A 57,671-nucleotide genomic window follows, 5' to 3' on the forward strand; every position below is an offset into this window, starting at 1 on the left:
CGCTTCCGCCGGGGTCACCGGCGTGGTCGGGATGGCCGGCACTTGCGGCGTCGGCAGGGTCTTCTCCGGTACCGCGTCCGGCGGCACGATCACTTCCGATTCCGGCAGCAACGTGTAGAAATCGTACTTCGGCTTCACCGGCTGCGTCGGGCTCGGCGGGGTCTTGTTGGCCTCGGCGATCTTCGACGCTTTCTGCTGCTGCTCGACCTTCTCGCGCTTGACCGTGTCGCTGCCCTTGCCCGGTTCCAGTTTCATCAGAAACACGATGAACGCGCCGACGGTCAGGCCGATGGCCATCCACAGCCAGCCCGGAATCGGTTGTTTCGCAGGGGCCTGATAGCGGCTGGCGCCGCGCTTGGGTGCAGGTTTCTTCTTGGCGGCCAACTTACATACGCTCCAGAGTTTCCAGACCCAACAGCTCCAGGCCTTGCTTGAGGGTGCGACCGGTCAGTGCGGCCAGACGCAGACGGCTCTGCATCTGCGCCGGGGTGTCGGCAGCGAGGATCGGACAGTTCTCGTAGAAGCTGGAGAACAGGCCTGCGACGTCGTACAGGTAGGTGCAAAGAATGTGCGGCGTGCCTTTTTCAGCCACGTTGTTCAGCACTTCACCGAACTGCGCCAGCTTCGCCGCCAGCTCTTGCTCGTGCGCCGCTTCGAGGACGATCTGGCCGTCGACTTCGCTGAAGTCCTTGCCCAGTTTGCGGAATACCCCGGCCACGCGAGTGTAGGCGTACAGCAGGTATGGCGCGGTGTTGCCTTCGAAATTGAGCATCAGGTCGAAGTTGAAGCTGTAGTCGCTGGTGCGATGCTTGGACAGGTCGGCGTATTTCACCGCGCCGATACCGACGACCTTGGCGATGTTGCGCAACTCGTCTTCGGCAAGCGTCGGGTTCTTCTCTTTGACCAGGTTGTAGGCACGTTCCTGCGCTTCGGTGAGCAGATCGATCAGCTTCACGGTGCCGCCGTCACGGGTCTTGAATGGACGGCCATCGGCGCCGTTCATGGTGCCGAAACCCATGTGTTCCATTTCCATCGGATGGGTGACGAAACCGGCTTTGCGCGCCACGGCGAAGACTTGCTGGAAGTGCAGGGCCTGACGCTGGTCGACAAAGTACAGCGCACGATCAGCTTTCAGCTTGCCACTGCGGTAGCGCACGGCAGCGAGGTCGGTGGTGGCGTACAGGTAACCGCCGTCAGCCTTGACGATGATCACCGGCAGCGGGTCGCCATCGGCGTTCTTGAACTCGTCGAGGAACACGCACTGGGCGCCGTTGCTCTCGACCAGCATGCCCGCCGCTTTCAGGTCGTTGACCACATTGATCAAGTCATCGTTGTAGGCGCTTTCGCCCATCACGTCGGCCATGGTCAGTTTGACGTTGAGCAGTTCGTAGATCTTCTGGCAGTGCGACAGCGAGATGTCTTTGAATTTGGTCCACAGCGCCAGGCATTCAGCGTCGCCGGCCTGCAACTTGACCACCAGGCCACGGGCGCGGTCGGCGAATTCTTCGGACTCGTCGAAACGCTGCTTGGCCGCGCGGTAGAAGTTTTCCAGATCGGACAGCTCGTCGCTGGTGATGGGGTTTTCCTGCAGGTACGCCATCAGCATGCCGAACTGGGTGCCCCAGTCGCCGACGTGGTTCTGGCGGATCACGTCGTCGCCGAGGAACTCAAGCACGCGGGCCACGCCGTCGCCGATGATGGTCGAGCGCAAGTGGCCGACGTGCATCTCTTTGGCCAGGTTCGGCGCCGACAGATCGACCACGGTGCGCTGCGCCGGGCCGGCCTTGCGCACGCCGACATGGGCGTCGGCCAGCGCGGCGTCGAGGCGCGAGGCCAGGGCCTGGGTGTTCTGGAAGAAATTGATGAAGCCCGGGCCGGCGATTTCGGCCTTGGTGACGTTTTCGTCAGCGGGCAGTGCGGCGATGATTTTTTCTGCCAGATCGCGTGGTTTCATGCCGGCAGGCTTGGCCAGCATCATGGCGATGTTACTGGCGAAGTCGCCGTGGGTCTTGTCGCGGGCGTTCTCCACCTGGATCGCCGGCGTCAGGCCTTCAGGCAACACACCTTCGTTGACGAGTTGGGTGAGGGCTTGCTGGATCAGCTGGCGAATGGTGTCTTTCATGGTCTTCTCTTTCGACCGCAAGCGCGGCGGGCGCATCGATGCGCGGGTGGAAAAACTGGGCATTATCCGTTGCGAAGACGGGCTTGCCAACCTTAGCAGGCACGATGTGGATATGTGGTGACATCAGAGTCAAAAGATCGCCGCCTTCGGCGGCTCCTACACATGAATCGGCATTTTCCTGTAGGAGCTGCCGAAGGCTCGGGCCGCGTTCGGCCGATCTTTGGATCTTTCAGCGCTTCAATACAAATCGACGGGATCAACATCCAGCGACCAGCGCACCGCCCGCCCGCTCGGCATCTGCTCCAGCACCAGCATCCAGCTGGCCAGCAAGCGGTGCAACGGCGCCCGCGCGGTCGCCTGCAACAACAGCTGTGCGCGATAACGCCCGGCACGGCGCTCCATCGGCGCCGGCACCGGCCCGAGCAGTTCGATGCCGCTCAGATTCAGTTCGCTGAGCAAGCGCTCGGCCTCGCTGCAGGCTTCATCGAGAAAACCTTCCGCCTGCCCCGGCTTGTGCGCTTCGGCGCGCAACAGCGCCAGATGCGCGAACGGCGGCAAACCGGCCGCGCGGCGTTCGCTCAACGCCTGCTCGGCGAAGGCGAAATAACCTTGCTCGGTCAGTTGCACCAATAAAGGATGGTCGGCGAGGTGTGTCTGGATGATCACCTTGCCCGGTTCCTCAGCCCGCCCGGCACGCCCGGCGACCTGCACGATCAACTGCGCCATGCGCTCGCTGGCGCGGAAGTCGCCGGAGAACAGGCCGCCATCGGCATCCAGAATCGACACCAGTGTCACCCGTGGGAAATGGTGCCCTTTGGCCAACATCTGCGTCCCGACCAGGATGCACGGTTGGCCTTTCTGGATCGTCGCGAACAGCTGGTTCATCGCGTCCTTGCGCGAGGTGCTGTCGCGATCGACGCGCAGTACCGGGTAATCCGGGAACAGAATCGCCAGACGCTCCTCAGCGCGTTCGGTACCAGCGCCCACCGGGCGCAGATCGACCTTGCTGCACTTCGGACACTGGCGCGGCGTACGCTCGACGTTGCCGCAATGGTGGCAGCGCAATTCACCGTAACGCTGGTGCACGGTCATGCGCGCATCGCAACGCGAGCACTCCGACATCCAGCCGCAATCATGGCAGAGCAGGGTCGGGGCAAAGCCGCGCCGGTTGAGGAACACCAGCACCTGCTGGCCGCTGGCGAGGGTCTGGCCGATCGCCTGCTGCATCGGCCCGGAAATGCCGCTGTCGAGCGGCCGGCTTTTCACGTCCAGGCGCAGAAAGCGCGGTTGTTTGGCGCCGCCGGCACGCTCGTTCAGGCGCAACAGGCCGTAGCGTCCGGTGTAGGCGTTGTGCAGGCTCTCCAGCGACGGTGTGGCGGAACCGAGCACGATCGGGATGTTTTCCTGGCGCGCGCGCACCAGCGCCAGATCGCGTGCGTGGTAGCGCAAGCCTTCCTGCTGTTTATAGGAGCCGTCGTGCTCTTCATCGATGATGATCAGCCCGGGATTTTTCATCGGCGTGAACAGCGCCGAGCGGGTGCCGATAATAATGTCGGCCTCGCCGTCACGGGCGGCGAGCCACGCTTCCAGGCGTTCGCGATCATTGACGGCCGAATGCAGCAGGGCGATGCGCGCGTTGAAACGTTGTTCGAAGCGCGCCAGGGTTTGCGGGCCGAGGTTGATCTCCGGGATCAGCACCAAGGCCTGTTTGCCGGCTTCGAGGGTCTCGCGGATCAGCTGCAGATAGACTTCGGTCTTGCCGCTGCCGGTGACGCCAGCGAGGAGAAAGGCGTGGTAACTGTCGAAGCCGGCGCGAATCGCCTCATACGCCGCGCGCTGTTCGCTGTTGAGTGGCAGCTCCGGTTGCGCCAGCCAGTGTTCATGGCGGGCGCCGGGGGCGTGGCGGCGGATTTCGACTTGCACCAGCCCTTTGGCCAGCAGCAGATCGAGGCTGTCCTTGCTCAGCATCAGTTTGCTCAGCAACTGGTGCGCCACACCGTGCGGATGTTGAGCCAGCGTGGTCAGCGCCTCGCGCTGGCGTGGCGCACGGGCGACCCGCGGGTCGTCGACGCTGGCGCCGGGGGCAATCGACCAGAACCGCTCCTGGCGGGCCTCGGCCAGCTCGCCCTGACGCAGTAGCACCGGCAAGGCCCAGTTCAAGGTGTCGCCGAGGCTGTGCTGGTAATACTGCGCGGTCCACAGGCACAGCTTGAGCAGCGCCGGCGGCAGCGGTGAAGTCGCGTCGAGCAGGGCCAGCGCCGGTTTGAGTTTTTCCGCCGGCACTTCACTGGTGTCGGTGACCTCGACGAGAATGCCGATCATCTCGCGCCGGCCGAACGGCACCCGCAAGCGCATGCCCGGCTGCAATTGCTCACGCCGCACCCCGGCTGGCGCCCGATAATCGAACAGGCGGCGCAGAGGCGAAGGCAGGGCGAGGCGCAGAATGGCGTCGGGCACGCGGGGGATCTCTATAAAACAGGGAATAAGGCCGAGCGCAGATCGAATGCGGTAGAGAGCTTGCTCGCTACCGCAGGGACATGCATGCAAGGCCGGGAGCCTAGCAGACGGTCGGTCTCGGTGACAGCTTGCGCGATTGAAAAGGTCTGGTAGAATCCGCGGCCTAATTACGTGCGGTATTCAACAATAGTGTTGGGTGGCGGCACGCTAGCCTGAGGAAGACACCATGAAAGCCGATATCCATCCGAACTACCCGGAAATTGCTGTTACCTGCAGCTGCGGTAACAAGTTCGAAACTCGTTCGACCTACGGCAAAGCCATGGCGATCGACGTTTGCAACGAATGCCACCCGTTCTACACCGGTAAGCAGAAGACTCTGGACACCGGCGGCCGTGTGCAGAAGTTCGCAGACCGTTTCGCTACTTTCGGCGTCGGCAAAAAAGCCTGAGGCTGATCATTTTGGAAGGTCGTCTCGACTTCTCCAGACTGATGAAAAAGGCGTCCCTTGCGGGCGCCTTTTTTGTGTCTGCGATTTGGCTGTCCGCCGCCCAGGCGTTCTGCCCGACAGCCGCAGGGCTGACTAGCGTCAGCGTGCAGCGGGTGGTGGATGGCGACACCCTGCGCCTGACCGATGGCCGCAATGTACGCATGATCGGCCTCAATACGCCGGAACTTGGCAAGCAGGGTCGCGGCGACGAGCCGTTCGCCGTCGCGGCGCGCAAACACCTGCAGGCGCTGGTCGATGACAGTGGCGGCCGCGTCGGTCTGCGACTGGGCAAGCAGGCGAAAGACCATTACGGCCGTACGCTGGCGCAGATTTACAGCGTCAGTGGCGTCAATCTCCAAGCGCAGATGCTTGCCGCTGGCCTGGGTTTTCAGGTCGCCGTGGCGCCGAACATCGATCTGGTCGCCTGCCAGCAGGCCGCCGAACGCAGTGCACGCCAGGCCGGGCTTGGCCTCTGGCGGCAATCGCCGGCAGTCAAAGCACAGCACATCCAGCGCTCGGGTTTCGCCATAGTCAGTGGTCGGGTGAGCAAGGTGCAGCGCAATCGCGGGGGAATCTGGATCGAGTTGCAAGGCAGCCTTGTATTGCGGGTTGCACCCAATCTGCTCGGACAATTCGACAGCGCCCGCTTGCAGGCGCTGAACGGCAAGCAGATCGAGGCGCGCGGCTGGGTAATAGATCGATCCCAGCGTGGTGGCTTGCCAAAGGGTCAGCGGCGCTGGTTGCTGCCATTGACCCATCCTTCGATGCTGCACGTGCCGCGCTGAAGAAAAAATTGTAGACATTTTTGCGATTGATTGTGAACAGTCCAGCCCTTATGCGCCGTGGCTCTTGGCCCAAAGTCGTAGGGCAGGGCGCTTGACAGCGGTGACTGCCCAGTCTTGTGGGGACTTTGCGAGGCGCGTATCCTCGCTGACCAGTCTGTCCAACAGTAAAAAAGCGGAATGCCAAAATGTCTGATCTGAAAACTGCCGCTCTCGAATATCACGCCAATCCTCGTCCGGGGAAGCTGAGTGTCGAGCTCACCAAGGCCACTGCTACCGCCCGCGACCTGTCGCTGGCCTACAGCCCCGGCGTAGCTGAACCAGTGCGCGAGATCGCTCGCGATCCTGAACTGGCCTACAAATACACCGGCAAGGGCAACCTGGTGGCAGTCATTTCCGATGGCACCGCGATTCTCGGCCTGGGCAACCTCGGCCCGTTGGCTTCCAAGCCTGTAATGGAAGGCAAAGGCGTGCTGTTCAAGCGCTTCGCCGGCATCGACGTGTTCGACATCGAAGTCGACTCGGAAAGCCCGCAAGCCTTCATCGACACCGTCAAGCGCATCTCCATCACCTTCGGTGGCATCAACCTGGAAGACATCAAGGCGCCAGAGTGCTTTGAAATCGAACGCGCTCTGATCGAGCAGTGCGACATTCCGGTGTTCCACGATGACCAGCACGGCACGGCGATCGTGACCGCGGCCGGCATGATCAACGCCCTGGAAATCGCTGGCAAAACCCTGCCGGAAGCGAAAATCGTCTGCCTCGGTGCCGGCGCTGCTGCCATCTCCTGCATGAAATTGCTGGTGAGCATGGGCGCTCGCATCGAAAACATCTTCATGGTTGACCGTACCGGCGTGATCCACTCCGGCCGTGACGACCTGAACCAGTACAAAGCGGTGTTCGCCCACGCTACCGAGAAGCGCAGCCTGGCTGACGCACTGGCAGGCGCTGACGTGTTCGTCGGTCTGTCCGGTCCGAACCTGCTGAGCGCTGAAGGCTTGCTGTCGATGGCGGCCAACCCGATCGTGTTCGCCTGCTCCAACCCGGATCCGGAAATCTCTCCGGAACTGGCCCACGCCACCCGTAGCGACGTGATCATGGCCACCGGTCGTTCGGACTACCCGAACCAGGTCAACAACGTGCTGGGCTTCCCGTTCATCTTCCGCGGTGCCCTGGACGTTCGCGCCAAGCGCATCAACGAAGAAATGAAAGTCGCCGCAGCCAATGCCCTGCGTGAACTGGCCAAACTGCCGGTGCCACAGGACGTCTGCGATGCCTACGGTGGTGCTCCGCTGGAATTCGGTCGTGAGTACATCATTCCCAAGCCAATGGACAAGCGCCTGATCACCCTGATCTCCGACGCTGTGGCCAAAGCGGCGATCGAGACTGGCGTGGCAACCCTGCCGTATCCGAAGAACTACCCGCTCAAAAGCGTGGATGACGTGTTCAACGGCTAAGTCGTTGTAGCGCTTCAAACGAAAGCCCTGGCTCGTGAGAGTCGGGGCTTTTTGTTGGGCAGCGCAATGCAGGAGCAGCCGAAGGCTGCGATCTGTTGAGCTTGCTCGCGCAGGGCAATAAAAAGCCCCGCACTTCTCACGAAGGCGGGGCTTTTCAATGGCTGCCGGATCAGAACAGATCGATCGGCGCCTGTTCATCCGCCGGCAGCGGGCTGCCCGGTACGACGCCGTTGCCCAGCTCATTCACCGACGGCGGGGTGTCTTCAGCCTTGAACAGCTCGAAGTACGCGCCCGGGGTGCTCGGCGACGCTGCACGGCCACTGACCGGGTCGACGCGCAGGCTGAGGATGCCTTCCGGCTCTGGCTGCACGTGCGGCGGCTTGTCCTTCAGTGCCGCCGACATGTAATTCATCCAGATCGGCAGCGCCACAGTGCCGCCGAACTCGCGACGGCCGAGGCTTTCCGGTTGGTCGAAACCGGTCCACACCGTGGTCACGTAGTCGGCGTTGTAGCCGGAGAACCAGGCATCTTTCGATTCGTTGGTGGTACCGGTCTTGCCGGCGATGTCACTGCGGCCCATGGTCAGTGCGCGACGGCCGGTACCGAGCTTGATCACGTCCTGCAGCATGCTGTTGAGGATATAGGTGGTGCGCCCATCGACAATCCGCTCGGCCACGGCTGGCGCCTGTGGCACTGCCGGGTTGCCCGCTGCTTCGCCGCCAGCCGGAGCGGCATTGACCGTGAACGACTCGGTGGCCGGCGCGGCGATGCCGTCGGTCGCTGAACCGCCCTGTGGCACCGTCGGCGGATTAGCGACAAACAGCGTGTCACCGTTGCGACTTTCGATCTTGTCGATGATGTACGGAGTGATTTTGTAGCCGCCGTTGGCAAAGGTGCTCCAGCCAGTGGCGATTTCCATCGGCGTCAACGTCGCGGTGCCCAGTGCCAGCGACAGATTCGGCGGCAGGTCCTGCTTGTTGAAGCCAAAACGGGTGATGTAGTCAATGGTCTTGCCTACGCCCATGGCCTGCAGCAAGCGGATCGACACCAGGTTGCGCGACTTGTACAGCGCTTCACGCAGGCGGATCGGGCCGAGGAAGGTATTGGTGTCGTTCTTCGGTCGCCAGACCTTGTCCAGGTACTCGTCGACGAACACGATCGGCGCATCGTTGACCAGGGTGGCGGCGGTGTAGCCGTTATCCAGAGCGGCGCTGTAAACGAACGGCTTGAAGCTCGAACCCGGCTGACGCTTGGCCTGCATGGCGCGGTTGTAGTTGCTCTGCTCGAAGGCGAACCCGCCGACCAGCGAACGGATCGCGCCGTTCTGTGGATCCAGCGACACCAGCGCTCCCTGCGCCTGCGGGATCTGGCTGAATTTCAGCGAGTTGTCTTTCTGCCGCTGTACGCGGATGAGATCACCGACCTGGGCGACATCCGAAGGCTGACGCGGATTGGCGCCCATGCTGTTGGTGTTGAGGAACGGCCGCGCCCATTTCATCGTGTCCCAGGCGACATGTTCTTCGCCGGTGCGGGTCAGAACCTGCAGGCCGGTTTTGTCGACCTGGGTGACGATCGCAGGTTCGAGGCTGCTGATGGTGCGCTGTTTGGTCAGTTCGCTGGCCCAGGCTTCGCGCGTCTTGCCTGGCAGGCGCGACTCGGGGCCACGGTAGCCGTGGCGCTGGTCGTAGGTCATCAAGCCTTCGTGCAGCGCGGTATTGGCCATTTCCTGCAGGTTACTCGGCACCGTGGTGACGACCCGGAAACCTTCGGTATAGGCGTCGCTGCCGTAACGGCCGACCATTTCCGCACGGGCCATTTCGGCGATGTACGGTGCGTTCACTTCCGGCGTCGGCACGTGGTAGCTGGCGTTCAGCGGCTCGTTGACCGCCGCGGTGTAGTCGGCTTCGCTGATCTTGCCCAGCTTGTACATGCGCCCGAGGATCCAGTCGCGGCGTTCTTTACTGCGCGCCGGGTTGGCCAGCGGATTGAAGCGCGACGGTGCTTTCGGCAGGCCAGCGATCATCGCCATCTGCGCCAGGCTGACGTCGCGAATCGATTTGCCGTAATACACCTGCGCCGCCGCCTCGATGCCGTAGGCGCGGTTGCCCAGATAGATCTTGTTGACGTACAGCTCCAGGATCTCGTCCTTGGTCAGCTGCCGTTCGATCTGCAGGGCGAGGAGAATTTCCGTGGTTTTACGCGAGAAGCTGCGCTCGCTGGTGAGGAAGAAATTCTTCGCCACCTGCATGGTGATCGTGCTGCCGCCGGACTGAATGTGTCCGCTCTTGACCAATTGGGTCGCCGCGCGCATCAGGCTGCTCGGGTCGACACCATAGTGGTTGGCAAAATTGTCGTCCTCAGCACTGAGTAACGCATTAATGAAGTTGGGGGGAATGTCGGCGAAACGGATCGGGGTGCGGCGCATTTCGCCAAATTCTGCGATCAACTTGTCGTCGCTGCTGTAGACGCGCAGAGGAATCTGCAACTGAATGCTTCTCAGCGCCTCCACAGACGGCAAACCCGGACTAAGGTAAAGAAAGGCGCCGCTGAGACCTAAGAGCAGTCCGCAGAAAACGGCGACGATGGACCAACCGAAAAATTTCAGCAGACGAATCAAGGCTTTTGGACATCCAGAGCAAAGAATGAATTTGGCACGGGGCTGCGGTTACACACAGAGCCATCCGCGCGGGCAGTAAAAAGCGGAAAAAATCGCTGGGCATTATAAGCACTTTTCCGTCGGGGGCGTCATTGGCGCTTCTGTCAAGGCGGGGGTCAAGGAACGCAATGCGTATTACAGAGTCCGTAACTCACGGAAAGTCATAGGGAATTGGTAGTGCTGGGACTCTTCAATAAAAAGACCAATGCGTTACTGGGGATCGACATCAGCTCCACGTCGGTGAAGCTGCTGGAACTGAGCCGTCAGGGCGAGCGTTTCCGGGTCGAGGCCTACGCGGTAGAGCCGTTGCCGGCGAACGCCGTGGTCGAAAAGAACATCGCTGAACTCGAAGGCGTCGGCCAGGCGCTGAGCCGGGTGCTGGTCAAGGCGCGCACCGGGGTCAAGAGCGTGGCGGTGGCGGTGGCCGGTTCGGCGGTGATCACCAAGATCATCGAAATGGGCGCCGGGCTGTCCGACGATGAACTGGAAAACCAGCTCAAGATCGAGGCCGACCAATACATCCCCTATCCATTGGACGAAGTCGCCATCGACTTTGAAGTCCAGGGCGTCTCGCCGCGCAATCCCGAACGGGTCAGCGTACTGCTCGCCGCCTGTCGCAAGGAAAACGTCGAAGTGCGTGAAGCGGCGCTGGCGCTCGCCGGCCTGACCGCGCGGGTGGTGGATGTCGAGGCCTACGCGCTGGAGCGTTCGTTCGGCCTGCTCGCGACGCATCTGGCGGCGTCTCAGGAGCGCCTGACCGTAGCGGTCGTCGACATCGGCGCCACCATGACCACCCTCAGCGTCCTGCACAACGGCAAGATCATCTACACTCGCGAGCAATTATTCGGTGGACGCCAGCTTACCGAAGAGATCCAGCGCCGCTATGGCCTCACTGTCGAACAGGCAGGCCTGGCGAAGAAGCAGGGCGGCTTGCCTGACGATTACGTGAGTGAAGTCCTGCAGCCATTTCGTGAAGCGCTGGTGCAGCAGGTTTCACGTTCACTGCAGTTTTTCTTCGCCTCCGGCCAGTACAACGCGGTCGACCATATCCTGCTGGCCGGCGGTACTGCCTCGGTGCCTGGCCTGGATCGTCTCATCGAGCAGCGCCTGAACACACCGACCCAGGTGGCCAACCCGTTTGCCGACATGGCCTTGGGCAGCAAGGTCAACGCCGGTGCGCTGGCCAGTGACGCGCCGGCATTGATGATTGCCTGCGGGCTCGCGCTCAGGAGTTTCGACTGATGGCGCGGATCAACCTTCTACCCTGGCGCGAAGAGCGCCGCGAAGAACGACGCAAACGCTTCCTGCTGATCCTGATCGGCGTGCTCGCAGGCTCGATCGGCGCGGTGCTGATTGCCGATCAGATCATCAGCGCGGCCATTGAGCGGCAGATGGCGCGCAACGATTACATCGGCAAACAGATCGCTGTGGTCGATGAGCGCATCAAGCAGATCAGTGAGCTGAAGGCGCGACGCCAGCAACTGGTCGAACGCATGCGCATCATCCAGGACCTGCAGGGCAACCGGCAAATCAGTGGGCGAGTCTTCGATCAACTGGCGCGTACCTTGCCGGACGGCGTGTATTTCACTGATGTGAAAATGGCCGGCAAGACCCTGTCCATCAGTGGCGCGGCGGAGTCGAACAACCGGGTCTCCGAGCTGATGCGCAACCTCGACGCGTCCGACTGGTTCGACGCGCCGAGCCTGAATGAGGTCAAGGCCAACAGCGCCGATCAGATCGAACAGGCCAATGTATTCCAGCTGACCGTTCGTCAGACCCAGCCCAAGGTTGCGGAGGACGAACAATGAACGCCTCCGAGTGGCTGCAGAGCCTGCGCAATGTCGATTTCAACGACCTCGACACCAGCAACATCGGCTCCTGGCCGCCGGCGGTGAAAACCCTGTGCGGTGCGCTGGTGATGGTGTTGATCCTCGCGCTTGGTTACTACTTCTTTATCAGCGATATGGAAAATCAGCTCGACCTCAAGCGCGAGGAGGAAACCACGCTCAAGGAACAATTCGCCAGCAAGGCGCGGCTGTCCGCGAATCTTGAGCTGTACACCCAGCAAATAAAGCAAATGGAAGACACCTTCGGCGTGTTGCTGCGGCAGTTGCCCAGCGACACCGAGGTGCCGGGCTTGCTCGAAGACATCACCCGCACCGGTCTGGGCAGCGGTCTGGAATTCGAGGAGATCAAGCTGCTGCCGGAAGTTACGCAGCCGTTCTACATCGAACTGCCGATCCAGATCACCGTAACCGGCGCCTATCATGACCTTGCGACTTTCGTCAGCGGCGTCGCCGGACTGCCACGGATTGTCACTCTGCATGATTTCGAACTGGCGCCGGCCAATCCCGAAGGCGGGCCGAAGCTGCGCATGAGCATCCTCGCCAAGACGTATCGCTACAACGACAAGGGGTTGGAGAAATGACCCCGATTCGTTATCTGGTCCTGCCGATGATGCTGGCGTTGAGCGGCTGCGGTGGCGGTGATGACTTCAGCGACCTCGACGCCTACCTCAACGAAGTGCGCCTGCGGCCAGCGGGCAAGATTGAACCAACGCCGACATTTCGGTCTTACCCCACATTCACCTACAGCGCCGCCAACCTGCGCAGCCCATTTTCGCGCCAGGCACGGGTTGATCTGGCTGGGCAGAAGCACGGCTCGCGCAACGTCAAACCCGACCCCAACCGGGTCAAGCAATACCTTGAAGGGTTCAATATCGAGCAATTCGAAATGGTCGGCACGATTGCCAATGCCTCGGGCTCGTTTGCGCTGCTGCGCGGCGCGGGCGGGGTGCATCGCCTCAAGGTCGGCGACTACCTGGGGCGCAACGATGGCCGCATCGTCGCCATCACTGCAACCCAGGTCGATGTCGTCGAGATTGTGCCCGACGGCGACGGCGCCTGGCTGGAGCGGCCGCGCACCATTCCTTTGAAAGAGCACTCATAGTGGAAGTCGAACAATGAACAGGATTTTCTCCACCCTCGGTTTTTCGCTATGGATAGCGCTGCTGTCACCGATGGTACTGGCGGCCAATCTGAAAGCGCTGGATGTTGCCGCGCTGCCGGGTGACCGCGTCGAACTGAAGCTCTCGTTCGACGGCCCGCCACCACAGCCCAAGGGCTACACAACCGAATCACCGGCGCGCATCGCGCTGGATCTGCCAGGCGTGACCAGCCAGTTGGCCAACAGGAATCTTGATCTGGGCAGCGGCAACGCGCGCACGGCCACGGTAGCCGAAGCCAAGGACCGTACGCGGCTGATTGTCAGCCTGACGCAGTTGGCGCCCTACACCACGCGAGTCGAGGGCAATCATCTGTTTGTGGTGATCGGTCAGGGCGCCTCCGCCACGGCCCCTCGCCCGACCGCCGTTGCGCCGCGTGCTGCCACCACTGCTGCGGCTCCCAGCCGATCTTCGCTGCCGCGCAGTCGGACGATTCGCGGCGTCGATTTCCAGCGCGGTACCGAGGGTGAAGGCAACGTGGTCATCGACCTCTCAGATCCGACCATCGCCCCGGATATTCAGGAGCACGACGGCAAGATCATCCTCAGCTTCGCTCGCACGCAATTGCCGGAAAAACTCCGCGTGCGCCTCGACGTCAAGGACTTCGCCACCCCGGTGCAGTTCGTCAACGCAGCAGTTACCGGCGATCGCACGGTGATCAGCGTCGAGCCCAGCGGCACCTTCGACTATTCCACGTTTCAGACCGACAACAAGCTCACCGTGAGCGTTCGTCCGATGAGCGTCGACGACCTGCAAAAGCGCAACGCCGACCGTCAGGCCTATGTCGGCGACAAGCTCTCGCTGAATTTCCAGGACATCGATGTGCGCTCGGTGCTGCAGTTGATCGCTGACTTCACCAACCTCAACCTCGTGGCAAGCGATACGGTGCAGGGTGGCATCACTTTGCGCTTGCAGAACGTGCCGTGGGATCAGGCGCTGGATCTGGTGCTGAAAACCAAAGGTCTGGATAAACGCAAAATAGGTAACGTGCTGCTGGTCGCGCCGGCCGACGAAATTGCCGCGCGCGAGCGCCAGGAACTGGAGTCTCAAAAACAGATCGCCGAGCTGGCGCCATTGCGTCGCGAGCTGCTGCAAGTCAATTACGCCAAGGCCGCAGACATTGCCAAGCTGTTCCAGTCGGTGACCAGTGCCGAGGCGAGAGCCGATGAGCGCGGTTCGATTACCGTCGATGAGCGGACCAACAACATCATTGCCTACCAGCCCCAGGATCGCCTCGACGAATTACGGCGAATCGTGGCGCAACTGGATATTCCGGTGCGCCAGGTGATGATCGAGGCACGCATCGTTGAGGCCAACGTCGATTACGACAAGAGTCTGGGCGTGCGCTGGGGCGGTTCGGTGCAGAACAAGGGCAACTGGAACGCCTCCGGGGTCAACGGATCGTCGAGTACCATCGGTACGCCGGGCAGCACCGGCACCAACTCGCCGTTCGTCGATATGGGCACGGTCAACAATACCTCGGGAATAGGCATCGCTTTCATCACCGACAACGTATTGCTGGATCTGGAGCTGACAGCGATGGAGAAAACCGGCAACGGCGAAATCGTTTCGCAGCCGAAGGTGGTTACCTCGGACAAGGAAACCGCAAAGATCCTCAAGGGCACCGAGATCCCCTATCAGGAAGCGAGCTCCAGCGGCGCGACTTCGGTGTCGTTCAAGGAGGCTTCACTGTCGCTGGAAGTCACCCCGCAAATCACCCCGGACAACCGCATCATCATGGAGGTCAAGGTCACCAAGGACGAGCCGGACTACCTGAACAAAGTGCAGGATGTACCGCCGATCAAGAAAAACGAGGTCAACGCGAAAGTGCTGGTCAATGACGGCGAGACCATCGTTATCGGCGGTGTTTTTTCAAATACTCAGAGCAAGGTTGTAGATAAGGTGCCATTTCTTGGCGATGTGCCGTATCTTGGCCGCCTTTTCCGGCGTGATGTGGTTTCGGAGAAAAAATCCGAGCTGCTGGTATTTCTCACTCCGCGTATCATGAATAACCAGGCGATTGCTGTGAGTCGTTGATTCTGTGCGAAATTTGATACTTGTAGGACCGATGGGTGCTGGCAAAAGCACCATCGGCCGATTGCTGGCCAAAGAGCTGCGCCTGCCGTTCAAGGATTCCGACAAGGAAATTGAGCTGCGCACGGGTGCCAATATCCCATGGATCTTCGACAAGGAAGGCGAGCCCGGCTTTCGTGATCGTGAACAGGCGATGATCGCCGAGCTGTGCGCATTCGACGGCGTGGTGCTGGCGACTGGCGGCGGCGCGGTGATGCGTGATGCCAATCGCAAGGCCCTGCATGAAGGCGGGCGCGTGGTGTATCTGCACGCCTCCGTCGAACAGCAGGTCGGCCGCACTTCCCGCGATCGCAATCGGCCGCTGCTGCGTACTGCCGATCCGGCGAAAACCTTGCGCGACCTGCTCGAGATCCGTGATCCCCTTTATCGGGAAATCGCCGATCTGGTGGTGGAAACCGACGAGCGGCCGCCACGCATGGTGGTGCTCGACATTCTCGACCGCCTCGCGCAATTGCCACCCCGTTAAAGCAGCGCCAGAAATGCGCTATCCTCGGCGTCCTGTCAGCGTTTGCCGAGGGTGTGGCGGATGCCGGTCGAGTGGCGTCATACCGCTACAGGCCGCAGAACACCAATAATTTCAGGGCAGGATGCCTGCTTCCATCTTCACTGTGGGGACACATGCAGACACTCAAGGTCGATCTAGGCGAGCGCAGCTACCCGATTCATATTGGCGAAGGTCTGTTGGATCAGCCGGAACTGCTGGCGCCGCATATCCATGGGCGCCAGGTAGCAATCATCTCCAACGAAACCGTCGCGCCCCTCTATCTCGAACGTCTGACCCGCAGCCTGACGCAGTACTCGGTGATCTCGGTGGTGTTGCCCGACGGCGAAGCCTTCAAGAACTGGGAAACCCTGCAGCTGATTTTCGACGGCCTGCTGACCGCCCGTCACGACCGCCGCACTACCGTGATCGCCTTGGGCGGCGGAGTAATCGGCGACATGGCCGGCTTCGCTGCCGCCTGCTATCAGCGCGGTGTCGATTTTATCCAGATACCTACCACGCTGCTGTCGCAGGTCGATTCGTCGGTCGGCGGCAAGACCGGCATCAACCATCCGCTGGGCAAGAACATGGTCGGCGCGTTCTATCAGCCGAACGTGGTGCTGATCGACACCGCATCGCTGAAAACCCTGCCACAGCGCGAGTTGTCGGCGGGCCTGGCGGAGGTCATCAAGTATGGCCTGATCTGCGACGAACCGTTCCTGACGTGGCTGGAAGACAACGTCGACGCCCTGCGTGCGTTGGACCAGAGCGCGCTGACCTATGCGATCGAGCGTTCCTGCGCGGCCAAGGCTGCTGTGGTCGGCGCCGATGAAAAGGAAACCGGCGTACGCGCCACGCTCAACCTCGGCCACACCTTCGGCCACGCCATCGAAACCCACATGGGCTATGGTGTCTGGCTGCATGGCGAGGCGGTGGCGGCGGGTACCGTGATGGCGCTGGAAATGTCCGCGCGCCTTGGCTGGATCAGCGAGCAGGAGCGTGACCGCGGCATTCGTCTGTTCCAGCGTGCCGGTCTGCCGGTTGTTCCGCCTGAAGAGATGAGCGAAGCCGATTTTCTCCAGCACATGGCAATTGATAAAAAAGTGATCGACGGTCGTCTGCGCCTGGTGCTGCTGCGCCGGATGGGCGAAGCGGTAGTGACCGACGATTATCCGAAAGAGGTTCTACAGGCCACGCTGGGAGCGGATTACCGCGTCCTGGCTCAGCTTAAAGGTTAAAACGATTCCGATGACTAGTTTGCATGCCGACGAGGCGTTTCTCGGCCATTTCCAGTTAAGTCACGACCCGTTCGCGCCACGGGTGCCGGGCTTCAAATTCTTTCCGGCCCAGCGCAAACCGGTGCTGGGTCAGCTGCATCATCTGGCGCGCTACAGCCAGCTGCTGCTGGTGGTCACCGGCCCGCAGGGCAGCGGCAAGACCCTGCTGCGGCAGGCGCTGGTGGCCAGCACCAACAAACAATCGGTGCAGAGCGTAGTGGTTTCCGCCCGCGGCGCCGGTGACGCGGCCGGCGTGCTGCGTCAGGTGGCGCAGGCGCTGGATGTCGCGCAGGCCGAGGTCGGCGCGATTCTCGAGCAGGTGGTGCAACTGGGTCTGACCGGGCAGGAAGTCTATCTGCTGGTGGACGATGCCGAGCAGCTCGACGAGTCGGCGCTGGAAGCGTTGATGGCGCTGGGCGCGGGCACGCCGGAAGGTCGCCCGCATGTGTTCCTGTTCGGCGAGTCGTCGCTGATCGCCCAGCTTGAGGCTTTGCAGCTCGAAGAAGAGCGTTTCCACGTCATCGAATTGCAGCCCTACACCGAAGAAGAGACCCGTGAATATCTCGACCAGCGGCTGGAAGGCGCGGGGCGGGGTGTCGAACTTTTCACTGCAGATCAGATCTCTGATATTCACGAAAGCTCCGAGGGCTGGCCTGGCAACATCAACCAGGTCGCTCGCGATGCACTGATCGAAGTCATGATTGCCAGCCGCTCTGCGGTCAAGCGTCCAAGTATGGGGTTCAACATGCCGAAGAAACACGTATTGGCGATTTCCGCCGTCGTTGTGGTCGCGGTTGCCGCCGCCTGGCTGATGCCGGGTCGCAGCAAGGCACCGACCACCGGTGCTCCGGCCAATGAACAGGCGCAACTGCCACTGGGTCAGGGCGCAGCGAATGGCGCCAACCCGTCCGTCGAATTCGCCGGCAACACCCAGCCGATGCCGCTGCCGTTGGTCGGCAACTCGCAGCCGGTCATGCGTGGCCCGCTGGCCGAAGCCGCCGGTGGCATCACCGAAGGCGACGACGGTGTGCCGCTGGAAGGCTCCAGCGATACCCCGCCAACCGTGACCACCTCCGCGCCGCCTGCGGGCGTTCCGGCCGGCCCCGCGCCGACGCCGGTTCCGACCCCTGCCGCCAAGCCGGCGCCAACCCCGGCACCGACGCAGATCGCCACGGCCAAACCTGCTCCGGCTACGCCTGCGCCAGCCGCGAAACCGGCACCGGCACCGGCCAAACCGGCCACCGCCACCAAGCCTGCCGACAAGCCGGTCACCGTCGCCAAAGCCGCCGGTGGCAGCTGGTACGCCGGTCAGCCGACCGGCAACTACGTGGTGCAGATCCTCGGCACCAGCTCGGAAACCGCCGCGCAGAACTTCGTCAAGGAGCAGGGCGGTGAGTACCGTTATTTCAAGAAAGTCCTCAACGGCAAGCCGCTGTATGTGATCACCTATGGCAATTTTGCCAATCGGGATGCGGCCGTTTCTGCCATCAAGGCCTTGCCAGCGAAGGTTCAGGCTGGTAAACCTTGGCCTCGCACTGTCGCCAGCGTCCAACAGGAACTGGCAACAACTCGCTGAAGATTCGGCGGCCTTACCCAGGCCGCCTCTCCCGGCACCTCAAAATCTCCATGAGTGCGCGCTTTCTGAAAAGGATGCGTGCCTTGTGGTGTCTGCGTCACAGTAGTCTTTGAGTCGTTGCGGTCAGAATTTAAAAAAGTTTTGACTAGCACAGCAGATCGCTTTAAACCTTTCACAAATGCGACATGAATTTGCGACAGTTCGTCGTCAAATTTGTGAGCCTCTGTGTCGCTGTGTACAATGACCACCCTTTTGCCCCCGCTAAGCCGGCGTACGTTCGGCGCGGAACGCAAGTGGTTGAATTGAAAAGAAATTTGCCTCGAATAGAGGCAGCCTGGTGAGAAAGTGTCTATGAAAGCAGGTCTGTACCAACCAGATGAATTCAAGGATAACTGCGGTTTCGGCCTGATAGCTCATATGCAGGGCGAGCCCAGTCATACCCTTTTGCAAACGGCCATCGAGGCCCTGACCTGCATGACCCACCGCGGTGGGATTAATGCCGACGGCAAGACCGGTGACGGTTGCGGTCTGCTGATTCAAAAACCCGACGCCTTCCTGCGAGCCATTGCCCAGGAAAGCTTCGGCGTCGAAATGTCCAAGCAATACGCGGTGGGCATGGTGTTCTTCAATCAGGATCCGGCCAAGGCCGAAGCTGCTCGCGAGAACATGAACCGCGAGATCCTTGCTGAAGGACTGCAACTGATCGGCTGGCGCAAAGTGCCGATCGACACCAGCGTCCTCGGCCGCCTTGCCCTTGAACGCCTGCCGCAGATCGAGCAGGTCTACATCGGCGGCGAAGGCCTGAGCGATCAGGACATGGCCGTGAAGCTGTTCAGCGCCCGTCGCCGTTCGTCGGTGGCCAACGCCGCTGACACCGATCATTACATCTGCAGCTTTTCGCACAAGACCATCATCTATAAAGGCCTGATGATGCCGGCCGACCTGGCCGCGTTCTATCCAGACCTGAGCGACGAGCGCTTGCAAACCGCGATTTGCGTGTTCCACCAGCGCTTCTCCACCAACACCCTGCCGAAATGGCCGCTGGCGCAGCCGTTCCGCTTCCTTGCGCACAACGGCGAAATCAACACCATCACCGGTAACCGTAACTGGGCTCAGGCGCGTCGGACCAAGTTCACCAATGATCTGATGGATCTGGAAGAACTCGGCCCGCTGGTCAACCGCGTCGGTTCCGACTCCTCGAGCATGGACAACATGCTCGAACTGATGGTCACCGGTGGCATCGACCTGTTCCGTGGCGTGCGGATGATCATCCCGCCTGCGTGGCAGAACGTCGAAACCATGGACCCGGATCTGCGTGCATTCTACGAGTACAACTCGATGCACATGGAGCCGTGGGACGGCCCGGCCGGCGTGGTCATGACCGACGGTCGCTACGCGGTGTGTCTGCTCGACCGGAACGGTCTGCGTCCGGCGCGCTGGGTCACCACCAAAAACGGCTTCATTACTCTCGCGTCGGAAATCGGCGTGTGGAACTACCAGCCCGAAGACGTGCTCGCCAAGGGCCGCGTCGGCCCTGGCCAGATCTTCGCCGTGGACACCGAAACCGGGCAGATCCTCGACACCGATGCGATCGACAACCGTCTGAAGTCCCGTCATCCGTACAAGCAATGGCTGCGCAAGAATGCCCTGCGCATTCAGGCGACCATGGAAGACAACGACCACGGTTCGGCGTTCTACGACGTCGATCAGCTCAAGCAGTACATGAAGATGTATCAGGTCACGTTCGAAGAGCGCGATCAGGTACTGCGTCCGCTCGGCGAGCAAGGCTACGAAGCTGTTGGCTCGATGGGCGATGACACGCCGATGGCCGTGCTGTCCCAGCGTGTGCGCACGCCGTACGATTATTTCCGTCAGCAGTTCGCGCAGGTGACCAACCCGCCGATCGACCCGCTGCGTGAAGCGATCGTGATGTCGCTGGAAATCTGCCTCGGCGCCGAGCGCAACATTTTCCAGGAGTCGCCGGAACACGCCTCGCGCGTGATCCTCAGCTCGCCGGTCATTTCCCCGGCCAAGTGGCGTTCGCTGATGAACCTCGACCGTCCGGGTTTCGAACGGGCGATCATCGACCTCAACTACGACGAAAGCCTGGGCCTCGAAGCGGCGATCCGAAACGTTGCCGATCAGGCTGAAGAAGCCGTGCGCGCCGGGCGTACCCAGATTGTCCTCAGCGACCGCCATATCGCCCCGGGCAAGCTGCCGATCCACGCTTCGCTGGCGACCGGTGCAGTGCACCACCGCTTGACCGAAAAAGGCCTGCGTTGCGATTCCAACATCCTGGTTGAAACCGCGACCGCACGTGACCCGCATCACTTCGCCGTACTGATCGGTTTCGGCGCCTCGGCGGTGTATCCGTTCCTGGCTTACGAAGTGCTGGGCGACCTGATCCGTACCGGTGAAGTGCTGGGGGACCTCTACGAGGTATTCAAGAACTACCGCAAAGGCATCACCAAAGGTCTGCTGAAGATCCTGTCGAAGATGGGCATTTCGACCATCGCTTCGTACCGCGGTGCGCAGCTGTTCGAAGCCATCGGCCTGTCCGAAGAAGTCTGCGACCTGAGCTTCCGCGGCGTGCCGAGCCGGATCAAGGGCGCGCGCTTCGTCGATATCGAAGCCGAGCAGAAAGCGCTGGCCGTCGAAGCCTGGAGTCCGCGCAAGCCGATCCAGCAGGGTGGTCTGCTGAAGTTCGTCCACGGTGGCGAATATCACGCCTACAACCCGGACGTGGTCAACACGCTGCAAGCCGCTGTGCAGCAGGGCGACTACGCCAAGTTCAAGGAATACACCTCGCTGGTGGACAACCGTCCGGTGTCGATGATTCGCGACCTGTTCAAGGTCAAGACCCTCGACACGCCGCTGGACATCAGTGAAGTCGAGCCGCTGGAATCGGTGCTCAAGCGCTTCGACTCCGCTGGTATCTCGCTGGGCGCATTGTCGCCGGAAGCTCACGAAGCCCTGGCCGAAGCCATGAACCGCCTCGGTGCGCGTTCCAACTCCGGCGAAGGGGGTGAAGATCCGGCGCGTTACGGCACCATCAAGAGCTCGAAAATCAAGCAGGTTGCCACCGGCCGTTTCGGTGTGACTCCGGAATACCTGGTCAACGCCGAAGTGCTGCAGATCAAGGTCGCCCAAGGCGCCAAGCCGGGCGAGGGCGGGCAACTGCCGGGCGGCAAGGTCAACGGGCTGATCGCCAAGCTGCGTTACGCAGTGCCGGGCGTGACCCTGATTTCGCCACCGCCGCACCACGACATCTATTCGATCGAAGATTTGTCGCAGCTGATCTTCGATTTGAAACAGGTCAACCCGCAGGCACTGGTTTCGGTGAAGCTGGTAGCAGAAGCGGGCGTCGGCACCATCGCCGCCGGTGTGGCCAAGGCCTACGCGGACTTGATCACCATTTCCGGCTACGACGGTGGCACCGGTGCTTCGCCGCTGACTTCGATCAAGTACGCTGGCGCGCCGTGGGAACTCGGCCTGGCTGAAACTCACCAGACCCTGCGCGGCAACGACCTGCGCGGCAAAGTCCGGGTGCAGACCGACGGCGGCCTGAAAACCGGCCTCGACGTGATCAAGGCCGCCATTCTCGGCGCTGAAAGCTTCGGCTTCGGCACCGCGCCAATGATCGCGCTGGGCTGCAAATACCTGCGCATCTGCCACTTGAACAACTGCGCCACCGGCGTCGCGACGCAGAACGAGAAGCTGCGCAAGGATCACTACATCGGCACCGTCGACATGGTGGTGAATTTCTTCACCTACGTCGCTGAAGAAACCCGTGAGTGGCTGGCCAAACTCGGTGTGCGCTCCCTCGAAGAGCTGATCGGTCGCACCGATCTGCTGGAAATCCTCGAAGGCCAGACCGCCAAGCAACATCACCTGGACCTGACGCCGCTGCTGGGCAGCGATCACATCCCGGCGGATAAACCGCAGTTCTGCGGTGTTGAGCGCAACCCGCCGTTCGATAAAGGCCTGCTCGCGGAAAAAATGGTCGAGCTGGCCGCGTCGGCGATCAACGACATGAGCGGCGCCGAGTTCGATCTGGACATCTGCAACTGCGACCGTTCGATCGGCGCGCGGATCTCCGGCGAAATCGCCCGCAAGCACGGCAACCAGGGTATGGCCAAGGCGCCGATCACCTTCCGCTTCAAGGGCACGGCCGGGCAGAGCTTTGGCGTGTGGAACGCCGGCGGTCTGAACATGTACCTGGAAGGCGATGCCAACGACTACGTCGGCAAAGGCATGACCGGCGGCAAGTTGGTCATCGTGCCGCCGAAGGGCAGCGTCTATAAAACTCAGGAAAGCGCCATCATCGGTAACACCTGCCTGTACGGCGCCACGGGCGGCAAGTTGTTCGCCGCTGGCACCGCCGGCGAGCGTTTTGCCGTGCGTAACTCCGGTGCCCACACCGTCGTGGAAGGCACTGGCGATCACTGCTGCGAGTACATGACCGGTGGTTTCGTCTGCGTGCTGGGCAAGACCGGTTACAACTTCGGCTCGGGCATGACCGGTGGTTTCGCCTACGTGCTCGATCAGGACAACACCTTCGTTGACCGGGTCAATCACGAACTGGTGGAAATCCAGCGGATCAGCGGCGAAGCGATGGAAGCCTATCGCAGCCACCTGCAGAACGTGCTGAACGAGTACGTCGCCGAAACCGACAGCGAGTGGGGTCGTGAACTCGCCGAGAACCTCGACGATTACTTGCGGCGTTTCTGGCTGGTCAAGCCCAAGGCTGCCAGCTTGAAAACCCTGCTTTCCAGCACTCGTGCCAACCCGCAGTGATATGCGCCTGAAGAGTTTGATGAGGTTTTAACAATGGCTGAACGTCTGAATAACGACTTCCAGTTCATCGATGTCGGGCGCAAGGATCCGAAGAAGAAACTGTTGCGTCAACGCAAGAAAGAGTTCGTTGAAATCTACGAACCGTTCAAACCCCAGCAGTCGGCCGATCAGGCCCACCGCTGCCTGGGCTGCGGCAACCCGTATTGCGAATGGAAGTGCCCGGTGCACAACTTCATTCCCAACTGGCTCAAGTTGGTGGCCGAGGGCAACATCCTCCAGGCCGCCGAGCTGTCGCACCAGACCAACACCCTGCCGGAAGTCTGCGGCCGGGTGTGCCCGCAGGATCGTCTGTGCGAGGGTGCCTGCACCCTCAACGACGGCTTTGGCGCGGTGACCATCGGTTCGGTCGAGAAATACATCACCGACACCGCGTTCGCCATGGGCTGGCGCCCGGACATGTCCAAGGTCAAGCCGACCGGCAAACGCGTGGCGATCATCGGTGCAGGCCCGGCGGGGCTGGGTTGTGCCGACGTGCTGGTGCGTGGCGGCGTAACCCCGGTGGTGTTCGACAAAAACCCGGAAATCGGCGGCTTGCTGACCTTTGGTATCCCGGAGTTCAAGCTGGAAAAGACCGTGCTGAGCAATCGTCGTGAAGTCTTCACCGGCATGGGCATCGAGTTCCGTCTCAACACAGAAGTCGGCAAAGACGTGACCATGGAGCAACTGCTCGCTGAATACGACGCGGTGTTCATGGGCATGGGCACCTACACCTACATGAAGGGTGGTTTTGCCGGTGAGGATCTGCCGGGTGTTTACGACGCGCTGGACTTCCTCATCGCCAACGTCAACCGCAACCTGGGCTTTGAAAAGTCGCCGGAAGATTTTGTCGACATGAAAGGCAAGAAGGTTGTGGTACTCGGCGGTGGCGACACGGCGATGGACTGCAACCGCACCTCGATCCGCCAGGGCGCCAAGTCGGTGACCTGCGCTTATCGTCGTGACGAAGCGAACATGCCCGGCTCGCGCAAAGAGGTGAAGAACGCCAAGGAAGAAGGGGTGAAATTCCTTTACAACCGCCAGCCGATCGCCATTGTCGGTGAGGACAAGGTTGAAGGCGTGAAGGTGGTCGAGACCCGTCTCGGCGAGCCGGATGCCCGTGGCCGTCGCAGCCCCGAGCCGATCCCGGGTTCCGAAGAGATCATTCCGGCCGACGCCGTGGTCATCGCCTTCGGCTTCCGCCCGAGCCCGGCGCCGTGGTTCGAGCAGTTCGAGATCCAGACCGACAGCCAGGGCCGCGTCGTTGCGCCTGAGCAAGGTCAGTACAAGCATCAGACCAGCAACCCGAAAATCTTTGCCGGTGGCGACATGGTGCGCGGTTCCGACCTGGTGGTAACGGCGATCTTCGAGGGGCGTAATGCGGCTGAGGGGATCCTTGATTACTTGGGCGTCTGAGCACATTTCAAGCTGAAACATGATCAAAACTGTGGGAGCGGGCTTGCTCGCGAATGCTGTGTATCAGTCACAAATGTGTCGACTGCCCCACCGCTTTCGCGAGCAAGCCCGCTCCCACTTTGGTTTCTGCGTGTTCAAGATAACGCGACAAATTGACCCGATAGACAAAAGGCTGACCCACATCCGTGCCTTTTGCGTCGCGCTCTGAGAAAATGCCCGCACTTTTTTTCCGGATGCCGACATGACTGCCCTGAAGAACGACCGTTTCCTCCGCGCCCTGCTCAAGCAACCCGTTGACGTCACCCCCGTGTGGATGATGCGCCAGGCCGGTCGCTACCTGCCGGAGTACCGCGCCAGCCGTGCCCACGCCGGCGACTTCATGAGCCTGTGCATGAATCCGCAATTCGCTTGCGAAGTCACTCTGCAACCACTCGACCGCTATCCGCAACTGGACGCGGCGATCCTGTTTTCCGACATCCTCACCATCCCCGATGCCATGGGCCAAGGCCTGTACTTCGAGACCGGCGAAGGCCCGCGCTTCAAGAAAGTCGTCAGCACGATGGCTGACATCGAAGCCCTGCCGATCCCGGATCCGCACAAGGATCTTGGCTACGTAATGGATGCGGTCAGCACCATCCGCCGCGAGCTCAACGGCCGCGTACCGCTGATCGGCTTCTCCGGCAGCCCGTGGACCCTGGCGACCTACATGGTCGAAGGTGGCTCGTCGAAAGACTTCCGCAAGACCAAAGCCATGCTCTACGACAACCCGCAAGCCATGCACCTGCTGCTGGATAAACTGGCGCAGTCGGTGACCTCCTACCTCAACGGCCAGATCATGGCCGGTGCACAAGCGGTGCAGATTTTCGATACCTGGGGCGGCAACCTGTCAGCCGCGGCGTATCAGGAATTCTCCCTGGCCTACATGAAGAAAATCGTCAGCGGCCTGATCCGCGAGAACGACGGCCGCAAAGTGCCGGTGATCCTCTTCACCAAGAACGGCGGCCTGTGGCTGGAAAGCATCGCCGAAGCCGGCGCCGATGCTCTGGGCCTGGACTGGACCTGCGACATCGGCAACGCCCGCGCCCGCGTCGGCGACAAGGTCGCGCTGCAAGGCAACATGGACCCGACCGTGCTCTACGCCAAACCGGAAGCGATCCGCACTGAAGTCGGGCGCATCCTCGCCAGTTATGGCAAGGGCAGCGGCCACGTGTTCAACCTCGGCCACGGCATCACGCCGGAAGTTGATCCGGAACATGCCGGTGCGTTCCTGCGTGCGGTGCATGAGTTGTCGGCGCAGTATCACGAGTGATCGGCGCCCCATGAAAACGCCCGGCTAAATGCCGGGCGTTTTTTTCACGATCCAACGTCGGATAAAGATCATCTGTGGGAGGGGGCTTGCTCCCGAAAGCGGCGGTTCAGCAGCATCTTCCTCGACTGACATATCGCATTCGGGAGCAAGCCCCCTCCCACAGGTTTCAGGTTAAGCTTTGACACCGCCAAGAGGCGGCAACTTCGCCAGCTTCAACGCCACCAGCAGGGCAACGAGCAGCAGCGCTCCGATAAACAGGCCGATCCCGTTCCATCCGCCCAGATGCCAGAACACCCCGCCCGCCGTACCAGCAATGCTCGACCCGGCGTAATAACTGAACAGATACAGCGACGACGCCTGTCCCTTTGCCTTCAACGCCCGTCGGCCGATCCAACTGCTCGCCACCGAGTGCGCGGCAAAGAAGCCGAAGGTGAACACCAGCATGCCGACGATCACCAGCAGCAACGAGGTGAACATGGTCAGGGCCAGTCCGGCGAACATCAGTGCAATGGTCGCCCACAACACTTTGCGCCGCCCCAGTTTGTCGGCCAGTGAACCGATCTTCGCCGAGCTGTAGATTCCCGACAGGTACACCACCGAGAGCAACCCGACGTACACCTGATCGAGGTGGTACGGCGCCGCCAGCAAGCGATAGCCGATGTAGTTGAACAGCGTGACGAACGCGCCCATCAACACAAATGCTTCAAGAAACAGCAGCGGCAGGCCGGCGTCGCGAAAATGCATGGTGAAACCGTCGAGCAGGCTACGCGGGTGCAGTGAGCGGGAGCGGAAGTTGCGCGACTCCGGGAGGATCTTCCAGAACACCGCCGCAGCGATCAGCGCCAAACCGCCAATCACCAGCATCGCCGTGTGCCAGCTGACAAAGTCGATCAGCACGCCGGTGATCAAACGTCCGCTCATCCCGCCGATCGCGTTGCCGCCGATGTACAAGCCCATCGCCAGACCGATGTGTTGTGGATGAATTTCTTCACTCAGATAGGTCATCGCCACCGCGGCCAGACCGCTCAACGACAGGCCGATCAGGGCGCGCATGATCAGCACGCCGTGCCAGCTCGGCATCATCGAGCTGGCGATGGTGCACAGCGCGGCAGCGAACAGCGCCGCGACCATCACTGGTTTACGGCCGATGCGGTCGGAAATCGGCCCGGTGATCAGCAGACCGAAGGCGAGCATCCCGGTCGCCACCGAGAGGATCAGGCTGCTCTGCGCCGCGTTGATTCCGTATTCGTGCGACAGCAGCGGCATCATCGGTTGCACGCAATAAAGCAGGGCGAACGTCGCGAAGCCACCGCAGAACAACGCCAGCACCGTACGCATGAACGCCGGGGTGCCTTTTTCGATGTAGATTTCCTGCAGTTCGGCGAGGGTATCGTCGCCGGCAGAGGGCGGGACTTCGTGGGCAAGGGGCGCGACAGCAGTTTTCACTTCAGACCTCGGAAAGCACAGCCGGGCAGGCAATGAAAAAATCATATAGCTGGCTAATGTTTCTATCCAATATATTGTTCGACCTGTTTGATAGCCTCAGCGACCTAATGGGAATCCCATGGAATTGCGTCATCTGCGTTACTTCATTGCCGTCGCCGAAGAACTGCATTTCGGCCGCGCCGCTCAGGCGCTGGGCATTTCGCAGCCTCCACTGAGCCAGCAGATTCAGGCGCTGGAACAGCAGCTCGGTGCGCGGTTGTTCGAGCGAACCAATCGTCGGGTCGAGCTGAGTGAGGCGGGCCGGTTGTTTTTGCAGGAGGCGCGGCTGGTGCTGGCGCAAGTCGACAAGGCGGCGGACGTTGCTCGCCGCGCGCAACTTGGCGAGCTGGGTGAGTTGAAGATTGGTTTCACTTCGTCGGCACCGTTCAACTCGACGATTCCCCAGGCGATTTTTTCCTTTCGTCAGCGCTTTCCGGCGGTGCATCTGAATCTGCGCGAAATGAGCAGCACCATGGTCGCCGATGCCTTGGTGGACGAGTCGATCGAAGTCGGCATCATGCGCCCGCTCGGATTGCCGGATTCGCTGAGTGTTGTGGAGTTGATGCGCGAGCCATTGGTGGCGGTGCTCAGTTCCAAACATCCGTTGGCTCAGGGCAGCGACGGAGGTCTCTTTCTCTCGGCGCTGGCGCTGGAACCTTTCGTATTTTTCCCACGCAGCTATGGCAGCGGGCTCTATGCACAACTGTTGAGCCTGGCCCGTGACGCCGGCTTCAGTCCGCATTTTGCCCAAGAGGCCGGCGAGGCAATGACCATTATCGGTCTGGTCGCAGCGGGCCTCGGTGTGTCAGTGCTGCCGGCGTCCTATCAACGCATGCGCATCGACGGCGTGGTCTATCGCCCGCTGCTTGATCCTGAAGCAATTTCAGCGGTATGGCTGGTGCAGCGCAAAGACCAGAAATCGCCGATGGCCAAGGCGTTTGTCGAACTGCTTACGCGCAAGGTTGAGCCGCAGAAAACCTGAAATCAAAAGATCGCAGCCTTCGCCCTTCAAGGCAATCGCACCAAATCCCCCTTCAAAGCGACCCGGGTAACAAAAACTCCTGCCCGGCACTCGTACGTATTCAAATCCTTGCGTACACGCTGGTCGTAGTAGCTGACGATATTGACCACCGCATTCGCCCCGACCCGCTTGGCATCAGCCTGCAATTTGATCAGATTCGACTGCAACACCCATTCACACGAAGCCTGATCGCTCTTGTTGAAACCGTTGGTTTTCAAATCACTGACCACCCCTCGGCGCAACAACTGCTGAGTGCCCTGCGGCCCGTTGCCGATCAGGTAGAACTTCACACTGCCATCCAGCCGACCGGCGCGAATGGCGTCCGACAGCACGGTTTCGAAAGGCATGTACATAAGGTTGGTGGCATGGCTGGCACTGGGCAGCAGGAGGATAAGCGCAGCGGCCAACAGGACTTTCACTTGCATGGTCATCTCCTTTGACGGTGAAAGAGAAACACGAGGGCAGGTGATGGTGCTGCGACCTGCATCAGCGAGTGTAGATGCTGCTGAATCACCGCAAATAAAAAGGGCGCCAAACGGCGCCCTTTGTCGTTTCTGGCGTTTACTGAACCTTCGCCAAATCACCCTTCAGCGCAACGCCCGCCATGATCGCGCCGGCGTGGCATTCGTAGGTTTGCGCGTCCTTGCGCTCGTTGCGCTTGTAGAAGCTGACGATGTTGGTCACGGCGTTGGCGCCGGCGTTTTTTGCGGCCTGGTGCAGGCTGATGATTGCCGATTGGGCTACCCACTCGCAGGCGACTTCGTCGGACTTGTTGAAGGCGTTGGTTTTCTTGTTGGTCACGGCGTCAGGGCTGACCACGGTGACTTTACCGGCCGGGGTGTTGCCGGCCAGATAGAATTTCACGCTGCCATCGATTTTGCCCGTGCGGGTGGCTTCGGCGACGGCTTTGTCGAATGGCAGGTAGACCGCCGTGTCGCGGGCCTGGCTCACCGCTGGCAAAGCGCAGAGCAGCAGGGTGACGGCAGCGAGTTTTTTTAAGTGCATGAAGGTCTCCTTGACCTGGATTGATTCGGTTATGCCCAGCGGCGGAAGATCAACGAAGTGTTGACGCCGCCGAAAGCGAAATTGTTGTTCATCACGTAGTCGTGGTGCATCTGGCGGAATTCGCCGCGCAGGTAATCGAGCTTGCCGCAGTGCGGGTCGACCTCGTCGAGGTTGAAGGTGTGCACGTAACGGTCGCTGTTGAGCATCTCGATGCTGAACCATGATTCCAGTGCACCGCAGGCACCGAGGGTGTGGCCGAGGAAACTCTTTTGTGAGCTGATTGGCATGCGTTCGCCGAACAGGCTGCTGGTGGCCAGCGTTTCGGCGATGTCGCCCTGCTCGGTCGCCGTGCCATGGCCGTTCACATAGCCGATGGCGTCCGGGCTGAGGCCGGCATCTTCCAGGGCCAGCTCCATGGCGCGGCGCATCGTGACCTGTTCCGGGCGGGTGGTGTGCTGGCCATCGGCGTTGCTGCCGAAACCGACGATTTCCGCGTGAATGTGCGCGCCACGGGCGAGGGCGTGCTCCAGCTCTTCGAGTACCAGCATGCCGCCGCCTTCACCGATCACCAGACCGTCGCGGCCCTTGTCATACGGGCGAGGGCTGCTCTGTGGCGCATCGTTTTTCAGACTGGTGGCGTAGAGCGCGTCGAAGACCATGGCTTCGGTCGGGCACAGCTCTTCGGCGCCGCCAGCGAGCATCAATGGCAAGCGGCCGAACTTGATCGCCTCGTAGGCGTAGCCGATGCCCTGGCTGCCGCTGGTGCAGGCGCTGGAGGTGGGAATCAGACGCCCGGTGAGGCCGAAGAAAATGCTGATATTGGCGGCGGTGGTATGCGGCATCATCCGCACGTAGGAGTTGGCGTTCAGCCCTTCGGCCACCGAGTTGAGCAGCATGTTGCCGAACGCTTTGATTTCGTCAGTGCTACCAGTGGACGAACCACAAGCGACGCCCATGCGCCCGTCCTTGATTGATTCGTCACCGAGCAGGCCGGCGTCGGCCAGAGCCTTTTCTGCTGCGCCGACCGCCAGTCGTGAGACCCGGCCCATGCTGCGCAACTGCTTGCGGGTCCAGTGCGACGGCACGACAAAGTCATCGATGGGCCCGGCCAGACGCGTGTTGAGTTCCGTGAAGCGATCCCACTCGTCCATGCGGCGAATGCCGCTGCGGTTGGCCGCGAAGTTGCCGGCAATGGTCTGCCAGTCGCTGCCCAGCGAGGTAATGCCGGCCATGCCGGTGACGACGACGCGCTTCATCAGCACAGGCCTCCGTTGACTGCCAGAACCTGACGAGTGATGTACGAGGCTTCCGCCGACATCAGGAAATTCACCGCAGCGGCGACTTCTTCAGGGGTGCCCATGCGCTGCGCGGGGATCATTTTCATCAGTTCCTCCACCGGCACGTTTTCGTCGAGCATGGCCGTGTCGATCAGGCCAGGGGCGACGCAGTTAACGGTGATTTTGCGCTTGCCCAGCTCGATCGCCAACGCCTTTGCCGCGCCGATCACGCCGGCCTTCGAGGCGCTGTAATTGACCTGGCCACGGTTGCCGATCAGACCCGACACCGAGGTGATGCAGACGATGCGTCCGGCGGCGCGACGACGAATCATCGGCATCATCACCGGGTGCAGAACGTTGTAGAAACCGTCGAGGTTGGTGCGCAGGACCACGTCCCAGTCGTCATCGCTCAGCGCCGGAAACGCACCGTCGCGGGTCAGGCCGGCGTTGAGCACCACGCCGTAATAGGCGCCGTGGTTTTCGACGTCGGCTTCGAGAATGCTTTTGCAGGTTTCACGGTCGGCGACGTCGAATTGCAGGATGCGTGCGCGGCGGCCCAATGCTTCGATTTCGGCCTGCACCGCTTGGGCTTCAGTCATGCCGCTTCGGCAATGCAGGACGATGTCATGCCCGGCCTGCGCCAGACGCAAGGCAATGGCGCGGCCGATGCCCCGGCTGGAGCCGGTGACCAGTACGGATTCAGTCATCGTGCGACTCCTTTGTCTGTTGCAGATATTGGTTGGCTTGCGGCGGACGGTACACGTTGAGCCGAGCGCTGGCATGAATGCCGTCGCCGTGGATGTGACATTCGAATACGCCCATGCCGTTGTCATCTTCCAGCGAACGAATGCCGTGGACGGTCAACTCGCTGCCAACCGGAAAGGCTTCGACGTTGCACTCGAATTTGCGCGTACCGAGCAGAAAACCCAGCTCCGGCGGATTGCCTTTTCGCCGTGCGTGGCATCCGGCGAAAGCGGCGACGCTCTGCGCCATCAGCTCGACACCGACCCACGCCGGCAGGCTGCCGTCGGGCAGGTTGAACAGGCCGTCGGGCTTGACCGTCAGGCGAGTGAAAATCTGCTCGTCATCGAAGCGCTCGATGGCGTCGATCAGAATCATGTCGCCGGCGTGCGGCAGCAGTTCGGCGAGCGGCCAGTGGCTCATGGGGCGTCTCCGATTATCAGGCTGACGTTGTTGCCGCCGAAGGCAAACGAGTTGCTCATCAGGTAGCGCGGTGCAATGGACGTCAGGCGTTCGCTCGCGGTCACCCACTTGAGCGGAGGCAGCACGGGATCGGCGTGGCCGTCCCAGATGTGCGGCGGCAACGCTTGATCAGGGTTGTCGGCGCTCAGGCTCAGCCAGCAGAACGCCGCTTCCAGCGCGCCTGCCGCGCCGAGGGTGTGGCCGGTCAGCGGCTTGGTTGACGAGCAGGCAACGCCTTCGGGAAACAGCGCAGCGACAGCCAGACTTTCCATGGCGTCGTTGTGCGCAGTGGCGGTGCCGTGCAGGTTCAGGTAGTCGATTTGCGCGGCTTGCAGACCAGCGCGGCCAAGCGCTTTCTGCATCGCTTGCAGGGCGCCGCGGCCGCTCGGCTCCGGCGCGGAAATATGGTGCGCATCCGAGCTGGCGCCCGCACCCAGCAAGGCGATGCCCTGGCCTTCGCCGCGCTGTTTGCTCATCACGAACAGCACCGCTGCCTCGCCGATATTGATGCCGTTGCGGTTGGCGGAAAACGGATTGCAGCGTTCATCTGAAACGGCTTCCAGCGAACAAAAACCGTTCAGCGTGAGCTTGCACAGACTGTCGACGCCGCCGCACAGCACCGCGTCGCACAGGCCCAGATCGAGCAGACGCCGGGCGCTCATCAGCGCGCGGGCGCTGGAGGTGCAGGCGGTGGAAATCACGTACGCCGGGCCGCTCACTTGCAGCCATTCGGCGAGGAAATTTGCCGGCGCGCCGAGCTCCTGCTGGCGATAGTCGTACTCGCGGGGAAATTGCTGCTCGCGGATGTAATGCGCCAGGCCACGACTGGCCTCGTCGATGCCCGAGGTGCTGGTGCCGAGTACCACGCCAATGCGCTCACGGCCATAGGTCTGGATCGCACGGTCGATGTCATCGCGGACTTGCAGGGCGGCTTCCAGCAACAGCTGATTGTTGCGACTGCTGTGTTCGAGCAGTTCGGCGGGGATCGGCGCCAATTCACCGTGCACGCCGGCGACAGGCAGCTCACGCTCGGCGACCCAGCCGGACTCGCGGCGCATCCCCGCACAGTCGCCGGCGAACAGATTGCGCGCGACTTCAGACTTGTTGCGGCCCAGGGCGCAGATCACGCCGAGGGCATTCAGGTAAGCGGTCATGGCGTCGATTCACCTAGCTGGGAAACGCGATAGTGCGGGCCTTGAGGCAGATTCAATTCGAAGCTCAACGGTTGTGAATAGCGGATGTCCCAGCGTGCCGGCAGTGAACGCTGATTGGCCTGTTGCCGAGCGTCGGGATAGTTACGCAGCAGCTCGGCGGGCGGCGTCAGGGCGAACAGCAATGCGGCGAATAATTCCCGCGCCTCGGGATTGGGCGGCAGCAGACCATCGGCCTGCCAATGCCCGTCGATCAGTTGCTGGCGGGCCTGGGGAATGCCCAGCGGATCCATCATCGACCAGCGAGTGCCGGCGCCTTCGCGCTGGATCACCAGCAGCCAGTCCTGACGTTGCCCGGCCTGCTCGCGCTCGATGTGCAGTTGCAGCGGCAGGGGCAGTGTCGGGTTGGCCGCAGGCAGCGGTGGCTGGCTGGCGCAGGCGCTCAACAGAAACATCATGCCGACCATAAAAAGCCGCCACACAGAGGGCATTGTGGGAGCGGGCTTGCTCGCGAAGGCATCGGTACATCCGACATCAATGCAAGCTGACCTACCGCTTTCGCGAGCAAGCCCGCTCCCAGAGGGTTCCATGTAAGCAGGTCGAAAGTGGCGCATCAGATAGCCCCTGCAAGCGGCTTGCGCGCGACGACATTCACCAGCGTCTCTTCGCGTTCACCGAATGGCTTGGGTTTGCTCAAGCCAGATCGCTCCAGCAAACCAAAATCCTTCGACCGGCTCCACCACAGATACGGGTAGGAAACATTGCGCTCGGCAAACTCGAAACCCTGCTCGCGGATCATCTGCAGATAGCCGGCGGCGCTCTTCTGCACGTGCATCGGGTGGCGGAACAGCCAGCGGATCACCCAGGTATCGATGTAAGCCTCGGTGGATTCGGCGAACAGCAGATAGCCGCCCGGCTTCAGCACGCGATAGAACTCGGCCAAGGCCTTTTCCTGCTCGACCAGATGATGAAAAGTCTGGTGACAGAACAGCAGATCGACGCTGGCATCGGCGACGTCGAGCGTGGCGCAATCGCTGCCGATCAGCTCGACTTGCAGGCCCAGGCGCGCGGCTTCTTCGGCGCTGAGTTGCAGGCTGTGCGGGTCGGCGTCGACGCCGATCAGTCGCTGTGGAGCGAAGGTCTGGTGCAGGTGGCCGAACGACTTGCCCTGCCCGCAACCGGCGTCCAGCAGCACTGGGTGTTCCGGCAGCGCTTCACTGAATAATCCACGCAGATCGTTGATCGCCACGCGCAGCACATGGTGCTGCCAGGTGCGGCTGCGCAGGAACCAGAGACCGAAGCGGGTTTCCTCGACGTAACTGTCGCTCAAATAATTCATGAGGCGTCCTGCGCGCAGAGTCGGGAAATCATCTTCAGCCGTCGACGCGCTTCGCTGACGAACGGGTTGCGCTCGTCCCAGGCGTAACCGGCAAGGATCGAGCAGATCATCCGGCGAATCTCCGCCTGACTGTCCTCGTAGAAAATCACGTCCTGGAAGGTGCCGGCGTACCAGCCTTCGACGTAGCAGCGGAAGGTATCGACGCCGCGTTTCAACGGCTCGGCAAACTCGCTTTGCCAGTCGACCGTTTCACCCTGGAGCTGGCGGTGCAGCACGCCGGCGGCCATGCTCGCCGAACGCATGGCGATGGTCACGCCGGAGGAGAACACCGGGTCGAGGAATTCTGCGGCGTTGCCCAGCAGCGCGAAACCCGGGCCGTGCAGGGTTTTCACATTGGCCGCGTAACCGCCGAGGGTGCGCGCCGGGGTGTCCCAGACCGCATTGTTCAGAACCCCGGCGAGGCTTGGCGTCTCGGCGATGAAACTGCGCAGGCAGGCATCGAGATCGCTGTCGCGGCCCTGAAAATGTTCCTCAGCCGCGACCACGCCCACCGAGCAGCGGCCATTGCTGAACGGGATGGTCCAGAACCACACATCGCGATGCTCGGGATGGGTGGTGACGAGGATCTTTTCGCGGTCGAACGCCGGATTGTCGATGTGATCTTCAACGTGGGTGAACACCGCCTGACGCACCGGGAAGTTCGAAGGCGCTTCGAGGTCGAGCAGGCGCGACAGCACGCGGCCGTAACCGCTGGCGTCCAGGACGAAATCGGCTTCGACGCGGTACTCGCTGCCGTCTTCGCGGCGTACATCAAGGAGTGGCTTCGCCTGATCGAAATCGACGCTGATGATCGCATCGCCATAGCGGATTTCAGCGCCTTGCAGTGCCGCTTGGTCGGCCAGCAACTTGTCGAAATCGGCGCGCTGCACCTGGAAGGTGGTCGGCTTGCCGGCGGTGAAGGTGTCGCCAAAATCGAAGGCACTGTAACGCTCGCCCCAGGCAAACGCCGCGCCGGTCTTGCGCTGGAAACCAGCGGCGTTGACTGCGTCGAGCATGCCGGCTTCTTCAACGAAATCCAGGCAGTGGCTGAGCAGGCTTTCGCCAATCGAAAAACGCGGGAAGTGCTGGCGCTCGAGCACCAGCACATCGTGGCCTTTGCGCTTGAGCAGGGCCGCAGCGATAGCGCCGGACGGGCCGGCACCGATGATCACGACCTGACGGGATTCCATTTCAACGATTGGCACGTGAGCTCCGGGGCAAGGGACTGTTCAGATTCAGGGGCGCGCGATGCAGACCGATAAGGGCCGGCAGCAGCGTCGCGATCAGGCCCATCAGCATCAGCGCGAAATACAGCGCCGGGGTGATGAGCTGTTGTTGCAACAGCAGGTTGAGAAAGACGATTTCGCTCAGGCCGCGAATGTTCAACAGCACGCTTTCGCGCCAGCGGCTGGCCCCGGCAAACGAGGCGCCGGCCCAGCCGAGGCCGAGCCAGTTGCCCAGCAGTTTACTGGCAATCGGCACCAGCAGCAGCGCCGCCCATTGTCCGGCGTCGAGGCTGGCGAGGGCGCTGTGCACGTCGATCTGGACGATGCCGAACGTGAGGATCAGCGGGATCGCGATCCACGTTTGCAAACGGCTCATCCAACGCGCCGGCAACGGCAGCACCAACGGCACTTGCAGCAGCGCCATGCACAGCAGATAGCCGATGCCGAAAATCAGCGCGTTGAGTTTGTAATGTTCGGCCATGACCAGCAGGGCGAAGAAGCCGAGGCTGTAAGTCAGCGGGCGACGAACGCGCAGCAGGTGCAAAAGCAGCGGCACGCCGGCCATGGCCACGGGCAGCAACAGGCTGCTCAAGTGCAGGCTGCCCTGCGCGAGGCCGAACAGCGTCCAGCAGGTCAGGTCGATGAGGATCGCGGTCTGCACCAGACGCTTGGTGGCGGCGGGCGGGTAATCGATGTGGCGCAAGTACAGGTACAACACCGGGATCGCGGTAATGGCGAAGACCAGTCCGATGGCCATCGCGCTGAGCCACGGTTGCGCTGGCAGCAACCAGTACGCAACCGCCAGCCCACAAATGAACGGCACAGCGAAACTCGGCACGGCGATTTTTACGCTCTGGCGATCCAGACGCAGGTCGATGACGTCGCTGAGGATGTGCCCGAGCAGCAAGGCGAAGCTCAGGCTGTAGAGGTTTTTCAACCAGTGCGGTGCGATCAGTTGTGCGCCGCTGAGCTGCCAGCCTGGCTCGATCCAGAAGTACATCAGCAGGGGCAAACCGAAGCTTGCCAGCAACAACTGACTGACGATCGGAATCAGGCCGAAATGGCGGCCGACCCGGGTCGCCAGGGCAAACAGTGCCAGGGCCAGCAGCCAGAAGCCGAAGGCCATCATGACTTTGTCTCCGCGACCGGTGCATGGCGCCAGGCCCACGGTGCGAGCATGAAGCTGAACGCCAGACCCAGGCTCACCGACAGGCCGAAATTGCTCACCGCCGGCGTGCTGGACACGGCCAGCAGGCCGAACGACAACCACGTTGTCAGCGCCGCGAGCAAGGTGCCGAGCAGGCTTACCGCCGCGCCGCCGACCTGTTCACGCATGAGGATTGCGTAATCGACGCTGATCGCCGTCACCAGCAGCAGGCCGAACAGGCTGAACAGGGTCAGCGGCTGACCCAGCCAGCCAAGGCTGGCCAGACTGCACAGCGCCGCCAGCAGTGGCAGGGCGACGATACGAAGCGCGCCGGCCAGGCCGAACGGCAGCATCAGTACCAGCACGATCAATACGCAGGAAGCGAGTTTAAGTTCGGCGGCGCTGAGCTGCGTGGCCGCGAACACCTTGTTCAGATCACCGAGGCGATCAACCAGCACCACCCCCGGCAGGTCCAGCGCTTGCACGCGCAGCAACGACGGGTTGTTCAAGCCCTGCAGGCTGGTGATTGCCGCAACGCCGTGTTCAGTCGGACCAAGCCACAGTGTGCGATACGGTTCGCCGAGCGGGCCGGCCAGCGCGGCGTCGATGTCTTCGGCGGGCAGGGTCTGCAACTGCTGCAATTCGTTTTGCAACGCCGCCGCTGGCACGCCGAGATCGAGCAGCGGTTGCCAGAACGATGGCAGCTTGTTCAGTGATTCGCGCACTTGCTGTTGCTGACTCGGCGCGCTGACCAGTTGATCGAGGGCCAGATAGCCTTGCAGTTTTTCGAGATTGACCAGTTGCTGCAGACGCTCGCTCAGCGCTGCCTGACGCTCGAGCAATTGCTCCTGATTGGCCGCACGGACAAGAAAGAACTGGCTGGTTGGTTGATAACCGGTGATACGTGCGATGGTCTGCGCTTCGTCAGTCAGATGTTGCGGTGCACCGACCCATTGGCGAATGTCGTTTTTACTCTGCAATTGCATCAGGCCGCCGACGCAGAAGGCGATCAGCAGGGCCAGCAGCACGGGCGTGCGAACGCAGCCGAGCAGTGCTTCACGCAGGTCGATCAGGCGTTCGGCCAGGCGCAGCGGCCATTGCGCCGGGCGCAGTTGGACATTTTTCAGCAGCGCCGGCAGCAGGCAGACCGCCGACAGATAGGCGCCAAGCAAACCGGCGGCGGAGAACACGGCAATCTGAGTCAGCGCAGGGAACGGAGTCCAGGCCAGGGCCAGATAGCCGATAACGCTGGTGATCAGGCTCAGGGTCAGCCCCGGCAAGGTCAGGCGCAGGGCCGGCCAACTGCGCCAGGGCTTGAGGCTCCAGCTCTTGGACAGATAGTGCAGCGGGTAATCGACGGCAACGCCGATCAGGCTCGAACCGAGCACCAGCGTCATTACGTGCATGTGGCCGAACAGTGCCACACAGGCCACCGCACCGAACAGCATGCCGACCAGTACCGGGACGAAGGCCAGCAGCACGCCCCAGCGGCGAAACGCCAACAGCAGCAATAACAGAATGCCGACCGTCGCGCCGCCGCCGACCCAGGTCATTTCGCGGGTGGCCTGTTGCTGACCGTTGGCGGCGTAGAGCAGGCCACTGGCGGCGAGCAACCGCACGTCACTTTGCGCCGCTTGTTCGCGGCTGTTTTTGAGCAGATCCGCGACTTGCAGCGGCAGGTTCATGTCGAAGGCATCGCCGGTGGTGCGCGCGCGCAACATCACCCAGCTCTTGCCATCGGCATTGGCGATCAATGCGCCGCTGCCGATGTCCAGTTGCACCGCGCCGTGTTTCGGCTGGCTGTTCTGGATGCGTCCGGTCAGGCCCAGCCAATCGTCCTGGCTCGGCACCAGAGTGAAACCGTTGAAAGGGTCGAACAACGCCTGCACCCGCTGCTGAATGAACACGTCGGGATGTTCGCTGAGCAGTTGCCGATCATCCGCCGAGAGCATCGCCAGGCGCCCTTGCAGCAATTGCGTACGCAGCGCCGGCAAGTCGGCTTGCAGATTCCACTGCACGGTTTCGAACAGACCGCTGGCCTGCCATTGCTCGCCGAGCGTCTTTGCCATGGTCAGCGCTTGCTGGCGATCGGTGTGGCCGACCAGCACCAGCATTTCGCGGTTGAGCGGCTCCTGCATGCGCTGCTCGGCGCGCAATTCCAGCGCGTCGGGACTGGTCCCGGGCACCAGCTCCATCAGGTTGGCCGACAGCGGCGCACCGTCGCGCCACTGCCAGGCGGCCAGCGCAACGACGGCCAGCAGCAGGCTCAGAAACAGCCAGGGCAGCCTGCGTTCACTCGGCAAAGTCATGTTGCTCCGCTTCGCTCAAGGGTTTCCCGGCCGTGCTGTCCTGCATGCGCAGCAGTGTGCTGTCGCCCTGGGTTTCCAGCAGCTCGATGGTTTGCACCAGAGCGCCGCCGTCGATATTGATCTGCTGGAACACTTGCTTGAGCAACATCGAACGCGGCGTCAGGGTCAGTTGCCACTGCTGCGCCGTGCCGCTCAGGGCCAGTTCAAAATCTTGCTGCAAACCGCTGCTGTCGCCTTGCAGCACGGCGAGGAACAAACGGTTCTGCTCGGCGCCCGCGCTCTTGTTCGGCAGCAGTTGCCAGCCATTGTTGTCGCGGCGGGCGATGCCTTTGGCGGTGATGCGGTAATCCTGCTGCAGCGGAGTTTTCAGCAGCCACAGCAGGCCCCGGTTTTTAGCGAGGACGAAACTGCCCTTGCTGATCAGCGGCTGAGGCAAGGCGCGCAGGTGTTTTTCCTGAATGAACTGGCCGTGGATCACGTCCGGTTTCGCCAGTTGTTCACTGAGCTGTTGCAGGTCGAAGGCATTGGCCCATGACGACACGGCCAGCAGCGTCAGTGCGCCAAGGCTTCTGAAAAACACATTCATCGCAGCATCCTTTCCACGGCATCGGTAAATACTTTCGGTGAAGCCAGTTGCATCTCGCGGCTGCTGACTTGGACGGCGACCTGCACTGAGCTTGCGCGGGTCAGGCGTTCGCCGGTCTGCAGGTCGGTGATCAGGTAATTGATCTTCAGACGGTTTTCCCACTCGACCAGACTGGCTCGAACATTCAGCCGCTGGCCGAATACTGCGCCGCGCACGTAGCGCAATTGCAGGTCGATGATCGGCCAGGCGTAACCGGACCCGACCATGTGCGTGTAGTTGTGGCCGATCTTGTCCAGCAGCGCGCAGCGTGCCACTTCCAGGTATTTGACGTAATGGCCGTGCCAGACCACATGCATGGTGTCGACGTCAAAAAACGGCACGAGGATTTCGGTGTCGGCGTGAAGCACTCCGGCGCTACGCATGCAGCCTCCAGTGTTGCGCGGCGATGCGTTGCAGGCACAGGCGCAGTTCGCCTTCCAGCGCACGGTCTTCGATGACCGGCGGGAAGTCTTTGCCGAGTTCTTCGTGCATCGCCGCCAGCGCTGGCGGCAACGGACGCGCGTTGTCGGCTTGCACACGCAGCCACACGCCTTGATTGGCGGCGAGCAACGTGGCGGCGGCGACCTGTTCGGTCAGTTCCAGCACGCGAATTGCATCACGGGCGGCGATGGTGCCCATGCTCACCTTGTCCTGGTTGTGACACTCGGTCGAGCGCGAGAACACGCTGGCCGGCATGGTGTTTTTCAACGCCTCGGCGGTCCAGGCGCTGGTGCCGATCTGCACAGCCTTGAAGCCGTGATTGATCATCGCCCGATCCGCAGGAGCGCCCGAGAGGTTGCTCGGCAAACCGTGGTTGTAACGCTCGTCGACCAGTAGTGCCAGTTGCCGATCAAGGAGATCGGCGACGTTGGCCACAAGGTTCTTCAGGCTGTCCATGGCGAACGCAATGTGCCCGCCGTAGAAGTGCCCGCCATGCAAAACGCGCTCGGCTTCGGCATCGATGATCGGGTTGTCGTTGGCGCTGTTCAGTTCGGTTTCGATGAAGCCGCGCAGCCAGTTCAGGCTGTCGGCCAGGACGCCGAGCACATGTGGCGCGCATCGCAGCGAGTAGCGATCCTGCAGGCGATGCAGCGGTGCAGTCGGCGCGTCGATCGCCAGATCCTTGCGCAGCCACGCGGCCACCTGCATCTGCCCCGGATGCGGTTTGGCCGCGAACAGGCGTTCGTCGAAGTGCTCCGGATTGCCTTGCAGCGCGACCACGTTGAGCGCGGTGATGCGCGTGGCCAGTTGCAGCAGGTAATCGGCGCGAGCGAAAGCGAGGCAGGCGAGGCCGGTCATCACCGCGGTGCCGTTCATCAGTGCCAGCGCTTCTTTCGGGCGCAGTACCAATGGCGTCCAGCCCAGTTCGCGATGCACGTCGGCAGCCTGACGACGTTCGCCACGGAACATCACTTCGCGCTCGCCGGACAGGGTTGCAGCGACATACGACAGCGGCGTCAGATCGCCGCTGGCGCCGACCGAGCCTTCTTCGGGAATCAACGGCAGGATGTCGTGTTCGAGAAACGCGTGCAGACGCTCGAGCAGTTCGACGCGCACCCCGGAAACGCCATGACACAACGACTGCAAACGCGCCGCCAGCACGGCGCGGGTGGCTTGCGCGTCGAGCAGTTTGCCCAGGCCGCAACCGTGAAAGGTGTAGAGATGACGCGGCAGCGCCTCGACGTGATGCAGCGGCACCGCGACCACGCAGGAATCGCCGTAACCGGTGGTGACGCCGTAGATCACGCCTTCCTTGTCCAGCAGCGAATCGAGAAACCGCGCGCCCTTGGCGATGCGCTCGCGATAGTCGGCGTCAGCCTGTAACTGCACGGGTGCCTGACGGTTGGCCAGGGCCAGCACGTCTTCGATGCGCAAAGGGCGTTCGCCGAAGGTTACCGGCTCATGGGTTGGCGTCGTCATCGGTCTTCCAGAAAGGGTAAAAGTTGAACCATTGCTGCGGGGCTTCGAGGCAATAGTGACTCAGGCGCTGCGCGTAGCGGGTGGCCCACTGATGAATGACCTGCTCGCGCTCGCGGCGTGTCCACACCACTGCGTCAGCGAACGGTTCGAGAGTCAGGCGATAGTGGCCGTCGGGTTGTTTCAGGCACATCAGCAGATTTACCGGGCACTTCAACAGGCCGGCCAGCAACCACGGGCCTTGGGGGAACGGTGCCGGATGGCCGAGAAAATCCACGGTGACACTGCGCCCGCCGTGCAGCGGCACGCGGTCGCCGGCGATCGCCAGCCACTCGCCGCGCTCCAGCCGTTCGTGCAGTTGCAGCATGATCACCGGGTCGAGTTCGCTGACCTGAATCAGGCGCAGATTGGTCGCCCCGGCCTCGCCGAGCAAACGGTTGAACTGCTCGGCGTGCTTGGTGTGCACCAGCACGTTCATGGTGACTTTTTCGCCGATCTCTGCGAGCGCCCGGCACACTTCGAGATTGCCCAGGTGCGCGCCAACCAGCAGTTGCCCGCGACTGCCGCGCAACTGCTTGCGCAGCAGCGCCGGGTCGATGATTTCGATCTGCTCGATGCTCAGCTTGCCGTTCCACACGTCGAGCTTGTCGAGCAGAGAGTCGGCAAATGTCATGAACTGGCCGAACACCCGCCAGTGGCTCGGGCGCAGGTCGTCGCGCGGGCTCCACTCGGCCAGACGCTGCTGGTACTGCCAGGCACTGCGCCGGGCGATCCGGCCGAACAAAAAGAAATACAGCACGATGCCGTACAGCAACGGACTGAGCAGTCGGCGGCCGAGAACTCTGGCGGCGAACGCGGTGAATTTCATCAGCAGGAAACTGCCGCGTTCTTCGCGGTCGGCCCAGTGCTTCTTGTCCACTTCTTCGCTCATGGTTTCCACCGCCGCCAGAGGATCACCGGCCAACGCAGCAACATGCCGAGGAACAGCCGCGTGTGCATGCTGGAGATCAGCGCGTTGTCGTGGAACAGGCGAAAGTGCGACACGCCGTCCAGCGGGTAGTGCACGCTGGTCTGCAGCCAGCGCATCGGCTGATTGCGCCAGGCCAGGCGCACGAGAATGTCAGAGTCGAAATCCATGCGCTTGCCGACTTTGGCCGAGTCGATCACCGCCAGAGTCGACGCCAGCGGATAAACGCGGAAGCCGCACATCGAATCGCGGATCTGCAACGACAGGGTGTTGATCCAGACCATCACGTGGGTCAGGTAGCGTGCGTACAAACGTCCCTTCGGCACGCTTTCGTCGAACAGCGGATAGCCGCAGATCATCGCCTGCGGATAAGCACGGGATTCGGCGACGAAGCGCGCGACATCGTGCAAATCGTGCTGGCCGTCGGCATCGACCTGCAGGGCGTGAGTGAAGCCCAGACGCGACGCTTCGCGCAGACCGGTCATCACTGCGCCGCCCTTGCCCTGATTGGCCGTCAGGCGCACCAGGAAAACCCTGTCGCGCTCGGCCAGGGCGTCGAGCACCCGTGCGCAGGACGACTCGCTGGCATCGTCCACCAGAATGCACGGCAGGTTCTGGGCAAGCAGGGCATCGACCACGGTGGTGATCGCGGTTTCGTGGTTGTACACCGGGATTACGGCGCAGGGGTTATGCATGGCCAGGCCCCAGGAGGATGCGCCCGCTGGAACAGGTCGCCGTGTCATTGCGGTAGGCGAAATACAGCTTGCCGCGCTCGGCATCGAAACGCAGATGCAGCTGGATTTCATCGCCGGGCCGCACCAGTTGCTGGAACTTCAGCACTTCCATGCCCGCGAACGCACCGTCCAGCTTCAGCAACTGCCGACCCAGATTCAGCGCCCACTCCACCTGCACCACGCCGGGTAGCACCGGTGCCTTGGGAAAATGCCCGCTGAAGTAGGCCAGATCCGGCGGCACGCTGAGTTGCAGGCTCCACTCGCCGTCGCTTGCGCTTTGCTCAAGCACTTCGGGGGCTTTCGGCCGTGCGGCCAGCAGCAACGCTTCAACGTCGGCTTGCGCCAGTTTGCCCTGGCTGTTCAACGGCATTTGCCGCAGCAGGCGCCAGCGACGGGGCAGGGCGAGCGCTTCGCAATGTTGGCTCAGATGTTTGCGCAGGGTTTCGGTCAGACCACGGCGGCCGTGCTCACGCAGGGCGAACAGGCCAGACTCGCTGAGCACCAGCAGCGCACCGAGTGAGGCGCGGTTTTCCTGGACCACGCCGAGGCGCGCTTCGGCGACCCAGTCATGATCGACCAGAGCCTGCTCAAGCATCGGCAGAGAGATGCGCTTTTCTTCCAGTTTGACGATGCGGTCCAGTCGCCCCAGTAATTCGAAGCGCCCATCGGCAGCGATGCGTGCGGCATCGGCGCTGTGTTCGATATGACCGGCAGGCAGATACGGCGAGGCAATCAGCAGGGCGCCGTCGCTGTCCTGGCTCAGTTCGACGCCGGCAAACGGCTGCCACAACGAATCGCCCTGGCGCCACGCGATGCCGCCGGTTTCCGAGCTGCCGAGGATTTCCGTCGGCCATTGCTGCAAGCGCTGTCGCAGGCTTTGCGCCGCTTCCGGCGGCAACGCGCCACCGGAAGAAAACACCCGGCGCACCGCGCTCAGGGCCGGCCAGTCGAGGTTGTCGCCCATGCGCTTGAGCAGCGCCGGGCTGGCAACCCAGGCGAAGGCCGGGTATTCGCGGCTGGCGCGCTGCAAGTCTTCGGAAAAGGCCAGTTGCCGGCGCACGAACGGACGCCCGGCGCACAATGGCCACAACACGCGAAACAGCAGGCCGTAGATGTGTTGGGTGGCGACACTGCCGATGATGCAGGCTTCGCCGAGGTCTGCGCCCCATAACTGCTCCAGCGCTTCGACCTCCTTGGCCAATTGGCGCAGGGTCTTGTCGATGCGCTTGGGTTCGCCGCTGGAGCCGGAAGTGCACAGGCTCAGTCGGCACTGATCGAGATCCAGTTCGGCGCCGGGTAATCCGGGGTGGGTGAAGTCATGGAGCTGCGCATCGCCCGGCTGATCGGTCAGCCACAGGTCGACTTGAGGGGCCCAGCGCTGACGCGTCTGCGCTTGCAGATCCGCCGGCAACAACACGCTGACGCCGGCACGCCACGCACCAAGCAAGGCAATGGCGAGGTCGGCGGCGTCTTCCAGATGCACGGCCAGCCCCTTCACGCCGCGAGCTTGCAGGCCAGCGGCGACACTCAGTGCCCGTGCATGCAGCTGCGCGTGATCCAGCGCCGGCGCCTGGCAGATCGCCCGTGCCGGCAACGCCTTGAGCAAAAGTTGCTCAAGTTTTATCCAATTCATGTACGGCCTCTTACCCGTTGTCGTATCAGCCATTCAATGGCAAACATCAGGCCGATCAATCCGTAGGAGATCAGGCCGGTGTACAACATCCACCAATCCAGCGGCGCCCACAGGGTGAGGAGGGCGGCGCACAAACCGTTGCAGAAGAAGAACACGCTCCAGGCCAGCGTGACCTTGCGCGTATAGCGAATGGCGACCTCCGGCAGCTGTGGCTCACGCAAACGCGCCAGACGCTCGACCATTGGCGGGCCGTATTTCAGGCTTGCGCCGAACAGCACCAGCATGAATGCGCTGATCAGCACCGGGTACCAGCGCAGCAGTTGCGGGCTGTCGAACACCGCCAGCAGCAGGCAGAACACCATCGCCACGCAAGCCGTCCACAGGCTGCCGGGCTTGCGTTCGCCGGTCAGGGCGCGCGCCAGCCACAGGCTGCCCAGCAGCAGCGCAAATTGCCACGGGGCAAAATGCTCCATGCCGAAATACACCGCAAAGGGGTACAGCAGACCGGCCAGCAGCAGGCCCAGGCCGATCAGTCGGCTCATGCGGCCGGTTGAACCAGACGGAACACCGCCTCGACCACGTCGCCCACGGTGCGCACCGATTTGAATTCTTCGGCGGCGATTTTCTTGCCGGTCTGGCGTTTGATGTGATCGATCAGGTCGACGGCGTCGATGCTGTCGATTTCCAGATCCTGGTACAGGTTGGCGTCCATGCTTACGCGGGCCGGATCCAGTTCGAACAGCTCGACCAGGGCATCGCGCAGGGTGTTGAAGATATCGTCACGAGTTTGCATGGTCCGGTCTCAAGCTGCCTGTTTTGCCGTGACGAATGCCGCAAGGCTGGCCACGTTGGTGAAATGGTTGCGGGTATCTTTGGCATCGGCGTCGATCTTGATGCCATATTTTTTCTGGATTGCCAGGCCCAGTTCCAGTGCGTCCACGGAATCCAGGCCGAGGCCTTCGCCGAACAGGGTCTGCTCGTCGCCGATGTCCTCGGGGCTGATGTCTTCCAGGCCCAAGGCGTCGATGATCAGCAGTTTGATGTCACGCATCAGGCTAGCGGTGTTCAGTTCGCTCATCTGCGGCGAGCTCCTTAATGAAATAGTCATGCAAATAATCGTTGAGCTTGCGTGAGGCCTGTGGGGCGGGGCCTTGCGCGGCGAAGGTCTGTGGGTCTATATCGGCCCCGACGCGAAAACTGAAGTGCACGCGGCGATGAGGGATGCGATACCACGGCTCGGCTTTGGTCAGGGTGGTCGGGCTGACCTTGATGACCACCGGGGTAACGATTTTCGCACCACGCAGGGCAATCGCCGCCGCCCCCCGATGAAAGGCCGGCGCCTGTCCCGGCCGGGTGCGGGTGCCTTCGGGGAAGATGATCAGCGTCTGGCCGTCCTGCAATGCCTGCGCCGCGGCGTCGAGCATGTCCATGCTGCCGTCGTTGCTGATGTATTCAGTGCGGCGCAGCGGGCCACGGGTGAACGGGTTTTCCCAAAGGGTTTTCTTCACCACGCAGTTGGCGTGGCGCACCAGACCGATGAGAAACACCACATCGATCAGCGACGGGTGGTTGGCGATGATCATCTGCCCCGGCCGGCCGAGGCGTTCGGCGCCCTCGATGTCGTAAGTGAGCACGCCGGTGCGGGCCATGAACCGCACGAAAAACCAGAACAACCGACTGACCGTACGCCGCGCGCGAAGGCGATGTTCAAATACGTCACCGCGCAGGCAGCCAAGTAACGGAAATACCAGAAGACGCAGACACAGCCCGCCGAGCCCGAACAAAGCGAAGCTCGCAGCAGTGGCCAGCAGGCGCCAGTAGTAGGCGTCGCGGTGTTTGGCGGTCACGGGTTGCGATGCCAGGTCCATACACGATTTTTCCACGCATGTTGGCAATCAGGTTGCTGGCCGAGCAGGGTTCGCAGCAGGTTGAGCGCGTGCGGCCAGTGCGCCTTTGACCGGGTTTCGGTGCTGCTGTTCAGGGTCAGCCGCCAGTCGGTACCCGGCGTGAGCAATAAACCCAGCGCATAAGGGAACGGCACATCGTCGACCCATTGCGAATAGGCCTCGGGCGGTTGTTCTTCAGTGATCACCAGCAGCACCGCCGGGGCGCCTTCATCGAGCAGTGCCGCTGCTTCGAGCATGCCGTGTTCAAGGCCGTCGCCAGCGGCGGCGAGGGCAGTCATTTCGCTGGTTTCGCCGCGCATGATCGACCACAGGCCGATGATCGCGTTATGCACCGAAAGGCTGAACTGGGTCGGCGACAAGGGCTGTTCGGTGGCCAGATCGCGGAGGATTTCAAATGTGCGTGGGGTTTCGCCGTGCCGTGAGACGAACACCAGCGGCAGCTTGTCGCGTCCGTCGGCCAATGGCCAGCCCACGCTGAAGGCCATGCGTGCGAGGCGACTGAGGCGGCGGCGCTGCATGGCTGGCAGAAACGACACATCGGGCGCGGCATCACTGCTCTGGAGCACGACCGGCTGTCGGCTCCAGGCCTGCCAGGCGTCCACGCTGTCGAGCCCCGGAGCCCACGCGCGCCATTGGGCGATGTTGAAGTTGATCACGGACATTCATCCCGCCCCTGCGGGCTTTCGTTGACGCGTTGAGTCACCAGCGCCGCAGCAGGCTTGGCTTGGCGCAGGGCGCCGGGTGGCGCGCATTATCCCGGTGCGACGGGTGTGTAGCAAATGTTGGTTACATTTTGCCCAACAAAATGTACCGAGCGGTTCGCCGTGTGGCTGTCACTTGGCCATTATCCAGATTCCACGCGGCCTGTCTGTCAGGTGAGTCTGTGATGACTGGCGGCTTTTTCCCTGCCTGTGCGCCGATATTTACACCTGACGATGTAGTCCATGTCGGTGAAGGTAGCGAAGCGTGGCCACCGGCAACTACACTCGGTCATTCTTTGATACACGGAGGTTTGGTCATGCGGCGCGTGGTGTTCAATCAGAAAGGTGGCGTGGGCAAGTCCAGCATCGCCTGCAATCTGGCGGCGGTCAGTGCCAGCGAGGGCTATCGCACCTTGCTGGTCGATCTCGATGCCCAGGCCAATTCCACTCAATACCTGACCGGGCTCACCGGCGACGACATTCCGATGGGCATCGCCGATTTCTTCAAACAGACGCTGTCCTCCGGGCCGTTCTCGAAGAAGAATCAGGCGGACATCTACGAGACCCCGTTCGACAACCTGCACATCATTACCGCCACTGCCGAGCTGGCTGACCTGCAGCCCAAGCTTGAGGCAAAACACAAGATCAACAAGCTGCGCAAGTTGCTGGACGAATTGTCGGAAGACTACGACCGGATTTATCTGGATACCCCGCCAGCACTGAACTTCTATGCGGTATCGGCGCTGATTGCGGCGGATCGGGTGTTGATTCCTTTCGACTGCGACAGCTTTTCCCGTCAGGCCCTGTACGGTCTGATCGCCGAGATCGAAGAGTTGAAGGATGACCACAACGAAGGGTTGGAAGTTGAAGGCATTGTGGTCAATCAGTTCCAGGCCCGCGCCAGCCTGCCACAGCAGATTCTCGATGAGTTGATCGCCGAAGGCTTGCCGGTGTTGCCGGTGTATCTGAGCAGTTCGGTGCGCATGCGCGAGTCGCACCAGGCCAGCATGCCGCTGATCCACCTCGACCCACGGCACAAGCTGACCCAGCAGTTCGTTGAACTGCACAATCTGCTGGAAGACCACTGATCTGCCGAATCACACGCTAATCCCCTGTGGGAGCGGGCTTGCTCGCGAAGGCGCAAGGTCAGTCGACATCAATGTAGGATGAAAAACCGCTTTCGCTGGCAAGCCCGCTCCCACAGGTTTCTGTGTTGGGTCAGATCCCTTGGCTACGCAGCCACGCCATCAATTGCGGCAATGGAAATGCACCACTCTGGCGCGCCACTTCCCTGCCGTTTTTAAACAGAATCAGACTCGGAATCGAGCGAATCCCCAACTGCGCCGACAGCTGCTGGTTCGCTTCGCTGTCGAGCTTGGCCAGCCGACACTTGCCCGCCAATTGCGCTGCAGCCTGTTCGAACACCGGCGCAAACGACTTGCACGGCCCGCACCAGTGCGCCCAGACATCCACCAGTAACGGCAGATCGCCCTTGATCTGACTGGTGTAATCGCCTTGCTTGAGTTCGAACGGTTTGCTCAACAGCACCGCAGACTTGCAGCGCCCGCATTTGGGCTGGTCAGCCAGGCGCTCGGCGGGGATGCGGTTGAGGCCGTTGCAGGTGGGGCAGGGGATGAGGAGTGGGGTGGTCATATTCGGCTCATTGAAATTCAGCGGTTCGTGCGACCTATCTGGAGCCGCACGAGCTGTTTATCAAGTTCGCGCGCTGGGGGCTCACGACGAACAACTGATCTCCAGATGCTTGCCCCACTCTGGCGGCCGCTCGGCATAACCTTCCATTCCCGGCTGCTCTTCGAACGGTTTGCTCAGCACCGAGTGCAGCCGGCGCACCTCGGAATAATCGCCTTGCTCTGCCGCATCAATGGCTTTTTGCGCCAGATAGTTGCGCAGGATGTACAGCGGATTGACCGCGTGCATCCGCGCGCGGCGCTGCTCTTGATCGGTATCGCCATCGCGAGCGACGCGGGCGACGTAGCGTTCGCCCCAGGCATCGAAACCCTTGATATCGACAAAGTCATCACGCAAGCGAGCCACGGCCTGTTCGGCTGACTCTTCACCGAGGCGGCGGAAGAACAGTGTGTAGTCGACGCCGCTGTTCTGCATCAGTTGCAGCAGGTTTTCCAGCAATTGCTGGTCGTCGTCTTCGGCAGTAGTGAAGCCGAAACGGCGGCGCATCAGGTCGAGGTAATGCGCCTGGAACAGCGGCAGGTACAAGCCGAGGGTTTCGCGCAGGGCTTCGACGCTGATGAACGGGGTCAGTGCCTGGGCGAGGGCGCTGAGGTTCCACTGGCCGACCGGCACCTGATTGCTGAACGAGTAACGGCCCTGATCATCGGAGTGGTTGCAGATGAAGTTGGCGTCGAAATCGTCGAGGAAGGCGAACGGGCCGAAGTCGAAGGTGATGCCGAGGATCGACATGTTGTCGGTGTTCATCACGCCGTGACAGAAGCCGTAGGCCTGCCATTTGGCGATCAGTTCGGCGTTGCGTTCGACGACCTCGCGGAACATCGCCAGATACGGTTCCGGTTGTTCCAGGCATTCGGGGAAATGCATCGCCAGGACATGCTCGCCGAGCTGCTTTTGCTGTTCGGGGCGCTTGGTGTAATAGAAATATTCGAAGTGGCCGAAGCGGATATGACTCGGCGCCAGGCGCAGCACCATCGCCGCGCGCTCCTGTTTTTCCCGCCAGACTGGTGTGTCGGAGCCGATCACGCAGGCTGCGCGTGAGGAAGGAATGTTCAGCGCATAGAGGGCTTCGGAAGCTAGAAATTCGCGGATCGAAGAGCGCAACACCGCACGACCATCGCCCATGCGCGAAAACGGCGTCTGCCCGGCGCCCTTGAGGTGCAGGTCCCAATGTTCGCCGACGTTGTTGTAGACCTCGCCGAGCAGCAAACCACGACCGTCGCCCAGTTGCGGCGTATAGCCGCCGAACTGGTGGCCGGAGTACACCATCGCCCGTGGCTCCGCATCGGCCCACAGCGTGTGGCCGCCGAACAGTTCGACAAACTCTTGAGTTTCGGCAGTCGCCGGGTCCAGGTCGAGCAGGGCCAGTGCGGCCGGGCTGGCCACTACCAGCCCTGGATTATCGATCGGCTCGGGCAGTACGTGAACGGAGAACGCGTCGCCCAGGCGGGCGAAGCGGTTGTCGAAAGTCAGTTCGTCGAGGGCTTTCACGGGCCGGCTCCAGCAGAATGTCCGAGCATTCTGCTGGGACCATGTCGGTTAGTCGAGTTTGCTCGGTGGCGGTTCCGGCAACGGTTTCTGCCCGTCGACGACCGGCACGATGGTTTTGTTCTCGGGTTCCACGGGCACCATCTTGTATTCCTGACCATGCAGGTTCTTCAGATAAACCTCCATTTGCCGGAACGAGATGTTGATGTGCTGCTTCTTGAACTCGCGGTTGATGAAGCGGTTGACCTCATCGAGCACCGGGTTGCGGTCGCCGAGATCGCGCACATGCATGCGCAGCTCGTGATCGAGGGTGCTTTCGCCGAAATTGAGGAAGTACACGTGCGGCTCCGGTTCCTTCAGCACACGCGGGTTCTCCCGAGCAGCCTTGAGCAACAGTTCCTTGACCAGGTCCAGATCCGAGCCGTAATCAACGCCCAGTTTCAGCGTGACGCGGGTGATGGTGTCGGTCAGCGACCAGTTGATCAGTTGCCCGGTAATGAACGTCTTGTTCGGGACAATGATGTCCTTGCGGTCGAAGTCGGTGATGGTCGTGGCGCGGATGCGGATCTTGCTCACCGTGCCCGAGAGGTTGCCGATGGTGATGGTGTCGCCGATCCGCACCGGGCGTTCGAAGAGGATCATGATGCCGGAGATGAAGTTGGCGAAGATCTCCTGCATACCGAAACCGAGGCCCACCGACAGCGCCGCCACCAGCCATTGCAACTTGTCCCAGCTGACGCCGAGGGTCGACAGGGTGGTGACGAAGCCGACGCCGGCAATCACATAGGACAGCAGTGTTGTCGTTGCGTAAGCACTGCCCTGAGCCAGATTGAGCTTGGACAGCACGAACACTTCGAGCAGGCCGGGCAAATTGCGCGCCAGCGCGAAGGTGATGCCGATGATGATCAGCGCGCCGAGCATGTCGCCGATGCTGATCGGCACCATGCTCATGTTGGCGCCAGTGCCGCTGGTGTATTCGTAGAGGGTGATGTTGTCCAGGTACGAAAACACCGAGATCAGGTCCGACCAGACCCAGTACAGCGCCGCGATGAAACCGCCGAGCAAGGCCAGGCGGATCAGGCGCAGGGACTGTTCGTTGACCTTTTCGATGTCCAGCGTCGGCTCTTCGATCACCGCTTCGCCGTCACCGGCCTCTTTTGCCGCTTGCCGTTTCGCCAGCGCGCGCTGGTAAGCCAGGCGCCGCGCCGCAACGCTCAGGCCCCGCACGAAAGTGGCCTCGATCACCAGCCAGAACATCAGCAGGTACAGGGTATTGATCAAGCGATCGCTGAGTTTCAGCGCCGTGTAGTAGTAGCCGAAGCACACCGCGACAAACAGGGCGATCGGCAACAGGGTGAACATCACCCCGACGGCTTTACGAAACAGCGAGGCATTCTGGTGTGTCGGGCTGCTGATCAGCAGGCGACTGAGCAGCCACGCCATCAAGGCGTAGCAGGTCAGCACCACCGGCATGCCGAGCACGTCATCGGCCAGCGCCGCCGGCTGCAGCTCGGCGACGGCCACCACGGCCACCAGTGCCATGACCACAAGACCCAACCGACGCACCCAGCCCTGAAGGAACTCGACCTGCGGTTTCTCCCAGCGGAAGTGCAATTCCGCCACGCCACCCGGCGCGAGAATCCGGTACGCGGTGTAGAACACCAGCCAGGCCTGGCCCATCTGCAACAGTGCCGCGCCCATGTTGGCGTTCTGCCCGCGTGCATCGATCTGCAAGGCCAGACCGCACAGCGCCAGACCCAGCGCCACCGGCATCGCCAGCAAAATATTGATCAGAATGGCCTGCGGCGTGTGCCATTGGCTGTCGCGCTTGAAGTGGCCGATGTCCTGGTGAACCTTGTTGAGGCGTCCGTACAGCGCTTTGCGGCGCCACAACAGGGCACCGATCAGCAGCGCCAGAGGCAGGAACAGCAGCGGGCGCTGGGTCAGGCCGTCCGTCAGTTCGCTCAGGCTCGACGCCCAAGGTAACGTGTTGACCTGCCGCTCGAGGCGCTCTGGCACGCCGCGCATCCATTCCACATCCAGTGGCTTGTTGCTGGGGATCCAGAACATCTGTTCGTCGAGGGTTGCGCGCAGGCTTTGCGCGGTGCTCAGCAGTTGTTTCTGGTTGAGCTGCAGGGTGATCGACTCATTGAGCATCGCGCTCAACTCGCGGTTCAGCCGCTCGAGCAAATCGGTGCGGGTGTTGGCCAGATCGAGCAGGCTCTTGCGCAGCTGCGGGGTGACCTGCTCCGGCGGCTGCGTGGCCAGCAAGTTGTCGACGTAGGTCGCCGGATTGCTCAGCAGCTCGCGTTGCTGACTGACATCGAACTGATAGAGGCGAATATCGGCAATCTGGTCGGCGAGGTCGCGGTCGACCTTGAGGTGCGGCAGAGCCTGCTTCTGCTTGTAGAGAATTTTCGACAGCAGCAGGCTGCCCTTGAGCACATTGATCTGTTCGTCCAGCGCCGAATCGCTCTGGGTCAGGGTGTCGAGTTGCTGTTTGGTCTGCAGGTTCTGCTGAGTGACTTCGTTGAGACGGTCGGTGCTCTTGAGCAAATAGTCGGAAAGCTTGAGGTTGGTGGCGCTCTCGCTCGCCAGCAGGCTGCTGCCGCCGGCCTTCTGCGCTTCGATCGATTGCTGGGTCACGGTTTCCTGCGACTGCGCCAGACGCTTCTGGTTGATCAGGGTTTGCAGTTCCTGGATCTCGCGGTCGAGGCGATCGGATTTCTCCGAGAGCAAATCGTGCTGGGCGTTGCCCAGATCCTGCAGCTGCGTGTTGCCGGCCAGTTCCTGACGGCGCAGCGGAATCAGCGCATTGAGTGCGGCCAGCTCGGCGTTCAACTGGTCGCGCTGTTCGGCGGTGACCGTTTTGCCCGTGTCCTTGCCGGACTTGAGAATGGTATTGATCTGCTGGATGCGCGTCTGGCTGGCGGAAATCTCTGCCTGAGCGCGTTCGGGGCGAGTCTGCGCGGTGATGATCAGGCTGTTGGCTTCGGCCAAAGCTTTTTGCAGGTCGCTCTGCTGGGTCGAGCGATCGGTGAGGATCTGCTCCAGTTGCTGGATCGACTCCTTGGGAAAACGCTGTGCCACTGGCACCGGCGCGGTAGCCTTGAGACGGCTGAGTTCGCGGGTGTTTTCAATCGTCTGCTTGGGCGCGTTGGCCAGCTGACGCTTGAGGTCGATCAGCTTTTGCTCGTAATCACGCTGGTTGTTCAGCTGATTGAGCGTGTTCTGCAGAACGGTCTGCAAGGTCTTCTTGTCGGCGTCCGGCAATTTGCTGTCGGCCAACTTGTCGAGGCTGGCCTGCACGGCGTCGCTGGACGGTGGTTCGGCAGCATGCAGCGGGCCGACAACGAGACTGAGGCCCAGCAGGGCCGCGGCGAAAAAGGAGCGCAGGGTAGGCATAGAGACCGGTCAAGCAAGTGAGAGTGGAGGCAGTTTAGAGGAAGAGTCCGGGGCCCGGGCGACTTCCTTCGGGGAATCTGACGCCCACTTTGCCGATCTTGTTCCCGTCCATGACCGCGACTGTCCAGTGGGTGTTGTTCCATTCCACCTGGTCGCCGACGATGGGTGCGCCCCCCACTTTTTGCGCGATGAACGCGCCCAGGGTCATGTCCGGATCGATGCCTTCGGCCGGCAAGCCATACAGCGCTGCAACCGCTTTAAGCTGGGCGTCTCCTTCGAGCACGAAGTCGCCGAAGAAACGCAGATCGAGGCCGCGTTGCGGTGCCTGGCTGAACAGTTTGCCGAGGGCCGGCAAGTTGTGTTCGTGGCCAATAACACACAGCAAATCATCGACTTCCAGCACCGTACTACCCGACGGATGGAGCAGTTGTTGGCCGCGAAACAGGGCTGCGATGCGCGTGCCTTCGGGCATTTTCAATTCACGCAGCGGCGAGCCGATGCACCATTTCTCGGCGCCGAGCTTGTAAACGAACAACTCCCACTCGCTGGTCACGTGCACTTCCAGCGCCGCCCGGGAAATCGGCGCTGGCTCGGGCGGTACCGTCACTTTGAGCAACTTGGCCACCCACGGCAGGCTCGTGCCCTGCACCAACAGCGACACCAGAACGATGAAGAATGCGAGATTGAAGTAGAGCTGCGCTTGCGGCAGGCCGGCCATCAGCGGGAACACCGCCAGAATGATCGGCACCGCGCCGCGCAGACCCACCCACGAAATAAAGGCTTTTTCGCGACCGTGGAAGGCCTTGAACGGCAGCAGGCCGACCATCACTGACAGCGGCCGCGCGAACAAAATCATCCACAGCGCCAGACCCAAAGCGGGCAGGGCGATCGGCAGCAGATCATGAGGCGTGACCAGCAGGCCCAGCACCAGAAACATGCCGATCTGCGCCAGCCACGCCATACCGTCAAGCATGTGCAGAATGCCGTGGCGGCTGCGCACCGGGCGGTTGCCGATCACCAGACCGCACAGGTACACGGCGAGGAAGCCGCTGCCATGCAAGGCGTTGGTCAGCGCGAACACCACCAGACCGCCGGCGATGATCAGGATCGGATAGAGCCCGGCGGCGAGATTGATGCGGTTGACCAGTTGCAGCATCACCCAGCCGCCGCCCAGACCGATCACACCACCGATGCCGAACTCGCGAATCAGGTGAGTCAGCAGACTCCAGTGCAGACCGGTTTCGCCGCTGGCGAGCATGTCGATCAGGGTGACGGTGAGAAACACCGCCATCGGGTCATTGCTGCCGGATTCGATTTCCAGACTGGCGCTGACCCGCTCATTCAGGCCTTTACCGCCGAGCAGCGAGAACACCGCAGCGGCGTCGGTCGAACCGACGATGGCGCCGATCAGCAGGCCCTGAATCAGATTGAGGTCGAACAGCCAGGCAGCAGCCATGCCGGTCAGCCCGGTGGTGATCAACACGCCGACCGTGGCCAGCGACAACGCCGGCCACAAGGCCACGCGGAAACTCGACACACGCGTGCGCAAACCGCCGTCGAGCAAAATCACCGCCAGGGCGAGGTTACCGACCAGATAGGCCGTCGGGTAATTATCGAAAATGATCCCGCCACCATCGACCCCGGCAGCCATGCCGACCGCGAGAATGATGACCAGAATAGGAATGCCGAGACGTGAAGACAGGGAGCTGACAAGAATGCTTGCGCCTACCAGCAACGCGCCGATCAAGAACAGGCTGTTGATGGTCGTCGCATTCAAAGGCAGTACTCCAGAAGCGTAAAGACGAGGCACAAACTGACCATGCAGTCTGCGTGCCAGCGATTCTAACCTGTTGAAATGTGATGCTGTCAAAAAGCTTTTGCGGTCGGTGATCGTTCCCACGCGGAGCGTGGGAACGATCAAGGATCAGGTTAGAGGCTGAACCGCCCAACCATGTTGTTCAGATCCAGCGCCAGGCGCGACAGCTCGTTGCTCGCCGCGCTGGTCTGGTTCGCCCCGGTCGCCGATTGCACCGACAGATCGCGGATGTTGACCAGATTGCGATCAACCTCGCGCGCCACCTGCGCCTGCTCTTCCGCCGCGCTGGCGATGACCAGATTGCGCTCGTTGATTTCGACGATGGCGCTGTTGATGGTGTCCAGCGACATCCCGGCACCACGGGCGATGTTCAGCGTCGATTCGGCACGTTCGGTGCTGTTGCGCATCGAATCCACGGCGTGTTCGGTGCCGCTCTGGATGCTGCCGATCATGCGTTCGATTTCGCTGGTCGACTGCTGGGTGCGATGGGCCAGGGCACGCACTTCGTCCGCCACCACGGCGAAACCACGACCGGCCTCACCGGCACGGGCCGCTTCGATCGCTGCGTTCAATGCCAGCAGGTTGGTCTGGTCGGCGAGGCCACGGATCACGTCGAGCACCTTGCCGATATCGCGCGATTCATTGGCCAGATCGCCGATCAAGGACGCGGTGCTCTGTACATCAGCGCTCATGCGTTCGATGGCGCTGACGGTTTCCTGCACCAGATCACGACCGTCGCCCGCCGAAGTGGTGGCGTTTTTCGAGGCTTCCGAGGTGCTGACCGCGTTGCGCGCGACTTCTTCGACGGCACTGGTCATCTCGTTGACCGCCGTGGCGGCCTGTTCGATTTCGTTGTTCTGCTGGGTCAGGCCGCGAGCACTTTCGTCGGTGACGCTGTTGAGTTCTTCAGCGGCGGAGGCCAGTTGCGTGGCCGAACCGGAGATGCGCTGCAGAGTGTCGCGCAGCTTCGATTGCATCTTGGCCATCGCGGCCAGCAGGCGCCCGGCTTCATCTTCGCCATCGACATGGATCGGCTGGGTCAGGTTGCCTTCGGCGATGGTTTCCGCAGCCTCCAGTGCCTTGGAAATCGGCTTGGTGATGCTCACGGTCAGCAGCCAGGCGAACAGCAGGGTCAGGCCGCTGGCGATCACCAGCAGTGTCACTACAAGGTTGAACGACATCGAGTACTGGTCTGTGGCGCCCTGATCGGTCTCGGCGATCTGCTGGGTGTTGATCTCCAGCAAGCGTGCCAGTGCGGTGTTCACCGCCTCCGAGTTGCTCAGCAAATCGCTGTTGAGCATCTGCCGCAATTCATCGATCTGATTGTTGCGCGACAAGGTTTTCATGCGCTCTTCAAGCTGACGGTATTGCGCCAGCAACTGCACGTACTGATCGTACGCCGCGCGTTCCTGCGGGCCTTCGATCAATGGCTCGTAAGCGCGTTGCGCATCGGCGATCTGGCGGTTGCGCAGGTCGAACAGTTCGATGGTTTTCTGCTGCACATCGGGTTCGCGGTTGATCAACAGGCGATAGGACAGCACGCGCAGACGCAGGGTCAACTGGGTGAATTCGTCGAGGGCCTTGATCGATGGCACGCTGGCGGTGGCGATGTCTTCAC

49 protein-coding genes and 1 pseudogene (2 of these 50 cut by a window edge) are annotated in these 57,671 nt (G+C 61.8%); 17 read left to right on the forward strand and 33 right to left on the reverse strand.

All coding sequences use genetic code 11. The annotated features are described in order from the left end of the window. Together ACP7D9_RS16445 and argS are read right to left on the reverse strand one after the other, a co-directional pair. Positions 1-384 carry the 5' portion of an SPOR domain-containing protein gene (locus ACP7D9_RS16445; protein WP_016772059.1) on the reverse strand. It extends 327 nt beyond the left edge of the window, so the window shows 384 of its 711 coding nt (coding positions 1-384); the start codon lies at positions 382-384; the stop codon falls past the left edge of the window. A gap of 1 nt (position 385) precedes the next feature. Beyond that, a complete protein-coding gene (argS, locus tag ACP7D9_RS16450) occupies positions 386-2,122 on the reverse strand; it encodes an arginine--tRNA ligase (RefSeq protein WP_101156643.1) in 1,737 nt (578 codons plus the stop codon). On the opposite strand from argS, the gene ACP7D9_RS16455 reads away from it, so the two are divergent. Further along, positions 2,121-2,243, forward strand: a complete 123-nt coding sequence (locus ACP7D9_RS16455; protein ID WP_256589691.1) for a hypothetical protein — start codon at positions 2,121-2,123, stop codon at positions 2,241-2,243. The genes argS and ACP7D9_RS16455 overlap by 2 nt on opposite strands. Before the next feature lie 116 nt (positions 2,244-2,359). On the opposite strand, the gene ACP7D9_RS16460 is transcribed toward ACP7D9_RS16455, so the two are convergent. Further along, complete coding sequence (locus ACP7D9_RS16460) at positions 2,360-4,579, reverse strand: primosomal protein N' (protein WP_426158591.1); 2,220 nt, start codon at positions 4,577-4,579, stop codon at positions 2,360-2,362. 226 nt (positions 4,580-4,805) lie between these two features. On the opposite strand from ACP7D9_RS16460, the gene rpmE reads away from it, so the two are divergent. From rpmE to ACP7D9_RS16475, 3 genes are all read left to right on the forward strand, one after another. Continuing rightward, positions 4,806-5,027 (forward strand): 50S ribosomal protein L31, encoded by a 222-nt coding sequence (gene rpmE / locus ACP7D9_RS16465; protein WP_101156639.1) that lies wholly within the window; start codon positions 4,806-4,808, stop codon positions 5,025-5,027. A 41-nt stretch (positions 5,028-5,068) separates the two neighbouring features. Next, positions 5,069-5,851, forward strand: coding sequence for a thermonuclease family protein (locus ACP7D9_RS16470; protein WP_426158713.1), 783 nt, complete (start codon positions 5,069-5,071; stop codon positions 5,849-5,851). Between the two features lie 185 nt (positions 5,852-6,036). Continuing rightward, positions 6,037-7,305: a malic enzyme-like NAD(P)-binding protein gene (locus ACP7D9_RS16475; protein ID WP_090280412.1), complete on the forward strand. Its 1,269-nt coding sequence runs from the start codon at positions 6,037-6,039 to the stop codon at positions 7,303-7,305. A 169-nt stretch (positions 7,306-7,474) separates the two neighbouring features. On the opposite strand, the gene ACP7D9_RS16480 is transcribed toward ACP7D9_RS16475, so the two are convergent. Then, positions 7,475-9,919, reverse strand: a complete 2,445-nt coding sequence (locus ACP7D9_RS16480; RefSeq protein WP_426158715.1) for a penicillin-binding protein 1A — start codon at positions 9,917-9,919, stop codon at positions 7,475-7,477. Positions 9,920-10,138: 219 nt separating this feature from the next. Here ACP7D9_RS16480 and ACP7D9_RS16485 point away from each other — a divergent pair, with 219 nt between their 5' ends. From ACP7D9_RS16485 to hemE, 11 genes are all read left to right on the forward strand, one after another. Further along, positions 10,139-11,203 carry a pilus assembly protein PilM gene (locus ACP7D9_RS16485; protein ID WP_426158594.1) on the forward strand — a complete coding sequence of 355 codons (1,065 nt, stop codon included), beginning with the start codon at positions 10,139-10,141 and terminating at the stop codon, positions 11,201-11,203. Continuing rightward, positions 11,203-11,769, forward strand: a complete 567-nt coding sequence (locus ACP7D9_RS16490) for a PilN domain-containing protein (protein ID WP_312997841.1) — start codon at positions 11,203-11,205, stop codon at positions 11,767-11,769. Before ACP7D9_RS16485 ends, ACP7D9_RS16490 begins: the two co-directional genes overlap by 1 nt. Next, positions 11,766-12,389, forward strand: a complete 624-nt coding sequence (locus ACP7D9_RS16495; protein ID WP_426158596.1) for a type 4a pilus biogenesis protein PilO — start codon at positions 11,766-11,768, stop codon at positions 12,387-12,389. The genes ACP7D9_RS16490 and ACP7D9_RS16495 overlap by 4 nt, the downstream gene beginning before the upstream one ends. After that, positions 12,386-12,910 carry a pilus assembly protein PilP gene (locus ACP7D9_RS16500; RefSeq protein ID WP_101156621.1) on the forward strand — a complete coding sequence of 175 codons (525 nt, stop codon included), beginning with the start codon at positions 12,386-12,388 and terminating at the stop codon, positions 12,908-12,910. Before ACP7D9_RS16495 ends, ACP7D9_RS16500 begins: the two co-directional genes overlap by 4 nt. Before the next feature lie 13 nt (positions 12,911-12,923). Then, positions 12,924-15,002 (forward strand): type IV pilus secretin PilQ, encoded by a 2,079-nt coding sequence (pilQ, locus tag ACP7D9_RS16505; protein WP_426158598.1) that lies wholly within the window; start codon positions 12,924-12,926, stop codon positions 15,000-15,002. Positions 15,003-15,006: 4 nt separating this feature from the next. Next, entirely contained in the window at positions 15,007-15,525 is a 519-nt protein-coding gene (gene aroK / locus ACP7D9_RS16510) for a shikimate kinase AroK (RefSeq protein ID WP_024011270.1), read from the forward strand. 152 nt (positions 15,526-15,677) lie between these two features. Next, entirely contained in the window at positions 15,678-16,778 is a 1,101-nt protein-coding gene (gene aroB, locus ACP7D9_RS16515; RefSeq protein WP_426158601.1) for a 3-dehydroquinate synthase, read from the forward strand. 10 nt (positions 16,779-16,788) lie between these two features. Continuing rightward, entirely contained in the window at positions 16,789-18,393 is a 1,605-nt protein-coding gene (locus ACP7D9_RS16520; protein ID WP_426158603.1) for an AAA family ATPase, read from the forward strand. Positions 18,394-18,744: 351 nt separating this feature from the next. Then, positions 18,745-23,190: a glutamate synthase large subunit gene (gene gltB / locus ACP7D9_RS16525; RefSeq protein WP_426158605.1), complete on the forward strand. Its 4,446-nt coding sequence runs from the start codon at positions 18,745-18,747 to the stop codon at positions 23,188-23,190. Positions 23,191-23,223: 33 nt separating this feature from the next. Further along, positions 23,224-24,642: an FAD-dependent oxidoreductase gene (locus ACP7D9_RS16530; RefSeq protein ID WP_007909438.1), complete on the forward strand. Its 1,419-nt coding sequence runs from the start codon at positions 23,224-23,226 to the stop codon at positions 24,640-24,642. 241 nt (positions 24,643-24,883) lie between these two features. Next, positions 24,884-25,951, forward strand: coding sequence for a uroporphyrinogen decarboxylase (gene hemE / locus ACP7D9_RS16535; protein WP_056787355.1), 1,068 nt, complete (start codon positions 24,884-24,886; stop codon positions 25,949-25,951). A gap of 171 nt (positions 25,952-26,122) precedes the next feature. Here the strand turns inward: hemE and ACP7D9_RS16540 are convergent, their stop codons facing one another. Next, positions 26,123-27,397, reverse strand: a complete 1,275-nt coding sequence (locus tag ACP7D9_RS16540) for an MFS transporter (RefSeq protein ID WP_101156608.1) — start codon at positions 27,395-27,397, stop codon at positions 26,123-26,125. 118 nt (positions 27,398-27,515) lie between these two features. Between ACP7D9_RS16540 and ACP7D9_RS16545 the strand changes: the two genes are divergently transcribed. After that, positions 27,516-28,418 (forward strand): LysR substrate-binding domain-containing protein, encoded by a 903-nt coding sequence (locus tag ACP7D9_RS16545; RefSeq protein ID WP_426158608.1) that lies wholly within the window; start codon positions 27,516-27,518, stop codon positions 28,416-28,418. 26 nt (positions 28,419-28,444) lie between these two features. Here the strand turns inward: ACP7D9_RS16545 and ACP7D9_RS16550 are convergent, their stop codons facing one another. From ACP7D9_RS16550 to ACP7D9_RS16655, 22 genes are all read right to left on the reverse strand, one after another. Further along, positions 28,445-28,882, reverse strand: a complete 438-nt coding sequence (locus ACP7D9_RS16550; protein WP_426158610.1) for an excinuclease — start codon at positions 28,880-28,882, stop codon at positions 28,445-28,447. 136 nt (positions 28,883-29,018) lie between these two features. Continuing rightward, positions 29,019-29,462, reverse strand: a complete 444-nt coding sequence (locus tag ACP7D9_RS16555; protein WP_426158612.1) for an excinuclease — start codon at positions 29,460-29,462, stop codon at positions 29,019-29,021. Positions 29,463-29,491: 29 nt separating this feature from the next. Continuing rightward, the gene (locus tag ACP7D9_RS16560) at positions 29,492-30,718 is read right to left on the reverse strand and encodes a beta-ketoacyl-ACP synthase (RefSeq protein ID WP_426158614.1); all 1,227 of its coding nucleotides are present in this window, start codon (positions 30,716-30,718) and stop codon (positions 29,492-29,494) included. Next, the gene (fabG, locus tag ACP7D9_RS16565; RefSeq protein ID WP_016772040.1) at positions 30,718-31,446 is read right to left on the reverse strand and encodes a 3-oxoacyl-ACP reductase FabG; all 729 of its coding nucleotides are present in this window, start codon (positions 31,444-31,446) and stop codon (positions 30,718-30,720) included. The genes ACP7D9_RS16560 and fabG overlap by 1 nt, the downstream gene beginning before the upstream one ends. Then, positions 31,439-31,903: a hotdog family protein gene (locus ACP7D9_RS16570; protein WP_426158616.1), complete on the reverse strand. Its 465-nt coding sequence runs from the start codon at positions 31,901-31,903 to the stop codon at positions 31,439-31,441. Before ACP7D9_RS16570 ends, fabG begins: the two co-directional genes overlap by 8 nt. Then, entirely contained in the window at positions 31,900-33,096 is a 1,197-nt protein-coding gene (locus ACP7D9_RS16575) for a beta-ketoacyl-[acyl-carrier-protein] synthase family protein (RefSeq protein ID WP_426158618.1), read from the reverse strand. Before ACP7D9_RS16575 ends, ACP7D9_RS16570 begins: the two co-directional genes overlap by 4 nt. Further along, entirely contained in the window at positions 33,093-33,560 is a 468-nt protein-coding gene (locus tag ACP7D9_RS16580) for a hypothetical protein (RefSeq protein WP_426158620.1), read from the reverse strand. Before ACP7D9_RS16580 ends, ACP7D9_RS16575 begins: the two co-directional genes overlap by 4 nt. Before the next feature lie 146 nt (positions 33,561-33,706). Continuing rightward, positions 33,707-34,432: a class I SAM-dependent methyltransferase gene (locus ACP7D9_RS16585; RefSeq protein ID WP_426158622.1), complete on the reverse strand. Its 726-nt coding sequence runs from the start codon at positions 34,430-34,432 to the stop codon at positions 33,707-33,709. Then, positions 34,429-35,676: an NAD(P)/FAD-dependent oxidoreductase gene (locus tag ACP7D9_RS16590; protein WP_426158624.1), complete on the reverse strand. Its 1,248-nt coding sequence runs from the start codon at positions 35,674-35,676 to the stop codon at positions 34,429-34,431. The genes ACP7D9_RS16585 and ACP7D9_RS16590 overlap by 4 nt, the downstream gene beginning before the upstream one ends. Then, the gene (locus ACP7D9_RS16595) at positions 35,663-36,826 is read right to left on the reverse strand and encodes a sodium:proton antiporter (RefSeq protein WP_426158626.1); all 1,164 of its coding nucleotides are present in this window, start codon (positions 36,824-36,826) and stop codon (positions 35,663-35,665) included. Before ACP7D9_RS16595 ends, ACP7D9_RS16590 begins: the two co-directional genes overlap by 14 nt. Continuing rightward, positions 36,823-39,153 (reverse strand): MMPL family transporter, encoded by a 2,331-nt coding sequence (locus ACP7D9_RS16600; RefSeq protein WP_426158628.1) that lies wholly within the window; start codon positions 39,151-39,153, stop codon positions 36,823-36,825. Before ACP7D9_RS16600 ends, ACP7D9_RS16595 begins: the two co-directional genes overlap by 4 nt. Further along, entirely contained in the window at positions 39,137-39,739 is a 603-nt protein-coding gene (locus ACP7D9_RS16605; protein WP_426158630.1) for an outer membrane lipoprotein carrier protein LolA, read from the reverse strand. Before ACP7D9_RS16605 ends, ACP7D9_RS16600 begins: the two co-directional genes overlap by 17 nt. After that, the gene (locus ACP7D9_RS16610; RefSeq protein WP_426158632.1) at positions 39,736-40,161 is read right to left on the reverse strand and encodes an acyl-CoA thioesterase; all 426 of its coding nucleotides are present in this window, start codon (positions 40,159-40,161) and stop codon (positions 39,736-39,738) included. Before ACP7D9_RS16610 ends, ACP7D9_RS16605 begins: the two co-directional genes overlap by 4 nt. Then, positions 40,154-41,698 (reverse strand): HAL/PAL/TAL family ammonia-lyase, encoded by a 1,545-nt coding sequence (locus tag ACP7D9_RS16615; protein ID WP_426158634.1) that lies wholly within the window; start codon positions 41,696-41,698, stop codon positions 40,154-40,156. The genes ACP7D9_RS16610 and ACP7D9_RS16615 overlap by 8 nt, the downstream gene beginning before the upstream one ends. Then, complete coding sequence (locus ACP7D9_RS16620) at positions 41,679-42,626, reverse strand: glycosyl transferase (RefSeq protein WP_426158636.1); 948 nt, start codon at positions 42,624-42,626, stop codon at positions 41,679-41,681. The genes ACP7D9_RS16615 and ACP7D9_RS16620 overlap by 20 nt, the downstream gene beginning before the upstream one ends. Continuing rightward, positions 42,623-43,357 (reverse strand): glycosyltransferase family 2 protein, encoded by a 735-nt coding sequence (locus ACP7D9_RS16625; RefSeq protein WP_426158637.1) that lies wholly within the window; start codon positions 43,355-43,357, stop codon positions 42,623-42,625. The genes ACP7D9_RS16620 and ACP7D9_RS16625 overlap by 4 nt, the downstream gene beginning before the upstream one ends. After that, complete coding sequence (locus ACP7D9_RS16630) at positions 43,350-45,029, reverse strand: AMP-binding protein (protein WP_426158638.1); 1,680 nt, start codon at positions 45,027-45,029, stop codon at positions 43,350-43,352. Before ACP7D9_RS16630 ends, ACP7D9_RS16625 begins: the two co-directional genes overlap by 8 nt. After that, a complete protein-coding gene (locus ACP7D9_RS16635) occupies positions 45,026-45,571 on the reverse strand; it encodes a hypothetical protein (protein ID WP_312997768.1) in 546 nt (181 codons plus the stop codon). The genes ACP7D9_RS16630 and ACP7D9_RS16635 overlap by 4 nt, the downstream gene beginning before the upstream one ends. Then, positions 45,568-45,822 (reverse strand): acyl carrier protein, encoded by a 255-nt coding sequence (locus ACP7D9_RS16640; RefSeq protein WP_016772026.1) that lies wholly within the window; start codon positions 45,820-45,822, stop codon positions 45,568-45,570. The genes ACP7D9_RS16635 and ACP7D9_RS16640 overlap by 4 nt, the downstream gene beginning before the upstream one ends. Before the next feature lie 9 nt (positions 45,823-45,831). Then, positions 45,832-46,107, reverse strand: a complete 276-nt coding sequence (locus ACP7D9_RS16645) for a phosphopantetheine-binding protein (RefSeq protein ID WP_101156557.1) — start codon at positions 46,105-46,107, stop codon at positions 45,832-45,834. After that, a complete protein-coding gene (locus ACP7D9_RS16650; RefSeq protein WP_101156554.1) occupies positions 46,085-46,897 on the reverse strand; it encodes a lysophospholipid acyltransferase family protein in 813 nt (270 codons plus the stop codon). The genes ACP7D9_RS16645 and ACP7D9_RS16650 overlap by 23 nt, the downstream gene beginning before the upstream one ends. Beyond that, positions 46,873-47,598 (reverse strand): beta-ketoacyl synthase chain length factor, encoded by a 726-nt coding sequence (locus tag ACP7D9_RS16655; protein ID WP_101156552.1) that lies wholly within the window; start codon positions 47,596-47,598, stop codon positions 46,873-46,875. The genes ACP7D9_RS16650 and ACP7D9_RS16655 overlap by 25 nt, the downstream gene beginning before the upstream one ends. Before the next feature lie 356 nt (positions 47,599-47,954). Here ACP7D9_RS16655 and ACP7D9_RS16660 point away from each other — a divergent pair, with 356 nt between their 5' ends. Next, on the forward strand, positions 47,955-48,725 hold the full coding sequence (locus ACP7D9_RS16660; protein WP_016772022.1) for a ParA family protein: 771 nt from the start codon (positions 47,955-47,957) through the stop codon (positions 48,723-48,725). Between the two features lie 130 nt (positions 48,726-48,855). Here the strand turns inward: ACP7D9_RS16660 and trxC are convergent, their stop codons facing one another. The 6 genes and pseudogenes from trxC to ACP7D9_RS16690 form a co-directional block, all read right to left on the reverse strand. After that, positions 48,856-49,290, reverse strand: a complete 435-nt coding sequence (gene trxC / locus ACP7D9_RS16665) for a thioredoxin TrxC (RefSeq protein WP_426158641.1) — start codon at positions 49,288-49,290, stop codon at positions 48,856-48,858. Between the two features lie 81 nt (positions 49,291-49,371). Beyond that, a complete protein-coding gene (gene selO, locus ACP7D9_RS16670) occupies positions 49,372-50,835 on the reverse strand; it encodes a protein adenylyltransferase SelO (RefSeq protein WP_426158643.1) in 1,464 nt (487 codons plus the stop codon). Between the two features lie 48 nt (positions 50,836-50,883). After that, positions 50,884-54,237 carry a mechanosensitive channel MscK gene (mscK, locus tag ACP7D9_RS16675; RefSeq protein WP_426158645.1) on the reverse strand — a complete coding sequence of 1,118 codons (3,354 nt, stop codon included), beginning with the start codon at positions 54,235-54,237 and terminating at the stop codon, positions 50,884-50,886. A gap of 34 nt (positions 54,238-54,271) precedes the next feature. Beyond that, positions 54,272-56,014, reverse strand: a complete 1,743-nt coding sequence (locus ACP7D9_RS16680; RefSeq protein WP_024011302.1) for a potassium/proton antiporter — start codon at positions 56,012-56,014, stop codon at positions 54,272-54,274. Between the two features lie 152 nt (positions 56,015-56,166). Beyond that, positions 56,167-57,039 (reverse strand): methyl-accepting chemotaxis protein, encoded by an 873-nt coding sequence (locus ACP7D9_RS16685; RefSeq protein WP_370695130.1) that lies wholly within the window; start codon positions 57,037-57,039, stop codon positions 56,167-56,169. 30 nt (positions 57,040-57,069) lie between these two features. Further along, positions 57,070-57,671: pseudogene (locus tag ACP7D9_RS16690) on the reverse strand (MCP four helix bundle domain-containing protein) (its annotated part continues 121 nt past the right edge of the window); the annotation flags it as partial.

Source organism: Pseudomonas sp. TSRC2-2 (assembly GCF_049897785.1).
In the GTDB taxonomy this organism is placed as follows: domain Bacteria; phylum Pseudomonadota; class Gammaproteobacteria; order Pseudomonadales; family Pseudomonadaceae; genus Aquipseudomonas.

Coding starts and splice junctions, on each gene's coding strand:
- ACP7D9_RS16455 (WP_256589691.1), top strand. CDS start 2,121: ATGGTCTTCTCTTTCGACCGCAAGCGCGGCGGGCGCATCGATGCGCGG.
- argS (WP_101156643.1), bottom strand. CDS start 2,122: ATGAAAGACACCATTCGCCAGCTGATCCAGCAAGCCCTCACCCAACTC.
- rpmE (WP_101156639.1), top strand. CDS start 4,806: ATGAAAGCCGATATCCATCCGAACTACCCGGAAATTGCTGTTACCTGC.
- ACP7D9_RS16470 (WP_426158713.1), top strand. CDS start 5,069: ATGAAAAAGGCGTCCCTTGCGGGCGCCTTTTTTGTGTCTGCGATTTGG.
- ACP7D9_RS16475 (WP_090280412.1), top strand. CDS start 6,037: ATGTCTGATCTGAAAACTGCCGCTCTCGAATATCACGCCAATCCTCGT.
- ACP7D9_RS16490 (WP_312997841.1), top strand. CDS start 11,203: ATGGCGCGGATCAACCTTCTACCCTGGCGCGAAGAGCGCCGCGAAGAA.
- ACP7D9_RS16495 (WP_426158596.1), top strand. CDS start 11,766: ATGAACGCCTCCGAGTGGCTGCAGAGCCTGCGCAATGTCGATTTCAAC.
- ACP7D9_RS16500 (WP_101156621.1), top strand. CDS start 12,386: ATGACCCCGATTCGTTATCTGGTCCTGCCGATGATGCTGGCGTTGAGC.
- pilQ (WP_426158598.1), top strand. CDS start 12,924: ATGAACAGGATTTTCTCCACCCTCGGTTTTTCGCTATGGATAGCGCTG.
- aroB (WP_426158601.1), top strand. CDS start 15,678: ATGCAGACACTCAAGGTCGATCTAGGCGAGCGCAGCTACCCGATTCAT.
- ACP7D9_RS16520 (WP_426158603.1), top strand. CDS start 16,789: ATGACTAGTTTGCATGCCGACGAGGCGTTTCTCGGCCATTTCCAGTTA.
- gltB (WP_426158605.1), top strand. CDS start 18,745: ATGAAAGCAGGTCTGTACCAACCAGATGAATTCAAGGATAACTGCGGT.
- ACP7D9_RS16530 (WP_007909438.1), top strand. CDS start 23,224: ATGGCTGAACGTCTGAATAACGACTTCCAGTTCATCGATGTCGGGCGC.
- hemE (WP_056787355.1), top strand. CDS start 24,884: ATGACTGCCCTGAAGAACGACCGTTTCCTCCGCGCCCTGCTCAAGCAA.
- ACP7D9_RS16545 (WP_426158608.1), top strand. CDS start 27,516: ATGGAATTGCGTCATCTGCGTTACTTCATTGCCGTCGCCGAAGAACTG.
- ACP7D9_RS16550 (WP_426158610.1), bottom strand. CDS start 28,882: ATGCAAGTGAAAGTCCTGTTGGCCGCTGCGCTTATCCTCCTGCTGCCC.
- ACP7D9_RS16555 (WP_426158612.1), bottom strand. CDS start 29,462: ATGCACTTAAAAAAACTCGCTGCCGTCACCCTGCTGCTCTGCGCTTTG.
- ACP7D9_RS16560 (WP_426158614.1), bottom strand. CDS start 30,718: ATGAAGCGCGTCGTCGTCACCGGCATGGCCGGCATTACCTCGCTGGGC.
- fabG (WP_016772040.1), bottom strand. CDS start 31,446: ATGACTGAATCCGTACTGGTCACCGGCTCCAGCCGGGGCATCGGCCGC.
- ACP7D9_RS16570 (WP_426158616.1), bottom strand. CDS start 31,903: ATGAGCCACTGGCCGCTCGCCGAACTGCTGCCGCACGCCGGCGACATG.
- ACP7D9_RS16575 (WP_426158618.1), bottom strand. CDS start 33,096: ATGACCGCTTACCTGAATGCCCTCGGCGTGATCTGCGCCCTGGGCCGC.
- ACP7D9_RS16580 (WP_426158620.1), bottom strand. CDS start 33,560: ATGGTCGGCATGATGTTTCTGTTGAGCGCCTGCGCCAGCCAGCCACCG.
- ACP7D9_RS16585 (WP_426158622.1), bottom strand. CDS start 34,432: ATGAATTATTTGAGCGACAGTTACGTCGAGGAAACCCGCTTCGGTCTC.
- ACP7D9_RS16595 (WP_426158626.1), bottom strand. CDS start 36,826: ATGATGGCCTTCGGCTTCTGGCTGCTGGCCCTGGCACTGTTTGCCCTG.
- ACP7D9_RS16600 (WP_426158628.1), bottom strand. CDS start 39,153: ATGACTTTGCCGAGTGAACGCAGGCTGCCCTGGCTGTTTCTGAGCCTG.
- ACP7D9_RS16605 (WP_426158630.1), bottom strand. CDS start 39,739: ATGAATGTGTTTTTCAGAAGCCTTGGCGCACTGACGCTGCTGGCCGTG.
- ACP7D9_RS16610 (WP_426158632.1), bottom strand. CDS start 40,161: ATGCGTAGCGCCGGAGTGCTTCACGCCGACACCGAAATCCTCGTGCCG.
- ACP7D9_RS16615 (WP_426158634.1), bottom strand. CDS start 41,698: ATGACGACGCCAACCCATGAGCCGGTAACCTTCGGCGAACGCCCTTTG.
- ACP7D9_RS16620 (WP_426158636.1), bottom strand. CDS start 42,626: ATGAGCGAAGAAGTGGACAAGAAGCACTGGGCCGACCGCGAAGAACGC.
- ACP7D9_RS16625 (WP_426158637.1), bottom strand. CDS start 43,357: ATGCATAACCCCTGCGCCGTAATCCCGGTGTACAACCACGAAACCGCG.
- ACP7D9_RS16630 (WP_426158638.1), bottom strand. CDS start 45,029: ATGAATTGGATAAAACTTGAGCAACTTTTGCTCAAGGCGTTGCCGGCA.
- ACP7D9_RS16635 (WP_312997768.1), bottom strand. CDS start 45,571: ATGAGCCGACTGATCGGCCTGGGCCTGCTGCTGGCCGGTCTGCTGTAC.
- ACP7D9_RS16640 (WP_016772026.1), bottom strand. CDS start 45,822: ATGCAAACTCGTGACGATATCTTCAACACCCTGCGCGATGCCCTGGTC.
- ACP7D9_RS16645 (WP_101156557.1), bottom strand. CDS start 46,107: ATGAGCGAACTGAACACCGCTAGCCTGATGCGTGACATCAAACTGCTG.
- ACP7D9_RS16650 (WP_101156554.1), bottom strand. CDS start 46,897: ATGGACCTGGCATCGCAACCCGTGACCGCCAAACACCGCGACGCCTAC.
- ACP7D9_RS16655 (WP_101156552.1), bottom strand. CDS start 47,598: ATGTCCGTGATCAACTTCAACATCGCCCAATGGCGCGCGTGGGCTCCG.
- ACP7D9_RS16660 (WP_016772022.1), top strand. CDS start 47,955: ATGCGGCGCGTGGTGTTCAATCAGAAAGGTGGCGTGGGCAAGTCCAGC.
- trxC (WP_426158641.1), bottom strand. CDS start 49,290: ATGACCACCCCACTCCTCATCCCCTGCCCCACCTGCAACGGCCTCAAC.
- mscK (WP_426158645.1), bottom strand. CDS start 54,237: ATGCCTACCCTGCGCTCCTTTTTCGCCGCGGCCCTGCTGGGCCTCAGT.
- ACP7D9_RS16685 (WP_370695130.1), bottom strand. CDS start 57,039: ATGGCCAAGATGCAATCGAAGCTGCGCGACACTCTGCAGCGCATCTCC.